Annotated in this window: 53 protein-coding genes and 2 pseudogenes; 22 read left to right on the forward strand and 33 right to left on the reverse strand. The window is 44.5% G+C overall.

Going from position 1 to position 57,671, the window contains the following annotated elements; all coding sequences use genetic code 11:
* Positions 1-544 precede the first annotated feature (544 nt).
* Positions 545-859, forward strand: a complete 315-nt coding sequence (locus H6G17_RS24610; RefSeq protein WP_192161219.1) for a DUF5132 domain-containing protein — start codon at positions 545-547, stop codon at positions 857-859.
* Between the two features lie 222 nt (positions 860-1,081).
* Here the strand turns inward: H6G17_RS24610 and H6G17_RS24615 are convergent, their stop codons facing one another.
* The 4 genes from H6G17_RS24615 to H6G17_RS24630 form a co-directional block, all read right to left on the reverse strand.
* Positions 1,082-3,466 carry a heavy metal translocating P-type ATPase gene (locus tag H6G17_RS24615; RefSeq protein ID WP_192161220.1) on the reverse strand — a complete coding sequence of 795 codons (2,385 nt, stop codon included), beginning with the start codon at positions 3,464-3,466 and terminating at the stop codon, positions 1,082-1,084.
* Between the two features lie 60 nt (positions 3,467-3,526).
* Positions 3,527-3,940: a hypothetical protein gene (locus H6G17_RS24620; RefSeq protein WP_192161221.1), complete on the reverse strand. Its 414-nt coding sequence runs from the start codon at positions 3,938-3,940 to the stop codon at positions 3,527-3,529.
* Complete coding sequence (locus tag H6G17_RS24625; protein ID WP_192161222.1) at positions 3,940-6,690, reverse strand: heavy metal translocating P-type ATPase; 2,751 nt, start codon at positions 6,688-6,690, stop codon at positions 3,940-3,942. The genes H6G17_RS24620 and H6G17_RS24625 overlap by 1 nt, the downstream gene beginning before the upstream one ends.
* A gap of 765 nt (positions 6,691-7,455) precedes the next feature.
* Positions 7,456-8,508, reverse strand: a complete 1,053-nt coding sequence (locus H6G17_RS24630; protein ID WP_192161223.1) for a DUF3102 domain-containing protein — start codon at positions 8,506-8,508, stop codon at positions 7,456-7,458.
* An 884-nt stretch (positions 8,509-9,392) separates the two neighbouring features.
* Between H6G17_RS24630 and H6G17_RS24635 the strand changes: the two genes are divergently transcribed.
* From H6G17_RS24635 to H6G17_RS24655, 5 genes are all read left to right on the forward strand, one after another.
* Entirely contained in the window at positions 9,393-9,569 is a 177-nt protein-coding gene (locus tag H6G17_RS24635) for a hypothetical protein (protein ID WP_192161224.1), read from the forward strand.
* A gap of 549 nt (positions 9,570-10,118) precedes the next feature.
* Positions 10,119-10,454, forward strand: a complete 336-nt coding sequence (locus H6G17_RS24640; protein ID WP_015155675.1) for a hypothetical protein — start codon at positions 10,119-10,121, stop codon at positions 10,452-10,454.
* A 246-nt stretch (positions 10,455-10,700) separates the two neighbouring features.
* Positions 10,701-10,904: a Nif11-like leader peptide family natural product precursor gene (locus tag H6G17_RS24645; protein ID WP_015155676.1), complete on the forward strand. Its 204-nt coding sequence runs from the start codon at positions 10,701-10,703 to the stop codon at positions 10,902-10,904.
* Between the two features lie 789 nt (positions 10,905-11,693).
* The gene (cax, locus tag H6G17_RS24650) at positions 11,694-12,854 is read left to right on the forward strand and encodes a calcium/proton exchanger (protein ID WP_199316974.1); all 1,161 of its coding nucleotides are present in this window, start codon (positions 11,694-11,696) and stop codon (positions 12,852-12,854) included.
* A gap of 105 nt (positions 12,855-12,959) precedes the next feature.
* Positions 12,960-13,187, forward strand: coding sequence for a hypothetical protein (locus H6G17_RS24655; protein WP_192161225.1), 228 nt, complete (start codon positions 12,960-12,962; stop codon positions 13,185-13,187).
* Positions 13,188-13,361: 174 nt separating this feature from the next.
* Here the strand turns inward: H6G17_RS24655 and H6G17_RS24660 are convergent, their stop codons facing one another.
* Both H6G17_RS24660 and H6G17_RS24665 read right to left on the reverse strand, forming a co-directional pair.
* The gene (locus H6G17_RS24660; RefSeq protein WP_192161226.1) at positions 13,362-13,529 is read right to left on the reverse strand and encodes a hypothetical protein; all 168 of its coding nucleotides are present in this window, start codon (positions 13,527-13,529) and stop codon (positions 13,362-13,364) included.
* 182 nt (positions 13,530-13,711) lie between these two features.
* Positions 13,712-16,573, reverse strand: coding sequence for a cation-translocating P-type ATPase (locus H6G17_RS24665; RefSeq protein WP_192161227.1), 2,862 nt, complete (start codon positions 16,571-16,573; stop codon positions 13,712-13,714).
* 553 nt (positions 16,574-17,126) lie between these two features.
* On the opposite strand from H6G17_RS24665, the gene H6G17_RS24670 reads away from it, so the two are divergent.
* The 3 genes from H6G17_RS24670 to H6G17_RS24680 all read left to right on the forward strand — a co-directional run bounded on the left by H6G17_RS24670 (position 17,127) and on the right by H6G17_RS24680 (position 19,155).
* Positions 17,127-17,348: a hypothetical protein gene (locus H6G17_RS24670; RefSeq protein WP_192161228.1), complete on the forward strand. Its 222-nt coding sequence runs from the start codon at positions 17,127-17,129 to the stop codon at positions 17,346-17,348.
* Positions 17,349-17,700: 352 nt separating this feature from the next.
* On the forward strand, positions 17,701-17,847 hold the full coding sequence (locus H6G17_RS24675; RefSeq protein WP_192161229.1) for a DUF454 family protein: 147 nt from the start codon (positions 17,701-17,703) through the stop codon (positions 17,845-17,847).
* Positions 17,848-18,057: 210 nt separating this feature from the next.
* Entirely contained in the window at positions 18,058-19,155 is a 1,098-nt protein-coding gene (locus tag H6G17_RS24680; RefSeq protein ID WP_192161230.1) for an ArsA family ATPase, read from the forward strand.
* Positions 19,156-19,170: 15 nt separating this feature from the next.
* Here the strand turns inward: H6G17_RS24680 and H6G17_RS24685 are convergent, their stop codons facing one another.
* The 16 genes from H6G17_RS24685 to H6G17_RS24755 form a co-directional block, all read right to left on the reverse strand.
* A complete protein-coding gene (locus tag H6G17_RS24685; protein ID WP_192161231.1) occupies positions 19,171-20,619 on the reverse strand; it encodes an FAD-binding protein in 1,449 nt (482 codons plus the stop codon).
* 146 nt (positions 20,620-20,765) lie between these two features.
* Positions 20,766-21,350 (reverse strand): cupredoxin domain-containing protein, encoded by a 585-nt coding sequence (locus H6G17_RS24690; RefSeq protein WP_192161232.1) that lies wholly within the window; start codon positions 21,348-21,350, stop codon positions 20,766-20,768.
* A gap of 74 nt (positions 21,351-21,424) precedes the next feature.
* Complete coding sequence (locus tag H6G17_RS24695) at positions 21,425-23,749, reverse strand: heavy metal translocating P-type ATPase (RefSeq protein ID WP_192161233.1); 2,325 nt, start codon at positions 23,747-23,749, stop codon at positions 21,425-21,427.
* A gap of 35 nt (positions 23,750-23,784) precedes the next feature.
* A complete protein-coding gene (locus H6G17_RS24700) occupies positions 23,785-23,979 on the reverse strand; it encodes a heavy-metal-associated domain-containing protein (RefSeq protein ID WP_192161234.1) in 195 nt (64 codons plus the stop codon).
* A 168-nt stretch (positions 23,980-24,147) separates the two neighbouring features.
* Positions 24,148-25,188 carry an iron ABC transporter permease gene (locus tag H6G17_RS24705; protein WP_192161235.1) on the reverse strand — a complete coding sequence of 347 codons (1,041 nt, stop codon included), beginning with the start codon at positions 25,186-25,188 and terminating at the stop codon, positions 24,148-24,150.
* Positions 25,185-26,216, reverse strand: a complete 1,032-nt coding sequence (locus H6G17_RS24710) for an iron chelate uptake ABC transporter family permease subunit (RefSeq protein ID WP_192161268.1) — start codon at positions 26,214-26,216, stop codon at positions 25,185-25,187. Before H6G17_RS24710 ends, H6G17_RS24705 begins: the two co-directional genes overlap by 4 nt.
* A 163-nt stretch (positions 26,217-26,379) precedes the next feature.
* Positions 26,380-26,523 carry a hypothetical protein gene (locus H6G17_RS24715; protein WP_192161236.1) on the reverse strand — a complete coding sequence of 48 codons (144 nt, stop codon included), beginning with the start codon at positions 26,521-26,523 and terminating at the stop codon, positions 26,380-26,382.
* A complete protein-coding gene (locus H6G17_RS32845) occupies positions 26,507-27,124 on the reverse strand; it encodes an iron-siderophore ABC transporter substrate-binding protein (protein WP_199316982.1) in 618 nt (205 codons plus the stop codon). The genes H6G17_RS24715 and H6G17_RS32845 overlap by 17 nt, the downstream gene beginning before the upstream one ends.
* A 38-nt stretch (positions 27,125-27,162) precedes the next feature.
* Complete coding sequence (locus H6G17_RS32850) at positions 27,163-27,477, reverse strand: ABC transporter substrate-binding protein (protein ID WP_199316976.1); 315 nt, start codon at positions 27,475-27,477, stop codon at positions 27,163-27,165.
* Between the two features lie 19 nt (positions 27,478-27,496).
* Positions 27,497-30,145 carry a TonB-dependent siderophore receptor gene (locus H6G17_RS24725; protein ID WP_192161237.1) on the reverse strand — a complete coding sequence of 883 codons (2,649 nt, stop codon included), beginning with the start codon at positions 30,143-30,145 and terminating at the stop codon, positions 27,497-27,499.
* Between the two features lie 125 nt (positions 30,146-30,270).
* Positions 30,271-31,272 (reverse strand): AraC family transcriptional regulator, encoded by a 1,002-nt coding sequence (locus H6G17_RS24730; RefSeq protein ID WP_192161238.1) that lies wholly within the window; start codon positions 31,270-31,272, stop codon positions 30,271-30,273.
* A 322-nt stretch (positions 31,273-31,594) separates the two neighbouring features.
* Positions 31,595-31,972 carry a nuclear transport factor 2 family protein gene (locus H6G17_RS24735; protein ID WP_192161269.1) on the reverse strand — a complete coding sequence of 126 codons (378 nt, stop codon included), beginning with the start codon at positions 31,970-31,972 and terminating at the stop codon, positions 31,595-31,597.
* Between the two features lie 21 nt (positions 31,973-31,993).
* Positions 31,994-32,605, reverse strand: a complete 612-nt coding sequence (clpP, locus tag H6G17_RS24740) for an ATP-dependent Clp endopeptidase proteolytic subunit ClpP (RefSeq protein ID WP_192161239.1) — start codon at positions 32,603-32,605, stop codon at positions 31,994-31,996.
* Positions 32,606-32,693: 88 nt separating this feature from the next.
* The gene (locus H6G17_RS24745) at positions 32,694-33,122 is read right to left on the reverse strand and encodes an SRPBCC domain-containing protein (protein ID WP_192161240.1); all 429 of its coding nucleotides are present in this window, start codon (positions 33,120-33,122) and stop codon (positions 32,694-32,696) included.
* Positions 33,115-33,444, reverse strand: a complete 330-nt coding sequence (locus tag H6G17_RS24750) for a helix-turn-helix domain-containing protein (protein ID WP_192161241.1) — start codon at positions 33,442-33,444, stop codon at positions 33,115-33,117. Before H6G17_RS24750 ends, H6G17_RS24745 begins: the two co-directional genes overlap by 8 nt.
* A gap of 32 nt (positions 33,445-33,476) precedes the next feature.
* Positions 33,477-34,061, reverse strand: coding sequence for a Crp/Fnr family transcriptional regulator (locus H6G17_RS24755; RefSeq protein WP_192161242.1), 585 nt, complete (start codon positions 34,059-34,061; stop codon positions 33,477-33,479).
* 595 nt (positions 34,062-34,656) lie between these two features.
* Between H6G17_RS24755 and H6G17_RS33580 the strand changes: the two genes are divergently transcribed.
* Positions 34,657-35,562, forward strand: a complete 906-nt coding sequence (locus tag H6G17_RS33580) for a hypothetical protein (RefSeq protein ID WP_242038582.1) — start codon at positions 34,657-34,659, stop codon at positions 35,560-35,562.
* Positions 35,563-35,668: 106 nt separating this feature from the next.
* On the opposite strand, the pseudogene H6G17_RS34800 reads toward H6G17_RS33580, so the two are convergent.
* Positions 35,669-35,815: pseudogene (locus H6G17_RS34800) on the reverse strand (transposase); the annotation flags it as partial.
* 285 nt (positions 35,816-36,100) lie between these two features.
* Here H6G17_RS34800 and H6G17_RS24765 point away from each other — a divergent pair.
* From H6G17_RS24765 to H6G17_RS24795, 7 genes are all read left to right on the forward strand, one after another.
* The gene (locus H6G17_RS24765; RefSeq protein WP_192161244.1) at positions 36,101-36,898 is read left to right on the forward strand and encodes a glucose 1-dehydrogenase; all 798 of its coding nucleotides are present in this window, start codon (positions 36,101-36,103) and stop codon (positions 36,896-36,898) included.
* Positions 36,899-36,911: 13 nt separating this feature from the next.
* The gene (locus H6G17_RS24770) at positions 36,912-37,628 is read left to right on the forward strand and encodes an NAD(P)H-dependent oxidoreductase (protein ID WP_106547451.1); all 717 of its coding nucleotides are present in this window, start codon (positions 36,912-36,914) and stop codon (positions 37,626-37,628) included.
* Positions 37,629-37,843: 215 nt separating this feature from the next.
* Complete coding sequence (locus tag H6G17_RS24775) at positions 37,844-38,626, forward strand: aquaporin (RefSeq protein WP_192161245.1); 783 nt, start codon at positions 37,844-37,846, stop codon at positions 38,624-38,626.
* Positions 38,627-38,671: 45 nt separating this feature from the next.
* Positions 38,672-39,988: a 2Fe-2S iron-sulfur cluster-binding protein gene (locus H6G17_RS24780; protein ID WP_192161246.1), complete on the forward strand. Its 1,317-nt coding sequence runs from the start codon at positions 38,672-38,674 to the stop codon at positions 39,986-39,988.
* Between the two features lie 17 nt (positions 39,989-40,005).
* Positions 40,006-41,082, forward strand: coding sequence for a VOC family protein (locus H6G17_RS24785; RefSeq protein ID WP_192161247.1), 1,077 nt, complete (start codon positions 40,006-40,008; stop codon positions 41,080-41,082).
* 171 nt (positions 41,083-41,253) lie between these two features.
* The gene (locus H6G17_RS24790; protein WP_192161248.1) at positions 41,254-43,980 is read left to right on the forward strand and encodes a glucosidase; all 2,727 of its coding nucleotides are present in this window, start codon (positions 41,254-41,256) and stop codon (positions 43,978-43,980) included.
* A 231-nt stretch (positions 43,981-44,211) separates the two neighbouring features.
* Positions 44,212-44,886 carry a response regulator transcription factor gene (locus H6G17_RS24795; RefSeq protein WP_015155603.1) on the forward strand — a complete coding sequence of 225 codons (675 nt, stop codon included), beginning with the start codon at positions 44,212-44,214 and terminating at the stop codon, positions 44,884-44,886.
* An 84-nt stretch (positions 44,887-44,970) separates the two neighbouring features.
* Here the strand turns inward: H6G17_RS24795 and H6G17_RS24800 are convergent, their stop codons facing one another.
* Positions 44,971-45,150: a hypothetical protein gene (locus tag H6G17_RS24800; RefSeq protein WP_192161273.1), complete on the reverse strand. Its 180-nt coding sequence runs from the start codon at positions 45,148-45,150 to the stop codon at positions 44,971-44,973.
* A gap of 186 nt (positions 45,151-45,336) precedes the next feature.
* Here H6G17_RS24800 and H6G17_RS24805 point away from each other — a divergent pair, with 186 nt between their 5' ends.
* Positions 45,337-45,516 (forward strand): glycoside hydrolase 100 family protein, encoded by a 180-nt coding sequence (locus H6G17_RS24805; RefSeq protein WP_192161249.1) that lies wholly within the window; start codon positions 45,337-45,339, stop codon positions 45,514-45,516.
* A gap of 41 nt (positions 45,517-45,557) precedes the next feature.
* Positions 45,558-47,120 (forward strand): GMC family oxidoreductase, encoded by a 1,563-nt coding sequence (locus tag H6G17_RS24810; protein ID WP_192161250.1) that lies wholly within the window; start codon positions 45,558-45,560, stop codon positions 47,118-47,120.
* Between the two features lie 87 nt (positions 47,121-47,207).
* On the opposite strand, the gene H6G17_RS24815 is transcribed toward H6G17_RS24810, so the two are convergent.
* From H6G17_RS24815 to H6G17_RS24845, 6 genes are all read right to left on the reverse strand, one after another.
* Positions 47,208-48,641: an ATP-binding protein gene (locus tag H6G17_RS24815; protein WP_192161270.1), complete on the reverse strand. Its 1,434-nt coding sequence runs from the start codon at positions 48,639-48,641 to the stop codon at positions 47,208-47,210.
* A gap of 414 nt (positions 48,642-49,055) precedes the next feature.
* Complete coding sequence (locus tag H6G17_RS24820) at positions 49,056-49,421, reverse strand: DUF305 domain-containing protein (RefSeq protein ID WP_192161251.1); 366 nt, start codon at positions 49,419-49,421, stop codon at positions 49,056-49,058.
* 181 nt (positions 49,422-49,602) lie between these two features.
* Entirely contained in the window at positions 49,603-49,953 is a 351-nt protein-coding gene (locus H6G17_RS24825) for a cupin domain-containing protein (protein WP_015155598.1), read from the reverse strand.
* 257 nt (positions 49,954-50,210) lie between these two features.
* Positions 50,211-51,581, reverse strand: coding sequence for a cytochrome P450 (locus H6G17_RS24830; RefSeq protein ID WP_192161252.1), 1,371 nt, complete (start codon positions 51,579-51,581; stop codon positions 50,211-50,213).
* An 80-nt stretch (positions 51,582-51,661) separates the two neighbouring features.
* Positions 51,662-52,567, reverse strand: a complete 906-nt coding sequence (locus tag H6G17_RS24835) for a bile acid:sodium symporter family protein (RefSeq protein WP_192161253.1) — start codon at positions 52,565-52,567, stop codon at positions 51,662-51,664.
* A gap of 1,187 nt (positions 52,568-53,754) precedes the next feature.
* Positions 53,755-54,003, reverse strand: coding sequence for a DUF2281 domain-containing protein (locus H6G17_RS24845; protein WP_192161255.1), 249 nt, complete (start codon positions 54,001-54,003; stop codon positions 53,755-53,757).
* Between the two features lie 164 nt (positions 54,004-54,167).
* On the opposite strand from H6G17_RS24845, the gene H6G17_RS24850 reads away from it, so the two are divergent.
* From H6G17_RS24850 to H6G17_RS24860, 3 genes and pseudogenes are all read left to right on the forward strand, one after another.
* Positions 54,168-54,413, forward strand: coding sequence for a type II toxin-antitoxin system PrlF family antitoxin (locus tag H6G17_RS24850; RefSeq protein ID WP_192161256.1), 246 nt, complete (start codon positions 54,168-54,170; stop codon positions 54,411-54,413).
* Complete coding sequence (locus tag H6G17_RS24855; protein ID WP_192161257.1) at positions 54,400-54,795, forward strand: type II toxin-antitoxin system VapC family toxin; 396 nt, start codon at positions 54,400-54,402, stop codon at positions 54,793-54,795. The genes H6G17_RS24850 and H6G17_RS24855 overlap by 14 nt, the downstream gene beginning before the upstream one ends.
* A 707-nt stretch (positions 54,796-55,502) precedes the next feature.
* Positions 55,503-56,180, forward strand: a pseudogene (locus H6G17_RS24860) (IS1 family transposase).
* A gap of 30 nt (positions 56,181-56,210) precedes the next feature.
* On the opposite strand, the gene H6G17_RS24865 reads toward H6G17_RS24860, so the two are convergent.
* Genes H6G17_RS24865 through H6G17_RS24875 form a run of 3 tightly spaced genes read right to left on the reverse strand, consistent with a single transcriptional unit; the run spans position 56,211 to position 57,644 of the window.
* Entirely contained in the window at positions 56,211-56,435 is a 225-nt protein-coding gene (locus H6G17_RS24865) for a hypothetical protein (protein ID WP_192161258.1), read from the reverse strand.
* Positions 56,416-57,018 carry a c-type cytochrome gene (locus H6G17_RS24870; protein ID WP_192161259.1) on the reverse strand — a complete coding sequence of 201 codons (603 nt, stop codon included), beginning with the start codon at positions 57,016-57,018 and terminating at the stop codon, positions 56,416-56,418. Before H6G17_RS24870 ends, H6G17_RS24865 begins: the two co-directional genes overlap by 20 nt.
* Positions 57,019-57,050: 32 nt before the next feature.
* Positions 57,051-57,644 carry a c-type cytochrome gene (locus H6G17_RS24875; RefSeq protein ID WP_192161260.1) on the reverse strand — a complete coding sequence of 198 codons (594 nt, stop codon included), beginning with the start codon at positions 57,642-57,644 and terminating at the stop codon, positions 57,051-57,053.
* Positions 57,645-57,671 lie beyond the last annotated feature (27 nt).

The following is a 57,671-nucleotide window of genomic DNA, read 5'->3' on the forward strand; positions in this document are numbered from 1 at the left end:
CAACTACAATCCCTGGTAAATTTAGTAGTTGAGTTAGTAGAGGCTCCATCCGCTAATTATTGTAAATCTTTATACATTAGCATACTACAGCCGATAGAACCATTTAATTTTAAAATATAAATAGAAAATAAATCAAAAATATTGTATCAGATATTATGAAATTCTGCTACTAATAAAACTAACACTTTAATCGCAAAACAGATTATATTTATTTATACTATTGTTCTTTTAAGATTTCTAAATTTGCGCTCTTATTGCTAGTAAATATTGTATTCTAAAATAAAGCAATACCACTAAAGGTATATGCCGAAGTAACGAGAAAATGTATCTGTGTTTGCTAATTGTCAACCTTGTTACTTCACCCTGTCGTGGCTGACATTTCGCGTAACCATTATTTCTGGTAGTTAATAGTTATTAGTCTGCTACATAGCGTGCGATGTGAAGCAAACAGAGGCTAATTCATACAGTCAAATTAGCTGTCGGCTACATCTATAGTAGTTACGCGATACCTAACCGTTCAGTAATTTTTGGAGGATAAATAAAGATGCTCGAACTAGAGACTTTGTTACTAGGTCTTGAGCCAATTACAGCATTAACTATTGGTGCTGGTGCATTAATTTTAGTTCCGGCGATCGGCGCGATCGATTCAATGACGGGTAACTCTCTTTCGGACTCGGCAAGAGGTGCTGCTAAAAATGGTTTAGTTTTTGCCCTCGACTCATTCGACAAGGGACAACGTTTGATTGCCGAAGCTGGCGAATCTTTCCAAGATTTAGTTGCTGAAGCTAAATCAGAAAGAATTAAACCGACTAATGGCGCTCCAGAAGCTCCCCGTGAGATATCAATCGTATCTCAATAAGCTCTGAGCTTTGGATGTTTTTATTTGGTGTATGAGGAGTGATTTCATAGTGGATGAGGAGTGATGTCGTAACACAATACAAACTGGGAAGGTAACAGCCTTCCCCTCTCGCTCTCAGAAAAACCCTCTCAACACTCGCTTTTAGGTTTCTACCTGGGCGAGTTTTTTGTCATTAGTCATTGGTTATTTGTTATTTGTCACGCACCACGCACCACTTACTATTTACCCAAAGCGACAGAAAGATTTAGAGTCGGGATTGTAAGTCCATGCAACTCCTTCAGGATCTCTGGCGCTGCTCCATTTACTAAATTCTGGTTTGGTGCGGTGACGGGCGATCGCTCCAGCAGATAATCCTAACCGCTTTGCTAGATCGCTTTGCTTGATGCAAGCTGCACCGTCATTAGTAGCGCGATCGCCATGATCAAACGTAGGTGCTGTTGAGGCACTCAGAGCTAATTTATTGGCTACTGGTAGTCGTTTTTTCGCTCTAGGGGATGTTTTTGGTGGTAAGAGGGGGCGCGTACTGTTGAAGAATTCAGCTAGGAAGGCAGTAAAGTTATTGGTGACGACATTGACGATCGGGTTGAGACCGAAAAAGATCCCGCCAGTGACTACGGCAAGATTAGGAACGATGACGATCGCAGCATTTTGATAAACAATTTCCATCGCTCTTTTGGCTAGAGCGATCGCTTCTACTATCCCAGCTAAATCGCGATCTAACAGCACGACATCTGCGGTTTCTGCTTCAATATCGCTACCAGATGCAAAAGAGATTGAGACATCGGCAAAAGATAGCGCCGCCGCTTCGTTAATTCCATCCCCGACAAAAGCCACAGTCTTACCGTGGTGGCACAGTGCTTGTACTAACTCGGCTTTGTTCTGGCTAGTCGCATGGGCGTGAACGCAATTAGGAGTCATACCCAGTTGCGTTGCAACAGTGTTGGCAACTTTGGGATTGTCTTCTGTCACCACATAAATCTCAATTTGCAATTGTTGCAAAGTTGCAATTATGTCTGCACTTTCTGGGCGTAAAAAATCAGTATAGAAGATTGCTCCTATAACTTGCCCGTTTTTAGCCACGTATATGTAGGAGTCAGTACTAGCATCAATTTCAGGCTGAAGGCAGCTGACATCGACACGGTGTTGCTGCAATAGGCGATCGCCTCCAACTAAGATTTCTTGCCCGTCGATCTGACAAGCAATTCCCATACCTGCAAAGTAATCCCATGTTTCGCATTCCAATAACTGAATCCCCTGAGTTTCAGCAGCATAGACGATCGCAGTTGCTACGGGGTGATTGAGAGAGGCTTCAGCTGTTGCGGCAAGTGTTAATACTTCCGCAGGGGAGATGCTTGGATCTGTGGTATGGACGGCTACAACTGCATTGCCTTGCGTCAAAGTTCCAGTGCGATCGAAAACTATAGTGTCAACTTGAGCCAGCAACTCTAAAACGCGACCGCTACGAATATACACGCCATGACGTGCCGCAGCTGTTAGAGCGCCCAGAAAAGCTGTGGGCATGGCAATTTGAATACCGCTACCAAAGTCGAGTTGGAACGGGGTAATTGCTGGACCATATGTCCCAGTCAAGGCAAAAATAGATGCACCTAAAAAGATAGTCGGTACGACAGCACTTTTGGCAAATTCTGCCTGCTGCGTACCGATCTGAGTGTCGTATACGGGTTCTGTTTGCAACAATTGAAAAGCTAATCCGACGCGGGTATTGTAACCAGTGCGTTTAGCTTGGATGCAGAGTTTACCTTCTAACAATCGGCTAGAAGCACAAACATCTTCGCCTACTGTGACAACTACTGGCTGCGGATCGCCAGTTAAGTGCCGTTCGTCAATTAATGCCGTTCCCTGTAAGATTTGGCCGTCTACAGGAATAACATCGCCAGGATAGACGATGACGCGATCGCCTACGACTATCTCTTGAAAAGCAATTTGCCTTTCTTGCCCATCTCGTTCGACCCAAACAAGCTGTTGGGAGCCATTCAACAACTGTTGGAATTGCCGTTCTTTTTCCTCTCCACTCATACCGCGCAGAGTCCGCCGCACGCCTACCAAAGCTGTCTTCAGTGACGGAGCGACAAACTGCCCGTTGAGGGTGTGAAATGTCATCCACAGGGAGTCTAGCAGATCGACATTGGGCTGGCGATTGACCACTAAACTCTCAGTTGCCCGACTGAACCAAGGTACGGCAGCACTTGCGATCGCCGCGCCAATAATTAGAGGCGGAATTTCCAGTGGAGCAGCTACCAAGGCAAGTCCGAGGGCGATCGCTGGTAGTCCTAGTTGTTCCCATTCATTGACCTGCGGTCGGTCTAGTGGTTTTGTCTCTGGCAGAACTAGATCGTTGCTACCATCTGCATTACCGAATCGTTGAATGCGATCGAGCAGTTCTGCTTCAGCGATCGTTTCGGAAACTAAATGAGTTTCGTAAGTCACGATCAGCGATCGCGCCGCCGGATTGATCCGAATGCTGGTGACAAAATTCAGCGACTCTAATAGCCAATTCAGCTTGTCGGCATACTCTAAATTGTCGGCAATCCAAGGGACGCGAATCCGCAAGCGCCCCTCCGTGCTGTGAATAACTTGGCAATCCATCTTTAACGAGGGGATGAGGTCTGTAGAGACGTTGCGTGCAATGTCTCTACGGACATTAAACTACGTTGGTTGTGGAACAACACGACTAGCAAGGCGAGCAATGACATGACTGTTCCACCACTCCATTGCTCTTGCTTGCGGGTTGTCGCTGTCGCGCCAACCACAATGTTCGACATGGATCGATTCGGGTTCGGCAGCGTGCGCTCTTTCGAGTTTTTCCGCCGTCACCGCGATCGCCGGTATGTAGCCAATGTGGGTGAATGAGTAAATATAATACTCGCCATTTTGATTTTTGTAGGCGGCGTGGTACTCATTCAGCGTATGGTGAGAGTCATGCTTGACATCGGCATCTGCTAGGTTGCGTCCGTCCCATGCCTCGACAATTAACTCATCGTAAGCAAGAGCGCGATCGTAGGCAGCATATACGTTAGAGTCAAATTTGGGCTTTTCTCCCAATTGAATTTGTTCAAACATTAGCGCACTCCTGCTGCAACTAGCTGTTCTTGCTGGACGTTGGAATTGTCGAATTCAACCGTGTAGAAGTATCTCGAACCTGATTCGTAGAGCCATGCAACTCCCTCTGGGTCTTTAGTCATGCTCCATTCAACGAAATCAGCTCTCGATCTGCGATAGGTGAGGGTTTGGGGAGACATTCCTAACCGTCTTGCTAAGTCGCTCTGCTTTAAATGACCTAAAGGTGATGGTTTTTTCGACTTTTCTAGCTCGATCGCCGTTTCTACTGCTGGATGCTTGCCGTTACCATTGCCATTTGTATAGTGTCCGTTGCCATTACCGTTGGTATGATGTCCGTTACCATTGGTTTCAGGCGCGATCGCTACACTAACTTCCTTAGCAAGCTGCGGTTTCGCTTCGACTGTTGAAGTTGCAATGTCTTCCTTAGCTGGCTGTGGTTTCGACTCGACAATTGGAGTTGCACTAACTACTGGAGTGGATGTTTCTGACGGAGCGGCGATTGCTTCTTGAGGTACTGCCTTAGCTCCGGTAAGTGCGGGAATTTCCATTCCAGGTCCCATCAACGGACGCAAGCCATTCAGTTCGGCAAGGATAGCCGTACCGTTGTTGATCGCAACAGCGAGTAGTGGATCGAGGGCGAAGAAGATACCTGAGACCAATGCGCCGAGGTTAGGAACGGCAACGATCGCTGTATTTTGCCAAATGATATCCATTGCTTGCCTTGCTGCTTTAATTGCCATCAGTAAGCCGCGCAAATCGTCTTCCATTAACACGACATCAGCGGTTTCTCTGGCAATATCCGTTGCACCAGCAAACGAGATCGAAACGTCGGCGTAAGCAAGGGCGGCTGAGTCGTTAATTCCGTCACCGCAGAAAGCAACTGTCTTGCCACTGTCATGCAGGGACTTCACAACTTCGACTTTGCGCTCTGGGAATGCTTCAGCATAGATGTTGTCGGGATTCATACCCAAGTTACCAGCAACGGCTTTCGCGACTCGCGATACGTCACCGCTGAGCATGTAAGCAGTAATACCCATGCGCTTCAGTTCGGCAATGACTTCCCGACTTTCTTCGCGAGCTGGATCGCTGTAACGGACTACGCCGATCAGTTTGCCGTCGCCTGCAATGTAAACCAAAGATTGTCCGCCAGATTTAGCATCGGGATATTTGCGATCGTATTCATCCAGAGAAATGTTCTCTTGGTTCATGAAGCGCGGGCTGCCGACAATGATTTGCATTCCGTCGATTTTGGCTGCTGCACCCAGACCGACTTTGTATTCCCACTCTTCGCATTCTTTTAGCGCTATGCCTTTATCTTTAGCGTTATGGACGATCGCCTCGGCGATTGGGTGCGTCAATCCTTGTTCGGCGGTTGCAGCCAAGCACAAAACATCATCTTTAGTAAAGCGATCGTCCATGATATCGATGTCGTTGACACCAGCATGACCGACAGTTAGGGTTCCCGTTTTATCGAAGACGACTGTATCGATGCGGGCAAGAATTTCAATGGCTCGACCACTGCGGATCAAGACACCGTTACGAGCCGTGTAAGTCAGAACCGATAAGATCGTGGTCGGTACTGATACGCGAATGCCCGTACCAAAGTCTAAAGTTAACAGAGCAACGGCACGATTCAGATCGCCACTCATTAGACCGACACCAGCACCAATTGCCAGAGTGGGAAGAACGGCTTGGTTGGCTACCATTGCCGCATAGTTTTCAACTCTGGTATCGTGTACTGGTGCGGCTTGCATTAAGTTGACAATCACGCCTGCACGGGTGTTGTTACCGACGCGCTCGGCATCAATTGTTAATGTCCCGTCAACTAATAGGGTGGAAGCAAATACTTCTTCACCTTCGCGTCTGGTAACGGGGACTGATTCACCTGTTAATTTGCATTGGTCGATAATGCCAGTGCCGCTGATGATACTCCCATCAACCGGAATTTGGTCGCCAGGATAGACGATAATGCGATCGCCTACTACCACTTCAGATGTGGGAATTTCTACTACTTGTCCGTCACGAATGACGAATGCCGTCTTACTCAAACAGTCGAGTAGGTCGAGGTTAGCTCTTTCGCTACCGCGTGCTGTCAAATCTCGGATTGCCTCACCGCCTTCGACTAAACCGAGCATGAACGATGGTGCGAAGTAGTGACCTTGCAAAGTATGCAAGCTCAGTGCCAAACCATCGAGGAAGTCGATGGTCAATTGTCTGTCTTGTTGGATTGCTTCCCAGGCTCGTTTAAAGACAGGGATAGCACCGACAAATACTACGCCAGCAATAACAAATCCTGGAATTGGTAAGCCTATCATTGCGCCTACAGAGAGTGCTAAACCAGCCGCAGGAAAGGCTAACCGTTCTACGAAGTCTACTTCGTTACTAGCTTTTTCCTCCTCTGTTTTTGGTGTCCATCCTATGGGAACTTCTACTTGCGGCGCTGCTTGAATTGCACTGAATAACCTTTCTTGAACGATCGCGATCGCTTTGGCACTAGCTTCGTAGTCATACTCTACAGTCAATGAGCGAGAGGCTGGGTTAAGCTGAACATCGCTAACAAAATCTAGCCCGTCAACTAAGTAATGAAGCTTGCCAACATATTCTGGATCGTCTGCCAGTCTGGGGATGCGAATCCGAAAACGTCCCTCAGTCCAGTGAACAACTTGGTAATGGATGTTTTCGATTTGAATCGTTGGTTCAACCGCAGCAACCGTAGGAGTCAAATCATTGGTAACGCTTGTAGCAATCATGACAAACAGTTATCTCCAAAGTGGCTGACAAAACACAAAAATTTAGTTAGTCCAAACCCTGGCTAATACCTTGCATTTATCCTGCAATACTGAGTTTGCTGAGGCTTGCTAATGAATGGGGCGGGAAAATCCGCAATTCACTACGACTGCCCGCATACCAAACCACACATTTGTGAGGCATTACTTGCTAGATATAAGCTGTATGGGTAATTTTTAGACCTTGTAGATGTCAAGCTGAAACCTCTACTAACTGAGGTATTCGCAGTTGATAACAACTGGATGCTGCCCCGATCCGTCAGCTCACCAGGACGAATAGAAAATATGGGCGATCGACAAAAATCAGACATTGACCTCGCGTTATAGTTCAGCTTTACAGTGCTACAGCGAGTGCATTTAGAGTTCTTCTAAAGCTTACTATGAAATTTCCAGAATAAACAGAAAACTTTTGTAAACCACAATTAAATCAATTAATTCGACTCTGAAGCCTGCATTAGTTATTGGTTCGATCCCGCGTTTGAAAAAGTTATAGCTTTAATTTGATTAGCTTTTAGGCGATCCCTTTGCTGAGAGTTCAGCGGAATTTTTTTGGCGATCGCCCTCACTCACGCCACAGAATTTCTGAGAATTTTCTCGTTTCCCAGATGCGTTATGTTAAGTAAAGCTAAAAATATCTTGAAATTTTGCCATTTTTAACTCTTTTTTGTAACTTTATGCTTCACGTAACGTTAGCTAAATTAACTTCCATCTTCTGAATTCTGACTTCTTTCACAAACTCACTTCCTTCACTTTCGTCTCACCTTTCTTCCAGCCTTTCTTCCAGTAAGAAACGATCTCATGTACTTGCTGGCGATCTGGCTCTACCAAGATTCCCCGCCGTTCAAATCGATTTAAAACATCTAAGATTTTAGGAAAAGGCAAATAACAAATTGCTACCGTCTCTCCCACTTCCGTATAGAGATCGAGCAATGCTTCTAAAGTGTTTTCCAGTAGTTCGGAATTCTTTCCTTTAGGTAAATATCGCGTGGCAATGATCCGCGTATCTGCGGGAATATCTGTCTGCCAATTGGGAACTGGCGGAAAAGCAAGCAGAAGTTTTAGCTTTTCTGGCAGCCGTTGACGGAGTGCAGGAGAATTTGGCTCGTCGCAATATAAGATGTGATCTTTGGCTAAGTGCCAGCAAACTTCCGGCTGGCTAGTTGGACTTTTCCTGTTCCTGCTTGCCCCGTTGGGAGATAAACGCGCTACAGTGTTAGGCTTTGTTGCAACGATCTCTACTTGGGGGGATAATAGCGATGTTTGTGCCGAAACTACCTGATTCTGACTGCTCGGATCGATTTCGCTGACTGTGGATTGAGCTTCTAACTTTGGCTTTGCCGAAGAAACCTTGTATTTTTTTTTGAGTGCTTTCGCTTTCGAGTAGGTAATGCTTTCCCCCGATGCAGCTAGGGCGATCGCTTCTTCTATGGCTTGTTTTGAAGTTGACGGCGCTGCTAACTCGTACATTGCCGATGGAGCAAATTTATCAATTTGATAGATTTGGCTACCAAAGCGATCGGCAACTTGCATGAATCTCGCCGCAGTTGGATAGCTCCAATGAAATTCTGCCTCAATCCAATTAATAAAGCGTCCGTGCTTCAATTTATCTTTTACGGCATTAAGCTTCTGCCCGATTTCGATAATATCTTGGGCAGTGCGTTTCACCAGGGCTTGGATTTCTCCCGTTTGCTGTTGCACGAATTGAGAGATTTCTGCTTCTAGCTCTGTATAATTAAACTCTTTTCGAGCCGCGTCGATTACTGAGACTGGCATTCTATTCATTTGTTAAAACCCGCTATCAATATAGTTTTGCCAGATATTTATCTTTTTTACTTCAAAGAAAATTTTGTTTCCTCTGCCTTTGGACAGGCATATGTTGCCTTCCTATGATGACTATTATATTCAGAATAGGCATAGTTGCGACTTTGCGATCGAGTAACTCTATCTCAATGGCTTGGAGCCGGCTGAGTTTAGATTATTGTTGCTAGGTTGCAGCAACTTCACCAAGTCAGGCGATCGCACGAGTAGAGATACAGGCAAAAAAGCCTACCTACAGTGTGAGAGAGAAACATCAAGTTTTAGAAATTTTATTGCTAATTGTTTTGTTCAGCTAACACTCCGGGAAGAAAACTTACTAAGTCTTAGTCTATCGTTACTATAAGAGTTGCTTTGTCTACTCAAGATTTTTTTTAAGACTTTGTTTAGATTTAGTATAAATCGCAAGTTTCAATTTTATACATTGGTTTCACTAATATATTCGATTGCAAGCAAGCAGTGATGACTCAGTTTGCTTAGAGGGTGTGTTATGGGTGAAAAAAAGCTTGTAACGCTTACTGCTAGCTGCTTGGATAATTTCAAGCTAGACAGTTGTATATATAAAATTCAATCCAAATAATCAGAAAAAATGACGGATTTTAGTTGATTAATATCTCTCAAATTGACAGAATTATTCGATAATTAAATAATTGTCGAACAGAGCGAATCCTACATGTTAATTATAAACAATATCACTCATAAGCAGGAGAAAAGAAAAACAATAATTTAGCTTTAACTCATTCATTAGCTTTGCCAAATCACTAGTTCATGGAGTTAGCATTTCTGACTTTGGTTAGATTACTTGTTAAATAAATCAATTTAAAAAATAATAATAAAGGAGGCAAAGTCATATGGAAGCAGTAATGTTTAAGATTTACACTAGACCAGATAAGTTTAGCGAATTAGTAGAAGTTTTAAAAGATCGCGGCTTAAAAGTTGTTGTTAGTTATAAAGCCGATCGCTCGGAAGACTACGACGAGATCCTCGTCTATCAAGGCTTAGACGAGATCGAGCTGCAAAATGAATAGAGTGAAAAAAACGATTAAGTTATGGATAATCCGAAGCTGAAGAACAGTTGGCAGCGATCGCATGTAAAGTTATTGAACAGTTCAAATTTTTCAATTGTTTTGAACTTTATCGCTCGCTCAAGTACGTGGAGTTACTTTTCAATAACAGATGTTCTAAGATTCAATAACTTAGATTAAGAAAATTAAACTATAGTATTAACTCAGGTTCAATTAACTTTTTTAAAAATCTTTGAAGTAGTTCAATTAGATTTGTGTTATTCCTGCTATCATCAAAATTGAGTTTTAGAAGCTACGTAGGGTGACAGAGTTTGATTGAGTGCAAATACATTTTGCTCTTGTGACCCAAATTCAGAGATAACGACTGTCTTTCGCACTCACAGCGATTAGCATCTGTTGGTTATTAGTTGTCTGCTGTCGGTCATCGCTCTAGGCAAATAGTAGATAACAAGTGACAAATAGCTTTAGCGCGATCGCTTCCCACGATAGGCATGAGGTAGTCGTTGCGTCCGGTACGAGTTGCAATTGTTCTTTTTTGGAAACTGAATCAACATGCTTGAACTAGAAGCTTTATTGCTAGGACTAGAACCGTTAACAGCAGCAGGGATTGGTTTAGGAGCATTAGCCCTAGCACCTGTAGTTGGTGTCGTAGGTTCTGCTATGGGAGGGTCTAATTCAGCTGTAGGTAATTCTTTGTCAGAGTCATCCAAATCCTTAGCGAAAACGGGTATGGTTTGGATGTTAGATGCTTATGACAAGGCTCAAAGTACCGTAGCTGAAGCATCAGAATCTTTTCAGGACTTGGTGGCGGAAGCCAAAACTGACTTGAAAAAGAGTAAAGCCAAGCCCGAACAAAGTTCAATTCCGCATCAAGTGGAAATCGGCTAAAAAAGGACTGGGAGACAATGGAATTCGGAATTCGGAATTCCGAATTCCGAATTGTAATTACTCTCTGCTTGGGTAAGGGCGGATTTTGACTCAAGATTGACGCTGGGAAGGGTGAATCTGCTTGCTAAACCTACTTGGATAAGGGCGGGTTTTGACTCAAGATTGACGCTGGGAAGGGTGAATCTGCTTGCTAAACCCGCCCCTACCACTCTTAATTCACAATCAATGACCAATGACCAATGACCAATGACAAAACAAATAGAACAGTTTCATCAACTGGTATTGCAAGACTCATCGCTCAAAGAAAAGCTGAAACAGTCAGGCGATCGCGAAAGTTTTTTAAATCTAGCAGTGGAACTAGGCAAACAGAACGGCTATAGCTTCACTTATAGCGAAGTCAAAGCATACATATCTCAAAATCTGCTGGCGATCGCCCAGCAGTTCTTATAAATGTCAGAGGTTGAGGGAGCGAATTTTTGGCAATCCCTCAGCTTATCCTCCAAATATATTTGAAAGTCACAACTTCGCAAATTGAATAAATTGCAAACAAGTAATAGTTATATTTTCTCACTTTATATAGTTAAAAACTTGACATCTGAAAATTTGGAAATCTGTCAATTTTTACCTCACGCTGTTTTACATAAGTTTAGATATTTCAGATAGTTTGCTCATAGATAAAGTCCAATTTGAAAAGTTTTAGGGGATTTAATACATTAGAGTTAAATCCTTGCAGGGCAGGAGATAGCAGCTTTTTTACACGTATCTATAGATAGATAATTATTTTTCTTTATTTGCACTTAACAAAAATTTTAGATTTTTCTAACGAGTTTATTGTACATTAAAAGTCAAGTGCATTTAGAGTTTCAAAGCTGCGTCATAACCTTCGGGTCGAGCGCAGATTCTTACTTCATTCAGATATCCCATATCCAAATCAAGTGTCGCTCTAGTTGACGGTACTGAACAGCAATGGCAGTGCCTAGTATCTCGATTGAATAACCTGTTCTATAAGCTGAGAAATGAACTATAGAGATAGCTGTTGCACAACATCAGCTTCTTGCTTAGGTGTGTGGTAATTGAAAACGGCTGTAGATAGGGTTACCAAGAATTAAAAACTCACCCTTACATGGAATGAGGTTGGGCTGGGTGTCGCTTGAAAAGCAGCCAAGCAATCTCCGCAGGATAGGTATGTGAGATTGCCCCATCCCCTCCAAAGCACAACAGACTTTTGGAGCCGGAATAATGTCAATATCAACAAAACCAGAAAGACCCACTGCGGGGAAAGTGGTGTCGCGCCGAACGATGTCACGCAAGGATGCGTTCTTGTTACGTATGCTTGTGTTTGTTCCTTTGGCACTGCTGTTTAGACAACTTGGTTTACCACCATTAGTTGTTTTTGCTACAGCAGGCTTAGCAATTATCCCTCTAGCAGCATGGATTGCTAACTTTACAGAGGCGATCGCTAACAAAATTGGTTCATTTCTAGGTGGTCTACTCAACGTCACCTTTGGTAACTTCACTGAAATAGTCGTCTCAATCGTTGCCCTGCAAGCGGGTATGGTTGAGGTGGTCAAAGCGAGTTTAATTGGCTCAATTATTGCTAACCTTTTATTAGGTCTAGGATTCGCATTTATCTTAGACGGCTTGAGCTTCAAAAGGCTAGATTTTCAGCACAACATCAAACGAACGACTGTAGCGCGGATCAATTCTGGTTCGCTCAATCTGGCAGTTGTATTTATCTTGATGCCTGTAGCGCTCAAGTTTACGACGAGTTCTAGTCATCAACTCACCAATGCTAATCATTTTTCTGTAGTAGCATCTGTACTGCTATTAGGCTTCTACGCCATGATGCTATTTTTCTCTATGAAGACTCATAGATTTATGTATGAGTTAGAGGAAGATGCCGAACCTGAGAGCTATGGTAGCGAAGCTACAGGACAAAAGTACGATCTGTGGATACATGTTGGTTTGCTCTTAGGTTTTACGGTTGCGCTGTTATTTGTCTCTGAAGTACTAGTTGATAGTTTGCAAGAAGCTGTCTCTAGTCTCGGTTTGACTAGTTTATTTACAGGTGTCATGCTACTGCCGATCTTCGGTTCAGCAGTAGAAATTATTACCTGTGGTATGTGTGCCGCGAAGCAAAAAATCGATCTGTCTATTTCCATCGCCCTCGGTTCTAGCTTGCAGATCGCGATGTTTGTAGCTCCAGCGTTAGTTCTAGCGGGACAAGCAATGGGGCAACCGATGAATTTAGCCTTTGATACATTTGCAGTTTTAGCAGTTGGTGTAGCTGTACTGATGACAAACTCAGTCAGTACGGATGGTAAGTCTAATTGGCTAGAGGGCGTGTTGTTGCTGATGACCTACACAATGCTATTAACGGCTTTTTACCTGCATGACTGAATCAGTTGTCAGTTATCAGTGACTGGTGATTAGTGACTATACCAATAACTAATGAATCTAGCCGCCAGCCACTAGCCACTCACTACTCACTCTCAAGAGGTAATCATGATCGAGCATCCAGACTTTTTTAACGTGCGTAAGACCGCGATCGCACTTGCAGTTGGTCCCTTGGCTTTTCTGCTATTACTGATTGGAATTGATTTTTCCTCGCATCAGTGGCAAGTATGGCAAGCAGATCGCTCATGTATCAAAGTTGCAAGTTCTACTGGAGTCGTACAACCCAGTGGAAATCATTGTTCGCCTAACCATATGCAGTATACGAGTCAAAAATAACGAAATACATGCTCTGTAGGGGCGCACAGATGTACGCCCCTACTTACCTAAATCGAAAACTATGAACCATCAGTAGAGACGCACAATTTTGCGTCTCTATTTCGTGTCTCTACTGTGCTGTCTTTCACAAAATCCCTCCCTGGGAAGCGGGAGGGAATAAGGACGATCGCGGTTTTAAGAATATGCTCTGTGGCTGCTCAGTAAAGCGATGAGCTGAGTTACAGCCTCTCGCATCCATTCAACTAGAGTAACGGCGATCGCCTCTCGCATCCATTCTGCGATCGCGGCGATCGCTAATTCCGCAATCCAGACCGCGATCGCTTCAACTAGAGTTTCAGTCACAAATGAGATTAACCAAGTCATCATCAGGGGTTAGGAGTTAGATAATAGGGGTTAGCAGGAAATGGTAGGGGCGAGTTTTTTGAACATATTTGTCAAAGAACAAACAATTCTGCGGTTAAACTCGCCCTTAAAGTGAGTTACAAACAACAAATGAGCAATGACAAATGACCAATGACCAATAACTAACTATGCTGCCGAGATCTTTGCCAACGGATGAATAGCTTCTCTAACTCAATCCAAACAAACACTAAGGAACTGAAGCCGAAACAAATCAGCAGTTCTATAGGTGGTATATAGTAAGTGCTGAAGAAGCTACGGAGTGGTGGAACGTAGATTAGCAGTAGTTGTAAAAGAGTGGTCAAGACGACTGAAATCAGAATATAGGGATTAGAGAACGGATCGACTTGAATCGCTAAGCGGGTGTTAGAACGAATCGCGATCGCGTGTCCCATTTGCGCTAGACAAAGGGTGGTAAATACCATCGTTTTCCAGCGGTCTGCGCTCAATCCACCGCCTTGAACTGCCTGGGAATGGTGATAAGCCCAAACCATCAGCAGAATCGTCACGATGGCGAGAATAATCCCAATCCGAATCATGTACGAACCCAGTCCTCGGGCAAAGATATTTTCTTTGGGATTTTTGGGAGGTTGTTGCATGACAATTGGTCTACCTGGTTCGACAGCCAGAGCTAGCGCCGGAATTCCATCTGTCACTAAATTCATCCAGAGAATTTGCAACGGTGAAAGCGGTACTCCTCCCAGACCTAGTAATGGTGCTGAAGCAATAGTTAAAACCTCTCCTAAGTTACTACCTAGAATGTATCTAATAAAGCGACGGATGTTGATGTAGACGACTCGTCCTTCTTCTGTCGCCGAGACGATTGTGGAAAAGTTGTCGTCTAGTAACACCATATCGCTAGCTTCTTTACTGACATCCGTACCTGTAATACCCATTGCTACGCCAATATCTGCCTGTTTGAGGGCGGGAGCATCGTTGACTCCATCCCCTGTCATGGCAACAATTTGGTTTTTGTGTTGTAGCGCTTGGACGATCTGTAATTTATGCTCTGGCGAGACGCGGGCGTAGACGCTGACGCGATCGACGTGTGCCTCAAGTTCTGGCATACTCAATTTTTCCAGCTCTCGCCCTGTCAGTACTAAATCTCCTGGGTAAGCAATCCCGAGATCCTCAGCTACCGCTTGGGCAGTCAGTTGGTGATCGCCTGTAATCATCACCGGACGGATACCAGCAGTACGGCACTTAGCCACGGCTTCGCGGACTTCGGGACGGGGTGCATCCAACATTCCCACTAAGCCCAACCAAGTTAAATCGTTTTCTGAGGTTTCTTCCGAACCCTCTGGGGGAATACTTGCAATTGCTTTGTAGGCAAAGCCTAGAACTCGTAACCCCTTACTGGCATACTGGTTGTTCCGGTCGAGGATGTTTAACCGTAACTCGTCAGTCAGCGGTTCGATGCGATCGCCCGTTTGAATATGAGTGCAACGCTCTAAAGTCAGTTCGGGCGAACCTTTGGTGAACATCAAATAAGGATGAGCGGTGAGCGGTGAGGGATGAGAGGCGAGGAAGTTCACTAAGTCCTCGTTTCTCACTTCACAGATCGTACTCATGCGCTTGCGTTCTGAGGAGAACGGAAACTCAGCGATTCGGGGAAACCAGCTCGATTGCTGGTCTTTTTCCAGCCCTGCTTTACCTGCTAAAGACAACAGCGCTCCTTCGGTCGGATCTCCAAGGATTGCCCACTCGCCTTTATCTCTTTGCAATATGGCATCGTTGCAAAGTACGCAAGCTAAGAGTAAGGCTTGCAGTTCTGGTTGGTCTGGCGCTGAGACGACTCTATCTTGGTGGCGAAACTCGCCAATGGGGTCGTATCCTTCGCCCGTGACTCGCAGAGAGTTGCTAGCTGTTGCAACTGCCTGGACGACCATTTTGTTTTGAGTCAGCGTCCCTGTTTTGTCAGAGCAAATTGTGGTGACGCTACCCAGGGTTTCTACAGCTGGGAGTTTGCGGATCAGGGCGTTGCGCCGCACCATGCGCTGAGTTCCCAACGCCAGGGTAACGGTGATAACGGCAGGCAGCCCTTCGGGAACGACCGCAACCGCCATACTGAGCGAGACTTTCACGAGGTTCTCGAAATTACTCATGGTTGGCGTGTGGAGCATTCCTAATCCCACCACCAACAGTACTAGAATCATCGCCCCCGTGACTAAGATGTTGCCCAGTTGTGCCATCCGTTTTTGCAACGGTGTAGGTTCGGCTTCTACCGATTGCAGTGCTGTAGCAATTTTCCCTAGTTCAGTCTTCATTCCCGTCCCCGTGACGAGGACTGTTCCTCGCCCTTGGACGACCTCCGTACCTTCGTAAACCATATTGACGCGATCGCCTAATACGGTATCATCAGGTAGCTGGAGTGTGGCTTGCTTGTTGACGGCGTGAGCCTCTCCTGTCAAGGCTGCTTCCCGAATTTGCAGATTTGCAACTTCTAAGAGGCGACCGTCAGCGGAAATCTTCACTCCCGCTTCCAGTAACATCACGTCCCCTGGAACCAATTCCTTAGAATCGACTTCCACGGTTTTGCCGTCGCGCAGAACTCGTACCTTAGGGGAAGATAAGCCTTTTAAGGCAGCTAAAGCCTTTTCTGCGCGACTTTCTTGGATATATCCCAGCAACCCGTTCAGAACGACCACTACGCCAATCGCGATCGCGTCTTTAAACGGTATTTCTCCTGGTTGTTTCGTACCGAACACATCTAAAATCGCTGAAATGACGGCAACTGCCATCAACATCAGCAACATGATGTTTTTGAATTGGTCTAGGAGGATTTCCCAACCACTACGTCCTCCTGTTTCTTGTAATTCGTTGAAACCGTAGCGTTGTAATCTTTCTTCAACTTCAGCGGAAGTTAAGCCGGAGGTGCGATCGCTCTGGAGAACATCTGTGGCTCTCTCAGCTTCCAGAGTATGCCAAGCGCAAGACTCTCCGGCAGGCTTAGCCACTGCTAAGTCTGTGCCAGTGCTTGAAGACATTATTTTACTTCTCAAAAACTCAGGAATGCTCTTATAACCTATATCATTTAACTATATGCCTTGCATACCCTTAGCATGGTTAAGTAGTGTGAACTTGGATGAACAAGAGTGAGTCGTGAGTCGTGAAGGATTCTAATCTAATGACTCACTACGTCCCTTGGGTGCTTGGCTGCATCGCCATAGAAACAAACTTATCAATTTGATAGATTTGCCATTCGAGAGATTTGCAACTTCGCATAAATGCAAAGTTGCAATGTAACAACACGAGTTTAGAAACTAGAAAAACACCATCTTTACGGCTCCCCACTACTCGCTGTAAAAAGTTACATTGATTACTATAAGTTAATGTAACGTTAGGTAAAACTGAACATTTAAACCTTTTATGTTTTATTCGTAATACTTTACGATGAAATATAACCTTTAATGCGTAGGAGATGGTATTTTTATATGCAAACCATTGATTTAATTTAATAGCTGATGCAGGTACGCGTACACATTAGATTTGGCTAAATTTCAGCGCTTGGCAAAAATTATAATCTGATTGAGAAGAGCTGTGGGAAAAAAAGACGATCGGAACTACGTGCAAATCAGAGGTCATGTGCGAAAAGATGTAGCACGCCGCTTTAAGCAGTTTTGTTTAGATCGGGAAGTAGACTATAGTGAAGGACTAGAAACAATTCTTAGTGCCTTTTTTACGACGGATACGCAAGTAACTAGCGGCGATCTCGATCGCCAAAACAATTCAACTCACCTTCACTGTTACGAACAGCATTGATAATTATCATTTATCATTTGTGAAAGACCAATCTTGATTATTGGTCATTTGCCATGTGAGATAAACTAATGACAGTCTTATGAGTATTTTATGACTCTATTGAGGGTTGGAATTACAAATTATTCTGTCTTTTGTTTCCTGTGCTTTTCAGAAAAAAGACTGCTAGCAGTTAGCACTTACTAAAAACAAAACTTTGTGGAGCAAACCCGAGTAGGAGAATGCTAAGAAGAGTAAAGATTGTTGCTATCATCTGCAATTTTGATGCACAGTAGTAACTATTACATGGTAGTGTAAAAACTACAAAACTGAAGATTACTAGACTGAAAACTATCAAGATATCACTCAAGTCAATATGCTCAAGCAAATCAAGAATGCAGCTTTAATTGCTGCGGGGACAATCTGTGCGGGTTTAGGTGTCATTGGTGTTTTATTACCTTTGATTCCTGGTACTCCCTTTTTATTAGTAGCAGCAGCTTGTTTCGGTGCGATCGAACAGTAAATTGAGTCAATTGTCAGTTATCAGTTATCTCTTACCTTAATTGTGTAGGAGAGAGTTGAACCAAGTTACTTATTTGCTGTGAAGCTTTCGCTCGATGCACTCTTGTAAATCCCTCATTTCGGAAGGGCGAATTTAACTAGAATACCTGCACCTAGCAATTTTTTGGTAGACTCGCCCCTACAATTCCCTATTAGCAACGGGATTGATTCAATGAGCAGAATAATTACATTTCTGGGCGATGGATCTAGAGAACGGACAACGCTAGCAATTGCTACTGCGAAATGGTTTGCCCGACAAGGTAAAAGAGTTTTATTGGCTACCTATGTTAATCCCAGTACGGAGCTACTTTTAGAAACTTCTTTAAGTACGCATCCTCAAAGCGTTGAGAGTCATCTGCAAGTCGTACAGTTACAAACAACTGTACTGTTAGAACAGGCTTGGGATGAAGTCAAAAAACTTGTTTCTACCTATTTACCAAATTCTTTTTCCGAACAAATCTATCCTACCGAATTGATTATACTACCTGGATTTGATAGTTTTTTAACTTTCAATGCCCTACGACAATACTATCAAAGTGGTAGCTATGATGTCATTATTTATAGCGATCGAGAAAATTTAGAGATACTGCGTATGCTAGGGATTCCTAGTGCTTTGGATTGGTATTTTCGGCGCTTTCACCAAATATTTGCAGATCTAGATATTAGTGAGATTGCTAATTCAATTGGTGGTCCATTGGCTGCAGCAATTCTTAACGCTAATATCGATCGCCAAAAAATGCAAGAAGGACTGGCTCAAATTCAGCATTGGATCGAGCAAGGAGTGGCAGTGGTTAACGATGCAAGTCAGTTAACAGCCTATCTCGTGACTAACGATACACCAGAAGCGATCGCCGATACTCGCTGGTGCTGGGGCAGCGCCCAACAAATTAACCTCACTGTCAGTGGTGTTTTAGCGTATCAAGATCGAGATTTGAGTAGAGAAGCTATACAGTCGGCTTTTACTCCATTAGCTGTCCATCATATCTCTACTTTGCAGGAAAGGAATTGGGAGGCAATTATTCAAAAATTGCCAGATTTTAACGCTACTATTTCCGTGACACCACCGCTCAAAATCGACCTCGTTCAGCGCCAAGTTCTCGTTTTTTTACCAGGATTTCATAAAAAACAAGTTAAGTTAACGCAGTCAGGTGCAGAAATTGTCGTTGAAGCTGGCGACCAAAGGCGACAGATTGTTTTACCACCAGAGTTGAAAGGAAAATCCGTCCAATCTGGTAAATTTGAGGAACCGTATTTAGTAATTTCTTTTTAAGCGCGATTCGTTGTGCTAGAAAATCCCCTGACCAGGTGTAAGTAAATTGTCAGGATCGTAGCGGCGCTTGGCGCTGACTAGCCTACCCCATACTGGATAAAAGTGCTGTTTCCAATCGGCTTGAGAAAATGGAACCGCATCAATCGGGTAGCGATATCCACCACTGTCGCGGTTGCGCTCAAAAAACGTGCGGTTATCAGCTAGCATTTTGGCGATCGCGCTAGCATTGGGTGGTGCAGTGCGTAGAATCGCAAATAGAAACACAACCTCCTCATTAGGAACCCGAAACAGCGGTAGCGTCAAGCGGTCTGTTGCCACGGGATACAGCAGCACTGGACCCTGACCCGTATCCGCTAAAGTTAAGTTAGAAACGATCTCGCCGACAAAGCCGTTAACTGCGGTTCCTGGTACGAATAAATCTAACCAAGGATGCGGATAAAACCATACTCCACTCTCCTTTAAAAAAGCTACAGTTGGAGCTAACCGATTCGCAAAATCAAAGTAAGACTTATCTTCAATCTGTTGAGTACCCTGACTGTAACTTAAACCAGCAAGTAAACTGCTATTGTCTGGTTCATCTGGGGGAGTATAAAAGCTAGCTGCCTCCAACATATAACGCCATCCACCACTAGCATCGGGTACGACTTGACCTTCTACATAGTCAAATCGTTTTTGGGCAATTAGCCAGCGCTGGTCGTGCGTCAAAGCAGCCAAATCGTTGTAAAACAAGAGAAATACGCGGGTATTTTGAGCAGACGGAATCAGGCGAACTGTTGCCCTGACGATAATGCCACATTGACCCAACCCTGCCAGCACTGCTTCAAACAAATCGCGATTTTGGGAGCGAGAACAAGTTTCTAGGTTGCCCGCACCCGTGACGACTTGAAGGGATAAGACGTTATCTACCTGCACGCCATAACGATGACTCCTGCCACCAATCCCGCCAACTGCTAAAGTGCCACCCACGGATAGCTCGATGTAATCTGTCAAGACGGGGGGTGTCAGTTGTCGCTCCAGCGATGCCAGCAGCAGTTGGCTCCATAATACACCAGCATCTACTTCTGCCCCCTCTGCATTAATATTATGAATCGTATCGAGCGAACTCATATCAATAACTATCCCCGCCTCTATGAGCGGTTGACCGTAAGTGGAGTGCGCTTGACCGCGTGCGGCAACTTTCAGCTTGTGGCTGCGAGCAAACCGGACGATCCTCACGACATCTTCAACCGAACCTGGTTTGAGTACGGCACTTGGATAACGACGCACCAGATGACCGAAATCATCAGTGGCAGCATTGCGGGTGGTAGAATCGGTGTAAAGTATACCGTCCAGGGGTGGCAGAGCTTCAAATCCAGATGCAGCACTGGCGGATGTGACCCACGATCGCATGGCAGGATTGAATCCAATAATAATCGCACTGGCGATCGCACCTTGCAAAACTTGACGGCGTGAAGCATTCTTCATCCAGCATCCCCTGAACTAGCGTTTGACAGACCGAAATTCTTTTGCCCAACAAGAACATCTTCAAACTTTAATGATGATATTTCTCATTGAAAGCAATAAAATTTGTGTCGGGCTAATGCATGATGAGTTCGAGCCGTTCAAAGCAGTTATTTGACAGTAGTAGATGGGGCAACAGGCGTTAAGCTGGCAACAAAAGTAGAATCGGCAGGTTGAACTTCGACGACTCCTCGAAACATATTCATGCCACAGGTGAAAGTATAAGTCCCTGGTTTGTCCGGCGTGAACTCGATGGGTGTGACTTGGTTGAGGGGGAGATTCTGGGCGATATGAAAGTCAGGAAATCGGATTTCTTCGAGGCAACTGCTGGGATCTGTACGGTGGAAGTTGAGTCGGACTCTTTGACCTGCTTTTACCACAACTCTACTGGGTTCGTACCCACCATCAACAGCAATCTCGACTGCCTGAATCCCTTGACTCGTCTTGGCTTTGTGTGACTTGGGCTGGCTGAGCAGAAACCACCACAACTCTAGTCCAATTAATCCCAAACCACCAACTGTCACTGCACCTTTTAACCATAGCGGTTGTTCGATCCGGCGAAACTGACTTCTTTGTTCTGTTTCGGAGCGTTGCATCCCTTCATAAGACATTTGTGCCACTGCTTGTCCCGAAGCAATGCCTAATGCCAATCCTATACTCGCAATACCACCTACGATCGCAGTTTTGCTTACCATTGAAAACCTCCTATACAACTGCTCCTGGCTTCTAAAAGAAAACTAAATTCTGCACGTTCTTCAGCATCATTAATTTAGCGCGCAGTTTTCGGATGGAAGTTACGCAGACGCAGTGCATTTGTCACTACTGAAACAGAACTAAATGCCATTGCCGCACCTGCAATAATCGGACTGAGCAACCAACCAAAGAAAGGAAAGAGAATACCTGCGGCGATTGGAATGCCAGCCACGTTGTAGATGAAAGCAAAAAACAGATTTTGTCTGATATTGCGAATCGTGGCGCGCGAGAGTTGAATTGCGGTGACGATGCCTTGTAAATCACCAGAAATCAATGTAATATCGCTAGCGGCGATCGCCACATCCGTTCCCGTACCGATAGCAATTCCCACATCCGCCTGCGCCAAGGCTGGTGCATCGTTAATTCCATCGCCAACCATTGCGACAATTTTGGGAGTCAGGAGTCGGGAAATTTTGAATTTTGAATTTTGAATTTTGAATTTTGAATTGTCCCCCTGCTGCTCTAATTGCAGAGACTTAACAACCTCAGCCTTGCGATCGGGACGAACTTCTGCCATGACTCGGTTAATCCCGACTTCCCGCGCAATAACTTCCGCCGTGCGGCGGTTGTCACCAGTCAGCATTATTATCTCTAATCCCATCTGTTGCATAGTGCGTACAGCAGCAGCAGAAGATGGTTTGACGGCATCCGCAATTCCCATAATGGCTTGGACTGTGCCGTCTACAGCAATCCAAATGACTGTTTTACCGAGATACTCCAGTCGATCCCACTGTGGCTGTAATTGGCTAGTGTTAATTCCCAATTCTTGCATCCAGCGCTGCGTGCCAATTTGTACGCGGCGATCGCCTACGTATCCTTGCACGCCACTACCTGCAACCGCTGCAAATTCTCGTGCGTCGGTCAATTCTACTCCTTGAGAAGAGGCGTATTGCACCACCGCTTCAGCCAAAGGATGTTCTGAATTGCGTTCGACAGCAGCAGCTAGGCGCAAGAGTTTTAGCTCGTTGCCATGTGCCGTTCCGTTAACCGTGACAAAATCGGTGACAGTTGGCTTGCCTCGCGTAATCGTACCCGTTTTGTCAAGCACGATCGCTTGCAGTTTGTGCGCCAATTCTAGACTTTCTGCACCTTTAATCAGAATGCCATTTTCCGCACCTTTACCCGTTCCTACCATAATTGAGGTTGGTGTGGCTAAACCCAAAGCGCAGGGACAGGCGATAATCAACACTCCAACGGTGGTAATCAATGCCATCGTCAGGTTACCCATGATGTTAAACCAGATGACAAAGGTAGCGATCGCGATCGCAATCACCGCAGGTACAAACCATCCCGTCACTTGGTCTGCTAAACGTTGAATCGGTGCTTTAGAACCCTGAGCTTGCTGTACGAGCTTGACAATTTGCGCCAAAAATGTATCTTTACCAACTCGTGTTGCCCGAAATTTAAAGCTGCCAGTTTTATTGATCGTAGCGCCGATTGCTTCATCTCCAGGCTGCTTTTTCACAGGCAAGCTTTCACCCGTCACCATTGACTCATCAATCGTGGAGGAGCCATCAATAATTTCTCCATCCACAGGAATCTTTTCCCCGGGACGAACCAGGATGACATCCCCCAAAACAACTTGAGCAATCGGAATATCCACCTCGCGATCGTTGCGAATGACGCGCGCTGTTTTTGCCTGTAAGCCGATTAGTTTGCGAATTGCTTCTGAGGTTTGTCCCTTAGCGCGATTCTCTAGCAGTTTTCCCAACAAGATTAAGGTAATGATGACAGCGGCGGCTTCGTAGTAAACGTCTGGGTTCAAATCCTGAGCGATAAACCACCCAGGAAAGAAGGTGGGAAACAGGGAATATAAGTAAGCCGCACCCGTACCGATCGCCACTAGAGTATCCATCGTGGCTGTATGGCGCTTGAAAGCTTTCCAGGCATTGACATAAAAGGATGCACCGCACCAGAACTGCACCGGAGCCGTGAGGATCAGTTGCAGCCAGGGATTGTGCAGCCACATGGGGATGAAGGGGATAGATAACCCCGTCATAGCAGGCAACGACCCAATGACCAGCACTGCACTAATAATCCCGCTAGTCCAAACCTTACGAGTTAAGTCTCGATTTTCTACCTGCCGCGTCCGACGTTCGGCATCGTCATCTGCTGCCAACACATCTTCTTGCATCGGCTGAGCGGCATATCCGGCTGCGTCAACCGCATTTTGCAGCGTCGCCACATCTGTTTTGTCAGGATCGTAAGTGACTGTAGCTTGTTCTGCACCAAAATTAACGCTGGCATGACTCACCCCAGGAACAGAGCGAATCGCGGCTTCAATGTTGTTAGCACAAGAGGCACAACTCATGCCTTTTAGTTTCAGCGTGATGTTATCCATATGGCGATTACTTTTTATTGGTAACCAATTGCTGCTTAAGCCGTAGGATAGCCTACAGCAGCGATCGCATTTTCAATTTCTGCTGCCGATCGTTGCGTCTCAATACTGACCATTTTTGTTTTCGGATCGGCTTCTACTTTTGCCGTTGCATCAACCTTCTTCACTGCTTGAGTTACAGCATCGACACAAGCAGCGCAAGCGAGTTTGGGAACTTTGAGCTGGATTGACATTTGCTCAACTCCATAACGTGACTAAATCTATTGTGAATTCTCTAGTTAACTAGAGAGTCAAGGGGGAGAAAAAATTTCGGCGTTGCATACTATGAGGTATGAATTGAGGTAAGTATCAACTCATATCAGTGTCTTTGTTTGCTGCGGCACTCCTGCCTTTCATCAGCTTTATTTTTGCCGATGGCGAATCAATAAATAGAGAAAATAAGGAGCGCCAACAACCGCAGTCACTACTCCACAAGGCAGTTCGAGCGGTGCAAATAGAGTTCGCCCTAGTAAATCTGCCAAAATAACGATCGCTCCTCCTAACAATGCCGCAGTTGGAATTAACCCTTGATGATTTGCCCCTATCAACTGTCTGCCTAAATGAGTTGCGATCGGACCAACAAAACCAATCGTGCCAGCTGTAGCGACTCCTGCACCTGCCAAGGCTACACCGACTAGCACTAGCATTCCACGCTGCCATTCTACGCGACTGCCTAGATCTTTGGCGATATCATCTCCCAAGTTCAATGCATTCAAATGTCTAGAATTTGTCAACGCTAGCGGTACGAAAATAATTAACCAAGGCAAGAAGGAAAATACTTGTTCCCAAGTTCGTCCGTAGACGCTGCCAGCTAACCAAACCAAAGCATTACTCACATCAGAAATTTGCCCAAACGTAATCAGTAAGCTGGTGAAAGCACCAGCGATCGCCGATAAACCAACGCCGATTAAAATTAACAGAATCGGCGAACTACCGTTGTTCCAAGCCAGCGAGTAAATTAAAACAGCCATTAGTAAAGCACCAGCAAAAGCTGATAAGGGCAAGGTGTAAATGGGTGCTGCCGGAAATAGGACAATAACCGTCACGGCTGCAAAACTCGCCCCTGCATTGATGCCAATAATGCTAGGGTCAGCCAAAGGATTGCGGGTCAAACTTTGAAAGAGCGTGCCGGAAATGGCAAATGCTACACCTACCATGAAAGCAACCAGCGTGCGGGGTAGACGTAGGACGTTAATTACGAAATTATGGTCTGGGTTTCCCGTATCCAAACCCAACAGAGTTTTAACGATATCTAACGGCGCGATCGGATATTCACCCCGTCCTACATTTATCACCATCCTCACCAATGCGATCGCCCCTAGACACAATAACATTGGTGGAACGCGGCGATCGAGTCGAAAGGAGAGCGACTGCGAGCGGATGACTAGCCAATCTAACTTCATTTCTTCACCTTTGACTTAGCCAAGTAGACAAAAAAAGGAGCGCCAACAAGTGCTGTCATCACCCCTACGGGTAATTCTTGCGGCTTGAGCAAGACACGCGCTGCTAGATCTGCCACTAAGAGTAAAGTTGCCCCCACAACGGCACAATAAGGTGAAATCCAACGATAATCGGTGGGAATGTAAAATCTGACGATGTGGGGAACGACTAAGCCAATAAAGCCAATTGGTCCGGCTAGCGAGACTGAGCTTCCTGCCAGTAAAACCACGCCGATCGCCGTAACAATTTTGACCCAAGCTGTCTGTTGACCTAAGCCTTTTGCCACATCTTCACCCAGGCTCATCGTCGTAATTTGTCTACCCAAAGCAAAAGCAACAATTAATCCCACCCCGATAAAAGGTAGTACTTGCAACAGAATGTCAGTATCGCGTCCTGCCAGTGAACCAGCTAACCAAAATCTAATTTCTTCTAGGGTTTGTTGGCTGACAATCAGGATTGCCGTAGTCAGAGAAGAAATCAAAGCCGTCAGCGCCGCACCTGCTACAGTGAGATTCAGAGGGATTGCCCCTCCTCGTCCCAGAGAACCAAGAAAGTAAACCAAAATTGCCGTGGCTGCTGCACCTAGCATGGCAGCAAGAGTTAAAACGCTCAGGCTAGAACTGCCAAACAGAAAAATTGTCGCCACGACAGCTAGTGCTGCGCCTGACTCAATCCCCAAAATCCCTGGGTCAGCCAAAGGGTTGCGCGTCAAGCCTTGCATTAACGCTCCCGATACTGCAAGCGACGAACCAACGAGCAACGCCATTAGCGATCGTGGTAATCTGACGGTTTGGACGATCGGATGATTGTAGGAGCCATCAAAGGCAGTAAAAGATGCCAAAATCTCAGCTAGAGATATTTCTGCTGCGCCTAAACTGATGCTATATAAAAAGCAAATGAGCAGGATTGCTAACTCGACAATTAGACCAGCCAAGGGCGATAGTTTTGGCTTGTTCGATCCTTTAGGTGAGCTGGCGATCGCTTTTGTTATTGTCAATTTTAGTCATCGTGAATGCGTAGTTCTAGCTTTATCGATCCAGAATTTGAACGCTAATTGCAAACTATTGACAATAATTCTACAGATAAATGACCCAAAGAGCGTCAAATACTTCCAGACTGCACGCGCCAAAGACTAGCATAAATGCCATTAGGTGCTAGTAAGTCTTCGCGATCGCCCTGCTCGACGACTTGACAATTCCTGAGCGGTTTGATTTGCTGGTGATTCCTCGGAGGAGCGATCGCTCCTCTTTGTAGATAAATAGTGTGCGATCGGGTGTAGATTTAGGGTGTGTTGACAAGATATTTATAGAGATCGTCAATCACAGCATCAGCAGCAAGCAGGTTTGATCCAAGCCAGGTTAACACGTCTACAGTGTATACTTGCCCTTTTCGGACAGCTTTGAGCGTTTTCCAAAGTGGCTTGTTTTGCAGTTGTTCCAACTTTTTACTGTCACGCTCTCTCAGAGTTAAGATGAAGAGAATGTCGCCATCTACTTCTTGTAGCCTTTCCTCTGAAATACCATAAATGCGATCGCCACGAGGTAAGATAACATCTTGTGCTTTTGGTTGGTGCAATCCAATGTCATTCAGAATTGAACCAGGAAATGAACTTTTAACCCAACTTATAATTCCGTAGCTGCTACCAAAAGAAACAATAGATATTTCCTTGTTTTTATATCGATCGCTTAAAGCTATTTTCAGTTCCTTGATTTTTTGAAAATAGTTTCTCCAAGCTTTTTGATATTCTTCTTCTTTCCCTAATGCTCGAGATAGAAATTGAAAGTGTTCTTTCCAAGATGATGTACCTTTCCAAGTGACAAGAGCTGTCGGACTAATTTGAGAAAGCAGAGGATAAATTTTGCGGATAGGTTCCCAACCTAAGATTAGATCGGGTTGCAATAAAGCTATTTTCTCTAGACTAGGCTGATATTGGTTGCCTAAATTGCTATGTTTTTTGTGTAAGGTTCTAAGTAGCTAGGAAAACCATTTAAATCAGTCAAGGCTAAAGCACCAGCAATGGGATAAAGACCCAAGACAAGAAGATTACCCAAGGTAAATTGAGAGACTGTAATAATGCGATTAGGATTTTTAGGAATACAGGTTTTTCCCACTACATGCTGTATCAATCGACAGTCTTTCAGGGGTTGCAACAAACTTGTAGCATGGTTATTTATGCCCACACTACAAGCTGTAGCAAATATAAACGTTGAGAATCCTAAAAGTAATAAATAAGTAAACTTATGCCAGGACAATTTTATTAATCTCAACTTGTTAAAACTCCCATGAAATAGTTCCTTGTACTGTGAAAGGCGCGCCATAGGAAATACGTAATCTACCGAAAGAATTTTCAAAGTAATCCACGTTAAATAGATTTCTAAAATTCAGTGCCGCACGAAGTCTGTCTTGTTTGTAATAAATAGCAGCGTCAGTCGTTAAGTAGCCTGGTAATTCATAGGTATTGTCAAGAAATCCTGAACGATCTCCAACATAAAATAGTCCCAAACCAAATCCTAAACCTTGTAATTTGCCGTTTTGAATATCATAAGTTGTCCATAGACTAGCAGCATTCTTCGCTACACCATTCAAACTGCTACCAATGGGAAGAATATTATCTTTTGTAACGCGAAGATCCGTGTAAGCATAGCTAGCAAAAACATTCCATCCAGGCAGGATTTCGCCTGCAATGTTAAATTCAATTCCTTGGCTACGCTGTTCACCTGTTTGGATAGAAAAGCCCAGTGGTATTCCAGGTCTATTATCAGTCGTCAAGAGATTGCTACGAGTCAAGTCATAGAAAGCTAAAGTAGCAGAAAGCCGATCGGTTAAATCTGCCTTGACTCCAATTTCATACTGTTTTCCCTGTTCTGGCTCAAATGTGCTGGCATCAAAAGCTGTACCAATCACTGGATTAAATGATTCATTGTAACTAGCATAGAGCGAAATGGGTGGAATTGGCTGGTATACAATCCCTACACGAGGACTAAATGAATCACCTGATTGACTTGTTTCAAGATTAGTAATACGGTTTTGATTGTCTTGTTTAAAAGTATCAAATCGAACTCCCAAAAGCAATTTTAAGTTTTCTGCTATGGTCACTTGATCTTGTATGTAGATACCAAGTTGATCTGTGAGGGTATTGGTATCAGTTATAGACGTAATTGCTCCTGGTGGTTGACCATAAACAGGATTAAATACATCAATTGGCGCACCAACTCTACTAATTGACTGAAAGTTTCTGTCTAGTCTTCTTAGATCGACTCCAAATAGTAGTTGATGTTCGATCGATCCCGTTGAAAACTTTCCAATAATGTCAGTTAGGAGGTTGTACTCAGAATATAGATCGTCTGAAGGTTCAAAAAATCCTCTGGTTACAGTCCGATTGTCAGATAAAAGTCCAGTAGGAACTCCATCACCCTTATATTGAATACTAACATCTCCATATCGAAAAGTATTTCGTAGCGACCAGTTATGACTAAACTTATGCTCTAATGCGTATCCAATCCTAAAAGCCGAATCTCTACTTTCATATGTTTTGTTGAGATTGCGGTTACGGGGTATTTTGCCGTTTGGATTGGGGAGTACAGTGCCGATCAAGGGTAAACCGAGGAAAAAGCCATCAGTTTCTGAATTTACATAGTCTGCTTCGAGTGTTAACTTCGTGTTCTCTCCAATTTCAAAACTGACAACTGGAGCAATCACAAAAACCTTGCGTTCAGAGAAGTCATGAAAAAAGTTCTGAGTTTTATAAGCTGTATTCAGTCGATACGCAACTTTCTTGTCAGTATCTAGCAATCCAGATATATCTACTGCACCGCGATAAAAATCATAACTCCCAATATTTGCTTCAACCGAATAGTAGGGATCGCTGAGTGGTTGTTTAGTTATCAAATTAATTGACCCACCTGGAGGTGCGTTACCAAACAGCACGGATGCGGGGCCTTGAAAGACTTCGATTCTCTCAATTCCGGCGAGTTCAGCCCCAATAGTAGCACCAACGTCTTTGATTCCGTTTCTCAGGGTATTGCCAAAGAAATCATTGATAAAAAAGCCTCGATTGGTTAGCCGAATTGAGGTAAAGCTAGAAGGGTTGTTTTGTCGAATGCTGGCAACGTTTCTCAACGCAGAATATACGTCGGCTCCTTGGTCGCGGATCACTTCTTGCGGGATAACCTGAATCGATTGGGGAATATCGCGCAAAGGCGTATCGGTTCTTGTCCCCACGTTGGTATCGGGGACGAGATAGCCATCTTGCTCCCCTGTTACTACAATTTCCTGCTCGTCAGTTTGCGCCGTTGGTTTTTCTGGTTGGGTTTCACCCAGTGGTGGCGGAGTCTGAGCAGCAGATGTACCTGGCGTGAAGCTAAAAATCAACCCCTGATTTGGAGCGTCAGATAATTGCACTTGTGGCAAAGCTGTTTCCCCCGTCACCGCGACTCGTATACTATTAGCGGTAGCTTGAGTCACAGCCACGCGAGTAATGCCGCTGGCAGGGTTATCTTGACGAAATTCTCCTTGGGGAAGTGCTAATACAGCATTGGGAATATTCGCAATATACGTTCTGCCCAAAACCAGAGTTACAGGCTGAAGTGCATTGCCTTGAGTGGTTTGCAGAATTATCTCTACACCTTTATCGGTGGGATTCGTTACAACTCCCGTAATTGATACAACGCCCCCCTTCTCCTCTTGGTTAGGCGAGATGGCAGGTGGATTAGTTGGTGTTGGCGATTCCAACATTTGAGCGCTTGTCGTTGGAAGTCTAATTTCGTTTGGTTGTAAAATATTTTTGTCAACTTCTTGAATCTGCGCTCCTACTTCATCACCTTTTGCCGGAGTGCCGAGCAAAAGAGCGTAAGCGAAGCATCCCGTTAGGGTTATCGCACTTGTTAGCAGCAGACTTTGACACAATTTATCTACCTTCATCGCTCCACCTACATTCCCTCACACCGTTGGATAGTATTAGGAAAACTTCCTAACTAAACTAGAAGTGTATGTATAATAGGCGATCGGTATTTCCAATTTGAACGCTAGAAGGATTTTTTTGAACGCTAGAGGGATTTTTGGCAATGCTGAAAGTATTGTTTGGGATTCAAGCCAAATTTTTTGCGGAAAGCTGAGGCAAAGTAACTGCGGCTATCAAAACCTATTTTCAATGCTACTTCTTCAACATTCATGTCTCCTAATGCTACAAGTTGCCTTGCTTGTTCGAGTCGATAGTCGTGCAAATATTTAAATGCTGATGTCCCAAAAACTTGCCGAAACCCACGCTTCAATTTAAACTCGTTCAGCCCTACTTGCCGTGCTAAATCTATTAAGCTGGGTGGACTTTCTAAGTTTTTTAGTAAAATTTCTTTGGCTTGATAAATTCTATCACTATCGCTCAAATTCTTGGTAGGAAAGTGGCGATCGCCTATTTCCCGCTCCCGAAATTGTTGGAAATGAAATGTAATCAATTCCATCGCCTGACTTTCCAGATACATTCGCTTCATTAAGCCTTGATAGGGACATTGTAAGATGTTACACAACACCATCCACATTTGTTGTGTAATTTCCCATTGTTGGTAGTAAGGTTGTACGCGATCGCTAATCTTAGCTTGGCGCAGGTAAATCGGTATCTGTTCTAAATCTTCTACGCCAAAACTTTGAAAAAATTGCTGCGGTTCGATTTCCAAGTAAATTCGGGAAAATTTCTCTCCCGCTTTCCACCACTCAGTTTCTTTAAAATCGCAGTTACACTCTGAATAGTATTTCCCTACTGATTCATCAGTTTCATCAGTTAAGCTGTGACGCTCAATCCTCACTTTTCCTGAGAGAAAAAAGCTCAAACCGAATCGAGAATCATCCCATCTATCTCTAGTCCATACAATATCTTCAGTCAGCTCTACTTCATGTATTGAAAGAGTTAACCCACTGCGTAACTCTACCTGCCAATCGTAGGTATTACAGACATTTGGAATTTTTCCCCGGTCGCTCGTTTCAAAATCCTTCGATCGATCGAAAGTCTTTTGCCATAATTCATTCCAGCTGGTATCTGTAAGAATTTTTGTCATGATTTAATGAGAATAATTTCATCATCAAACAGTCGAGGTTGCGGAGATCGGCTTGACGTTGGACACTCCAGCTAGCTGTGTTCCTTTGGTTAAATGAGAAATAATCTTAATTGTAACACAATATTCACTGTAAGACAAGTGACCAACAAGGGAGTAGGGAGCAGAGAGCAATACGGTTCAGATAAGACGATCCCCCCAACCCCCCGCTGTCAATTGGGGGGCTATGATTCCCTCCTTTTGAAGGAGGGCAAGTCCAGATCTTCGAGGATCGATCGCATTTAACTGAACCGTATTGGAGCAGAGAGCAGGGAGTAGTAAAGCGTTAAGACACTATGCCTGAATGCCCAGCTATAATCTGCCAAGTCCCATCCTGAGACTGCGACCAAACTCTAGTAAAACGAAAAATGCCATTTGTAGGTGTGCCATTATAACTACCTGATAATTGCACTCTAACTGAGACGATCGCCACATCACCTGCTAACAAAATATGCTGCTCGGAAGCTGACAGCGAGTTGAGTTTGAGAGCGCCAGATTTGTGACCCGCCAGATCTTCCTCTTTTCCTACCAAATGCCCCAGGTGATTTGTAAAAAGTAATCTAGGCGACAGCAGTGCATCTAATGCTTTCACATCGGAATGAAGCATCGCTAGCCTGAGCCTTTCCTCTGCCTCAACGATTTGCTGCTCAATTTGATGACTCATCATTTTGTCAAGACGAATTAGCTATCTAGTTGCTACCAGTTCGGGATGAATTGGCAGAGTCGAGCGCTCGATAACCCGATCGATCAAGCCATACTCCACCGCTTCCCGTGCCGACATAAAGAAATCTCGATCGGTGTCTTGCTCGATTTGCTCCGGGGATTTCCCTGTATAGTTAGCCATGCTCTGGTTAATCTGGCGTTTCAAGTAGAGGATTTCCTTGGCTTGAATCTCGATATCTACTGCTTGCCCCTGCGCCCCTCCCAATGGCTGATGAATCATAATCCGCGAACTGGGCAAACTGCTGCGCTTGCCTTTAGCACCCGCACCGAGCAGAAATGCGCCCATGCTGGCTGCCATACCATAACAAATCGTACAAACATCTGAACGAATATGGTTCATCGTGTCATAAATTCCCAGACCTGCCACTACAGAGCCACCAGGGGAATTGATATATAGGTAAATATCTTTTTGGGGATCTTCTGCTTCCAAAAATAGCATTTGCGCCACAATTCGGTTAGCTGTATCTGAATCGATCGCTTCTGCTAGGAAAATAATCCGTTCTCGCAGCAAGCGAGAGTAAATGTCGAAGGCTCTTTCCCCCCGACTCGATTGTTCAATTACGGTAGGAATCATAGTGTGGAGTTCTCTAATGAAGTAAACGACTAGGTCATGGGAGATTTCATTGACTTCCAATTACCCATGACCGATTACCGACACAATTTCAAGCAACTAACGCTAATACATCTTCAATTTCCAGCAGACGCTTGAGGTAGGACAGGCTAGCAGTCCATCTGCGGCTCACGCTCATGTAGCTTTGAATGTCAAGGCGATCGTGAATCAGCGTTAACTTCACAGTGCTTCCATACTGCTCCAGCTCGAAGCGAACGCGATTTGGTACAGATCCGACAATGTTGGACGATCCGAAAGTATAGGAGAGCAAGCATGGCGGCTGAGATTCCAAGACTTCGCCAATGTCCTCAGACTCACCATCTTTGTCAATCTGCTGCACGGATGAACCCATCTGCCAGTCAGACTGAAGTTGCCCGCCTTCCCAATACTGCTGGGTGAATGCTTCACTAGTTATGGCTTCCCACAGTTGTTCGAGCGTGGTAGCAATATAGGTCACATAAACGAAGGTAGGTTTATCCATGTTTACTCTCCTTGGTGTTTCCTTCGAGATTTCGCTTTAATTGACTCAAAGCCTCTAGTTGATGGCGTTCGTATTTACTCAGCCAGCGATCGTAAATCTCCTGAATCGGTACTGAATTGAGGTAATGCAATTTTTCTCGCCCGTGCCAGACGATGACAATGAGATTTGCTGCCTCTAACAGCGTGAGATGTTTGGTCACGGCTTGCCGTGTCATGTCAAGGTGTTCGCACAGTTCGCCTAATGTTTGCCCATTATGAGCGTACAACTGGTCGAGCAACTTTCTCCGACTCGGATCGGCAAGAGCTTTAAACACTGCATCCATATTCACATTTTATGCAACTATTTGGTTGCATGTCAAGTTGTTGTCACAACGAGTCGCCGCCGCTGCCGTCGTATTTTTCCCTCTACTTCTAACTGCTGGAGAACTCTAGTCACTGTCACTCGGCTCGTACCTAGCGTCTGAGCCAACTGCTGATGGGTGAGTGGTAGCTCAAGCGTCTGCCCGTTATCAACATTACGACCGAATTTTTGACTCAACCACACGAGTAACTGCCACAATTTTTGCGATATGGGATTGATATGAATGATGCTCAGTAGTTCTTCTGTTTGCTGCTGGTGGTGAACGATCGCATCTGTTAATTGCGCCCACTGATTGCGGTTCCAGCGACTAACTTCTACATTTGTCAGACAGTGGATTTCATAGGGCTGCACTCGTGATAGTGCATGTCCAACAACATCTCCCGCTCCCCAGTAGCCCAAGCAAACCAACTCACCCTCTTGACTCCAAGTAATGCTGCGGGCAATCCCAGATTCAATTTGCCATAAAACTTCTTGATTTTCTGGTAAGCGATCGCGGCGCTGAAACTGTATTCTAGTTGAGATTGCTGGAGATATCGTTACATCATCTCGGTTGCGATAAATAGGCTGGACATAGCTCATCACTTTACACCAATAAACTACTAATGCAAGTTACTAGGAATAGCATTCATTTATTCTCAAACAAGGCAAGCAACTTAATTTGCTGATTACAGGCTAAATTCACCACAAAAGCTACTGCAAATTCAGTATGGCAAACCACGTTTGTTATTAAAAAAAACCTTTCTTAATAGAAAAGAATTTCAACTCCAGAACTTTTCTGAACTTTACTAGATTGACAAATGATGGCACTAACACTGAATTGACAAGATTTTAATTTGACCGGAGTATAGATGTGGTAGCACCAAAAATCATACTTAACTCTCTCTGCTAACCTCAGTTAGCTGGAAAAGGAGATAAGGCAGCATGATGCAACAGTCTCAGTTATTTAAGTTGTGGCTCAATAATAAGTTTTTTCTACAACCTGTGTTCTTTCGAGCAAAATTGCGATAAAAAGCTGTCAGCGGACATTTTTTTTAGTATTAGCGAATTAAGGAGAGGTAGGGCGATCGCGATCGAGTTGAGTATTACTAAAAAAACATACTATCAGAATTTACCATGTCCGCGATCGGAAAATTATTCGTATTGTCAGCAATCTCAAATATGACTTGGAGGATAAATGCAACAAAACTTTTCTAGTAATTCAGAAGAAAAAATTACTTTACCACCGATCCATACACTTGATAAAACCGAACTGACTTTCAGTCATGCTTTTTTTCAAACCGCTCAAACTTTATATAGTTATCTACAAGATATTCAACTTTTAAGTGCCTCAATTTTTAACATATCTACCGAGCCTTACACTATAGCTATAGTCAGTTTATTTTCTAAAATGATTCAAAGCTATTACTCTTACGTTCTACTGGAAATACACCGCGAACGTGTCGGCAGTCAAGTTTTAATCGAACATTTGTATTCAGCCGCGATCGCGCTCGTATATTTATTAGAAAACTCGGAACGTGAGATTTTTGAAAAATATGTTTCTGAGTCTATTGACCAAGCTAATATTTTAGTAGAAAGAATAGAAACACAATTACAATCGGTTTCTCATAATTTAGAGTTAGCACTGCTGTGTGAATGGTTGAAGACTTTTATGTCTAAATCCGAACTACTAGCAACCAACTGCCAGCTTCCCAACTTAACAGCAGATTTGTGGCACTTAGAAACATTTGATATGACTAATCAACGTGCAGCATCAATGGGATTAGATTTTCTCAGCAATCCAGCGCGGCAAATGGTACACAAGATTACACCAGGTAGCTGGCTAGACGTTCGGATCAATTACTTCAATGCTATTCGTAATCGGCAATCAGAGCTAAAGAACATTGATTTTCAACAGTTACGTGATGCTAGCCATTTATGCTTACACGCAACTAAAGTATTTTTAGAGGAAGTTGATTGTTGCGCTGACAACAAAGCTGAAGTTCAACGAAAACAGCAAAGTTTAAGTAGATTCTTTGAATGGTTTTATCAGGCTCACCAAGTATACAGTTGCCATAAGGATATTTCTCTAGAGCTAAATTAATATCGATCGCAGGCGTTAAATGTTTTAGAAATGCTGTTTTGTTGCGATCGCTGACTCTTCTATTCTCCTCATAATTGCATCTACAAGGGTGTTGGCTCTTATCTACCCAAATTGTTTGGTCACAATTTACTGCTAATACGTAATGTAGTCCTCGCGCTTCAATAAATTGCCGTAGCCGATGGTCAGTGCCATACAGTGCATCAGCGCCCACCCACCTTGCTCCAACGCCTGCATCTATCGCTTGCCCCAGCATAATTCAGGAAAAATTAGATTTTACTGAGAAAAACATAATAAATTTCTAGCCAAAATCTCAGCTCTACTAACTGATGCTTTTAAAGATTTATCATTCATCAGTTCGTCAATCGAGCAACAATGAACTTAAGCTGCTTAGAGCAATTTCGTATGATGAAATCGCTCAAGCATGACTTAACAATCCGTATTTAGTCATGAGTTCGCTCGGTCTTTCCACGAACGATATCGATTATTACTTATGCCACTCACTTGAGAACTAATTGCTATCTATTCAAGGAGGAACTGTATGAGACTTGAAGGTAAAGTTGCCCTGGTAACAGGTAGTAGTCAAGGAATCGGACAGAGAATTGTCGTGCGTCTTGCTCAAGAAGGGGCAGATGTTGTCATTAACTACCGCTCGCATCCAGAAGGAGCGGCAGAAACCTTAGCAAAAGTACAAGCTGCTGGTGGTAGATGCTACATGGCTCAATGCCCCAGTTCCCAGGGATATACGATTCAAGCAGACTTAGGTAGCGTACATGAGATACGTCAATTGATTGGCGAAAGTATCGAGCATTTTGGCAAGGTAGATATTTTAGTCAATAATGCTGGAATTGAAAAACACGCTCCATTTTGGGAAATTACGGAAGCTGACTATGATAGTGTGATGAATGTGAATTTGAAAGGAGTCTTTTTTGCCACTCAAACTTTTGTACAACACCTAATTGAAACTAAAAGATCTGGAAAAGTTATCAATATCAGCTCGGTGCATGAGGAACTGCCATTTCCTAACTTCACGGCGTATTGTGCTAGTAAAGGTGGCATGAAAATGCTGACTCGCAACTTAGCAGTCGAACTAGGTTCTTTGGGCATCACAATTAATAACGTAGCACCTGGCGCAATAGAAACTCCAATCAATACCCAGCTCTTGCACAACCCCCAAAAGTTGGGTGCATTGTTGAAAAATATTCCCCTCGGTCGTTTGGGACAACCGCAAGATGTTGCTTCTTTGGTTGCCTTTTTAGCATCCCCCGATGCTGACTACGTTACGGGTAGCACTTTCTTTGTCGATGGTGGCTTGCTTTGGAATTATCAAGAGCAGTAAGGAGAATCGATTCATGTCAGACTCACCTCTATTTATTCCCGTCATTCTTGGTACTCCCCGCCAAGGTCGTCAAAGCGAATACGTTGCTAAATTTATCGTCGAGCAACTTTCGGTAAGGGATGGTGTAGAGACTGAGTTAATTGATGTTCGAGCGATCGCAATCGCCACGAACGATGCTGGTGAATCGCTCAAAGACCCGCAGTTTTCAGCCTCGATGGAGCGAGCAGATGGATTAATTATTGTCGCACCAGAATACAACCACGGCTATCCAGGCTTGCTCAAACACGTACTCGATACTTGTCTGAAAGAATACATTCACAAAGCCGTCGGGCTATGCGGCGTTTCTGCTGGACCATTTGGCGGTACGCGAGTCATCCAGAATCTGCTGCCCGTGATGCGCGAGTTGGGACTGGTGACAATTTTCTACGACCTCAACTTTAGCAACGTCCAAACGCTATTTGATGAGTCTGGAAATTTAATGGACAAACCGACTTATATCCGCCGCCTAGAGCGGTTTATGCAAGAGCTAATTTGGATGTCAACCGTGCTGAGGTACGGACGCACGCAGGTGAGCTTGGATAAGCAGCAGGAAGAGGTTGCCACGATTCATCATGCAAATAAGCCCTGCCCTGAAATGGCTGCACGTATGGGTACTGATGCTATGGATAGCGTTCTCCAAATTAGCCAATCTTGTGAGACGAACGCAGTAGAAGCCAGTTTACTTGCTTAATTATTTTTTGACAAAAGAGAGAGTAGCGAGCAGATTCGCTCTCGGTTGTACAAAAAAACTCTAGTTGTGGGTCGCAAGCCCACTAATAAAAAAAATAATTATGTTGAGATGCCTCGCACGAAACAGTTGGGAGTCCATGTTTCAATCCCATGTTTTTAAACATGGGTTTCCCTGCTCCCTGCTCCCTTTGAATTTTGACTTTTGACTAGCTAGATATGAATGCTCTCTACCGTCACTATCCCGAATATTTAATGGAAGCTGCGGGACTTGGCATTTTTATGATTTCTGCCAGCGTGGTGACAGCCTTGCTAGAGTATCCAGCGTCGCCGCTGCGACAAGCAATTGTCGACCCGTTATTACGCCGTTGCATTATTGGGATAGCAATGGGTTTAACCGCGATCGCGATCGTCTATTCCCCTTGGGGTAAGCAGTCTGGAGCGCACATCAATCCAGTCGTTACATTTACATTCTGGCGCTTGGGCAAGATTAAACGATGGGATGCATTCTTCTACATCGTGGCGCAATTTGTCGGCGGATTGTTGGGGCTGTGGTTAGTTGCAGTGGTATGGAGAGATGCGATCGCCGATCCAGCAGTCAATTATGTTGTAACTGTTCCTGGGGAAGCTGGTGTAGGTGTTGCCTTCTGCGCCGAGCTAATAATTTCCTTTGGCATAATGCTGACGATTCTATTTGTATCGAATATCCCAAAACTAGCTCGATTTACTGGGCTATTTGCAGGCTTATTAGTTGCAACTTACATCACGGTAGAAGCACCATTATCAGGTATGAGCATGAATCCCGCCCGTACCCTTGCTTCGGCAATTGGGGCGCAGACTTGGACGGCAATTTGGATTTATTTCACTGCCCCACTGTTAGGGATGCTGCTAGCAGCCGAACTTTACGTGCGCCTCAAAGGGCGTAAAGCAGTCCGCTGCGCCAAACTCCACCACCACAATCACAAACGCTGCATCTTTCGCTGTGGCTATCGGGAACAGTAACCAGTGACCAGTGACCAGTGACCAGTGACTACTAGGAGAGAATTGATGCTTGCAAGTCTTAGACAAATTCAAAATCCCGTCCTCAGAACTGTTACGGGAGCAAGCGCGGCATTTGCGATCGCAACTATTGTTTCTGGTGCAGTCGTTGGTTTAGTAAATATTAGAGACAAAGCTAGATTGAGCGTGTATGCTTCATTACTGGGAACTAGTGGCGGCGTTTTGGTTGGTTTAGTTGCTGGTAGAAGAGTAAGCACACAAGTACCGATCGCTCAACCCACAACTGCTAGCACAACTTGGCAAGACTGGCGCAATTTTGTTGTCTTTCGCAAGGTAAAAGAGAGCGAGGAAATCACCTCGTTCTATCTCAAACCAGAGGATAACGGTGAAATTCCTAGCTTTCAACCAGGGCAGTTTTTAACCATCAAACTAGACATTCCTGGGCAAGCCAAACCAATTATTCGTACCTATTCGCTCTCAGATTATCCCGAACCTTGCGAATACTATCGCCTTTCAATTAAGCGGGAACCAGCTCCCCAAGGGTTAGATGTCCCACCAGGAATCGCGTCTAATTTTCTGCACGATCGCATCCATGAGGGATCGATCGTTCCAGCCAAACCACCCAAAGGTAAATTTGTTCTCGATCTCAACAAGTCTTTACCAGCCGTACTCATTAGCAATGGTGTGGGAATTACTCCCATGCTCAGTATGGTAAAAGCTTGTAGTCGTCTCAATCCCAACCGACCAATTTGGTTTTTGCACGGAGCGCGAGATGGTCGATTTCATGCATTTCGAGATGAAGTATTGGCGATCGCGCCGCAGAATCTTAACCTACACGTACACTTTTGCTACAGCCGTCCGCGAGTAGAAGATGAAGGACATTATCACGGTATCGGTTATGTAGATGCAGCTCTGGTTAAAAGCTTAGTAAGGCAAGAGGCTGAGTATTTTCTCTGTGGTTCTCCAGCTTTTCTGGAGTCTCTGATGGCAGGACTTCAGGAATCGGGAGTAGCTAGTAGTTCCATCTTGTTTGAATCTTTTGGTAAACCGATGAAAGCCACGTCCGAGAAACAACTTCCTACCGCAAGTGGGGATGAGGAAGTTGCAGCAGCAGAAATTGTTTTTGCTAAATCGGGCAAAACCTTAACTTGGCACGAGGGCGAAGGAACGATTCTAGAGTTTGCCGAAGCTAACGATCTCGATCCTGCCTATAGTTGTCGTGCGGGTATCTGCGGTACTTGTCAGTGCAAAATCCAAGCAGGCGAAGTGACTTATCAGGAAGCACCAACCGCAGAAATTGATGAGGGTACGGTACTGATCTGCATTTCCAAACCTAAAACGGCAAGAGTTGTCCTCGATCTTTGATAAGTAGCACTACAGTTATGACTAAGCAACTAACTCAAATCGCCAGAATATTGTTCGCAGTTGGTGTATTTGTCGCGATTGCTACTACTCACACTCAAGTATATCCACAGCCAAGCGATCGGCTAGCTTCGACTGTAACCCAGCCAGCTCGGTCAGATGTGACTACTGTAGAATCGGTAGGCATGACAGTTGCAGACATGGATCGGGCGATCGCCTTTTATTCTCAAGTGCTTTCCTTCCAGAAAGTCTCTGATGTAGAAGTTTTGGGAACCCAATACGAACAATTACAAGGATTGTTTGGCGTGCGAATGCGCGTAGTACGGTTGCAGCTAGGTAGCGAATTTATCGAGCTAACTGAGTATCTCACCCCCAAGGGCAAACCATTTCCAGTTGATTCGCGCAGTCACGATCGCTGGTTTCAACATATTGCGATCGCTGTTAGCGATATGGATAAAGCTTACCAACATTTACGCAAGTTTAAAGTACAATACGCCTCCACTGCCCCGCAACGCATCCCCGACTGGAACAAAGCAGCAGCAGGAATTCGTGCCTTCTATTTTCGCGATCCAGATGGTCATTACCTAGAAGCTATTTATTTTCCCTTAGGTAAAGGCGATCCAAAATGGCAACAGCCGACAAACCAACTATTTTTAGGCATTGACCACACCGCGATCGTTGTTTCTAACACCGCAGCTAGCCTGAAATTCTATCGCGATCTCCTAGGTATGAGGCTAGCGGGAGAAAGTGAAAATTACGGTACGGAACAAGAGTATCTCAACAACGTATTTGGGGCAAGGTTGCATATTAGTAATTTGCGATCGCGCCTTGCTTCCCCTGGAATTGAGTTTCTCGAATACCTCACCCCCAGAGATGGGCGACCTTTCCCAACTGATGCTCGTCCTAACGATTTATTGCATTGGCAAACTACACTAGTCGTGAAAGATGCAGCAGCAACAGCTCAAAAGTTACAACGACATCGAGCTACGTTTATTTCTCCTAGTGTCGTAGTCATTCCTGGGCAGATGTTAGGCTTTAAAAAAGGGTTTTTAGTGCGAGATCCCGATGGTCACGTCATACGTTTGGTGGAAAAATAACAGCGTGAATTCAGAATTTTTGCTTAGCCTGTATTCAGGGCAATCGCATTTCTAAAATTCTTCAACCAAAATATTAAATATTATTTTGGTAACTACTAGTAGTTAATTAAGCGCAGCTTTTATTTTTCACTTTTCACTTTTCACTTTTCACTTTTCTAAGGAAGACTAATTATGCTCAACCCAACCCAAGAAGAAATTAGGTTAAAAGCAGCCCTGACGCACGAAGCGCACTGGCGCAAATGGGGTCCATACTTGAGCGATCGCCAATGGGGTACAGTCCGCGAAGACTATAGCTCTTATGGTACTGCCTGGGACTACTTTACCCACGACCAAGCGCGATCGCGTACCTACCGCTGGGGAGAAGATGGCATCGCTGGAATTTCCGACAATCATCAAAGATTATGTTTTGCGATCGCGCTTTGGAATGGTGAAGATCCGATTCTCAAAGAAAGGCTTTTTGGTCTGACAGGTAATGAAGGAAATCATGGAGAAGATGTCAAAGAATATTACTTTTACCTTGACAATACCCCGACTCATTCTTACATGAAATCACTGTACAAATACCCGCATCAAGCATTTCCTTACACTCAATTAGTGGAAGAAAATAAACGAAGAAATCGTAGAGAGCCAGAACTTGAACTAATAGATACAGGTATCTTCGATGAAAATCGTTACTTTGATGTCTTTATCGAATATGCCAAGCATTCTGCTGAAGATATTCTGATTCAAATTCAGGTAATTAACAGAGGAGCAGAAGCGAAAACGCTACATATCTTACCAACACTATGGTTTCGTAACACTTGGTCTTGGACTAAAGACGAGAACAAGCCGATTCTACAAAAAATTGAATCTGGTAACGGTTTAAGCGCGATCGCGGCTTTTCATCCCACTTTGGGAAAAAGATATTTGTATTGTCAGGGGGAAACGGAGCTTTTATTTACAGAAAATGAAACGAATACCGAACGATTATTTAATTTTCCTAATGCTTCTGCTTACGTAAAAGATGGCATTAATGACTACATCGTGCAGGGTCGAAAGGAGGCAGTAAACCCAAATCAATTTGGCACTAAAGCTGCGGCTCATTATCTATTAACTATCAGTGCAGGCGAAACTCAAATTATTAAATTGCGACTAAGCGATATATCTCTTTGCTCCCCTTCTCAAGGGGGGTTGGGGGGATCTCCATTTGCGGCATTCGATGCAATCTTTTCCACCCGCAAGCGGGAAGCCGATGAATTTTATCAGCGCATAACTCCCTTTCCACTGGGCGAGGATATGCGTAACGTGCAACGCCAAGCATTTGCCGGAATGCTTTGGAGCAAGCAATACTACCACTATATTCTTGAGGATTGGCTCAAGGGCGATCCGGCTGCACCTCCACCACCGCCCGATCGCAAAAAAGCCAGAAATCATGAATGGTTTCACCTTTACAGCGACGATATTCTTTCTATGCCTGATAAGTGGGAATACCCTTGGTTTGCCGCTTGGGATCTCGCCTTTCACGCTATTCCTTTAGCAACGATCGACCCAGATTTTGCCAAGTATCAATTAGACGTGATGACGCGGGAATGGTATATGCATCCGAACGGGCAAATTCCTGCTTATGAATGGGCATTTGGAGATGTTAACCCACCCGTCCATGCTTGGGCAATTTGGCGCGTCTACAAAATCGAACAAAAGATTTACGGACGCAGCGATCGCGCTTTTTTAGAGCGAGTGTTTCAGAAATTGATGCTCAATTTTACTTGGTGGGTAAATCGTAAAGATGTCGAGGGTAAAAATGTCTTTCAAGGAGGATTTCTGGGATTAGATAATATTGGCGTGTTCGATCGCAGTGCCGTTCTCCCAACGGGCGGACATATCGATCAAGCCGATGGCACGAGTTGGATGGGGATGTATTGTTTGAATATGCTGGCGATCGCCTTAGAACTAGCACAAACCAATTCTGTATACGAAGACATCGCCACCAAATTTTTCGAGCATTTTCTCTATATCGCTGATGCCATGAACCACATTGGCGAAATGAAAACATCGCTTTGGGATGAGGAGGATGGATTTTATTACGATGTCTTGCATTTACCTAACGAGCAACAGATTGCTTTGAAAGTGCGATCGCTGGTGGGGCTGATTCCGCTGTTTGCGGTAGAAACCATCGAGCCAGAAACGCTACAAAAACTTCCAGGCTTTAAAAAGCGAGTGGAGTGGTTTATTCAAAATCGCCCCGATCTGACTCAAAATATTGCTTGCATGAAATCTGAGGGAGTAGGAGAGCGAAGATTGCTAGCAATTGTCTACCGCGATCGGCTACGGCGAATTCTGCAAAAGATGCTGGATGAAACTGAGTTTTTGGGAGATTATGGCATTCGGGCAATCTCTCGCTACCATGCCGAACATCCCTATATTTTTCATGTCAATGGCACTCAATTTCGAGTTGATTACGAACCGGCAGAGTCTAGTAGCGGCTTGTTTGGTGGTAATTCTAATTGGCGCGGTCCCGTTTGGTTTCCCGTGAATTTTCTCCTGATTGAATCCCTACAAAAGTTTCATTATTATCTGGGAGACGATTTCCAGGTTGAATGCCCCACGGGTTCCGGTCAAATGATGACTTTGTGGGAAGTTGCTGCTGAATTATCCCAAAGGTTAATTCAGATTTTTCTGAAAAACACATCTGGTTATCGACCCGTTTATGGTGGAACCCAAAAGTTCCAAACCGATCCCTATTGGCAAGATTTGATTCTATTTTACGAATACTTCCACGGCGATAACGGCGCGGGAATTGGTGCTAGTCATCAAACTGGATGGACGGGTTTAGTCGCAAAGCTAATCGGGCAGTTTGGCGAGTATGAAGGACGGGATAAAGCGCCCCAGTTATCCGCTTACGAGCAAATTGAAGTTTAAACTAGTAGCAGATATTCTACATACTGCGATCGCCCCTACTCGAACGGAAATCGGATAACTTCTGTGTAGATATGAGTTGCGATAATAAGTCTCATGGAAAAATTACTCAAGTAGACATCGCTATTATTTTTCGGCTCGAATTGGGTAGCGTGGCAATATGGATGAGATGGAAGAAACAGATGCTCGTGACTCCTCATCAGCAACAAAACATCATTGATTAGGAATAAGACCGTGACAGCACATATTCTCCTAGTTGAAGATGAAGTCAAACTGGCTCGATTCCTGGAACTGGAATTGAACAGCGAAGGTTATTGCGTCAGCGTAGCGCACGATGGTGTGGCAGGACTGACTTTGGCACGAGAGTCAGCTTTCGATCTGGCAATTCTGGATTGGATGCTACCAGGGTTAACCGGAGTGGAACTATGTCGTCGTCTGCGTGCTACTGGCAACAAGATCCCCGTGATTTTATTAACGGCAAGAGATGAGGTAGGCGATCGCGTTGCTGGATTGGATGCTGGTGCTGATGACTACGTAGTTAAACCATTCAGCATTGAGGAATTACTTGCCCGAATTCGCGCCCATCTGCGCCGTACCAGCGAACCAGACTTAGATTTGATGCAATTTGAGGATTTAAGCTTGAATCGCCGAACTCGCGAAGTGTTGCGCGGTCAACGAGCAATTGAGCTAACTGTCAAAGAATTCGATCTACTAGAATACCTCCTCAGCCATCCGCGTCAGGTATTTACCAGAGACCAAATTTTAGAAAAGGTTTGGGGTTATGACTTTGTAGGCGATTCCAACGTGATTGAAGTTTATATTCGCTACCTGCGCCTGAAACTGGAAGAAAACAACGAAAAGCGTCTGCTCCACACCGTGCGTGGTGTCGGCTATGTATTGCGAGAGTAATATCAAATGATACAATTTGCTACGGGTAATTGTACGCTGACAATTGTGTCCATCCGCGTAGTATCTCGACATAATTGTTGGTTTTTAACGGGCATTAAACCTATAACTAAAGTTCTTTAGTTCGCTCACGCCTTGGACAATTTCTAGTAGGTAGCTACTTAGTTCGCCAGTCCGATAGCTAAGGGAGGATAAAACCTCTAAAACGCGCTGTTTTGGATGCCCAAAGGCTATATTGACTCCATCCTGCTGTGCTTCAGGCTGCATGATAATCGATCCTTAACGACTCGAATCTTGATGAATAAAAGTATACTCTCTTGCCGTGAAAGCCAATTTAGCGGACGAAATATCTCGATATGAGAGATCGATCGGAAACTCCTCAGCTATTTTTCATATATATATCAGCTTTTTACGTGAATTTTCTGAGTGTTTCATCATCTTTCGACCTATTTTATGAGCCACAATCAAGACACCATCTCTGCCAGAAGCATCGATCGCCGTAAAGCAGCGAGAAAATATCAGACTTGGACGATCGCGGCTTTTCTGGTTTCCAAAACACTTTTGGAAAACCCTAACCACTTCGTCCTGATTAGTTTTGATGAAGTCCCGAATGTGACTTCTTGCGTGTTCTAACCGCTGACCCCTCCTATTTTCTAGCTCAGAGGAACTCACTCATGACCGCACAACATTACGATGTCATTATCATTGGAACGGGAGCAGGCGGTGGTACGCTGGCGTATCGTCTCGCTTTTAGTGGTAAAAAGATTTTGATTTTGGAGCGAGGCACATTTTTACCCATCGAGAAAGAGAACTGGAGTGCTTTAGAAGTTTATCAACGAGAGCGGTATCACACCCAGGAACGCTGGTATGACACGAACGGCAAAACTTTTCGTCCCGCAACTGGTTACTGGGTAGGTGGCAATACTAAAGTTTACGGTGCGGCTTTACTGCGATTGCGAGAACGGGATTTTGAGCAGGTCGAACATAAAGAGGGTATTTCGCCAGAGTGGGCGCTGAAATACCGTGACTTTGAACCCTATTACGATCGCGCAGAAGAATTGTACGACGTGCATGGGCAGTCTGGTATCGACCCGACTGAGCCACCTCGAAGCTTGCCTTATCCCTACCCTGCGGTACGCCACGAACCTCGGATGCAAGAACTTGCCAATTTGCTAACCCAGGTAGGTTTACATCCATTTAACCTCCCTTTGGGACTGAAACTCAATGAAGTCGATCGCAGCTTGGAGAACTGTATTCGCTGCAATACGTGTGATGGGTTTCCCTGCTTAACTCGCGGCAAAGCAGATGCTGAAGTCAACTGCATTCAACCAATTCGCGATCGCACAAACGTTACCTTGCTCGTAGCAGCCAAAGTCACGCGCCTGCACACCAGTCCCTCTGGTCGAGAGATCGCTCGTGTTGAAGCAGAAATTAACGGAGAGCATCAATTTTTCACAAGCGATATTGTCGTAGTTGCCTGTGGTGCAATTAATTCAGCCGCGTTGCTGTTGCGATCGCGAAACGATCGGCATCCTAGCGGGCTGGCAAACAGTTCCGGTCAGGTAGGGCGGAACCTGATGAAGCACAACTGCACGGCGATGGTGCAACTGAGTACCAAGCTCAATTCAGATGTTTATCAAAAGACCATTTGCATCAGCGATTTCTATTGGGGGGAGCTGAGCTTTCCTTATCCAATGGGCTTGGTGCAGAACACGGGCAACGTGCTAGCAGATATGTTACCTGCCCAAGCCCCTGCTTTACTAGCTCCTTTGTTAAAACTTCGACCGGGAGCAGAACTGAAAGCGATCGCCGACCGTAGTGTAGGCTGGTGGTTACAGACCGAAGATTTACCCGACCCTGACAACAGAGTGCGAGTAGAAGGCGATCGCCTCTACCTGGAGTACAAACCCAATAATACCGATGCGGCTAGCCGACTGATTCAACGTTGGGCGACTGTTCTCAAGCAGGTCGATCGAGCAGAACATTTCATTCCCTTCAGTCTTTACCCCCGCAACACAATCCCGCTACAAGCAGTAGGGCATCAATGCGGAACTTGTCGCTTTGGCGAAGATCCCACAACGTCTGTATTGGATCTCAATTGTCGCACTCACGAGATCGATAATCTCTATGTCGTTGATGGTAGCTTTTTCCCTTCCAGTGCCGCAGTAAATCCAACATTAACGATCGTTGCTAATGCTCTACGAGTGGGCGATTATTTGTTGAAACAGTTGATGTAGTAGTCTGCCACCATAATTTTTTCATTTCTTGGCTGCGATTATAACGACGGATACTTAACCGGAGATCGTATTACTGGTATTTAGCAGCTATACAGGTAAACTAATTGTAAATACGCTACCTTCGCCTAATTTTGAGCGCAATGTCACGCTACCGCCCATTCCCTCGACTAAAGTTTTGACAATCGGCAATCCTAAACCAGAACCTCCAGTAGTGCGAGTACGGGCTTCATCAACGCGATAAAAACGCTCGAAGATCCGAGATTGGTGTTGCAAGGGAATCCCATAGCCGCGATCGCAAACTTGAATAATTGCTGTTGCTGGTTGAGTGTCTAGTGTCACTTGAATAGACGTATCTGGCTCAGAATATTTGATTGCATTATCAATTAAATTGAGCAAAACTTGCTTGAGACGATCGTAGTCTGCTTTCACAACGATGGGATAAGTTTCTGTCTCAATTGCGATCGCGCGATCGCTGTATTGACGTGCCATCCCCACCACTTCCGCTACTAGATCGTTGAGTATAAAAGAATCGATCCGAAACTGCAAATAACCGCTATCTGCCCTGGCTAAATCGAGTAAATCTTGTAAGAGGCGGATGGTACGTTCTGCTTCAGATGCAGCAGTTTCTATAGCTTCTTGTTGAGTTTCTGTTAAGTTATGCTGTCGTCGCAATACGCTTTGCAAGTATCCATGCACGATTGTCAGCGGCGTGCGCAACTCATGGGAAACATTGCTGACAAATTCCCGTTCTCGTTCCCAAGCTTGAGAGAGGCGAGATAATAACATATTAAATGTTTGCGCCAGTTCCTTCACTTCGCTAGGTGCGCGTTCGAGATTCAATCGCGATCGCCCTAAATCTTCAGCCGAAATTAACTGAGTCATTTGGCTTAATTGGCGCAGAGGTTGAAGCGATCGCTTCAAGTAGAAAGCGATCGCTACTGTCACTGCCAGCAGTACTCCTATACTGATAATGCCCAAATTCCCCACCACTGCCAAAAACATCTGTCGATCGCGCGAAATGTCTCTTGCCACGAACAGTTGACCGATTGCTCTCCCTCGGACTTGCAATGAGCTGCCACGTAGCACAAAGTAGCGTCCGTTAACTTCGGAGACTTGGGCTTGAGACGGCATTTGTGTTAGGGACATTAAAGCAGCAGCCGTACTTCGATCGTTCTGCATCTTGAGACTGACAGACTTAGCTGTAATTTTCCCATCAGGATGCTTTACCCATAGAAGGGTATCAGCAGTCGTCAGGTTATTAATTGCTTTGCTTAAGCCTGTTTCTACTGGCAACATTTCACTGTAGAGTTCTACATCGTGCGGTAGGCGTTCAGCTATGTATTCAATTCCCTGTTTGTGGCTGTTAATTAGGATGCGCTGCATTTGCCATCCCGTCCAGATAGCAATGCTACCCAAGCCTACTGAGGAAACAGTTGCAATCCCAATTGTTAAACGCGATCGCAATGAAAACGGATCGAGCCGCCATACTTCAGAAAATGTTCTCTGTCCCCCTCTCCCCATCCCTTTCAAAGACGGGGACTCCGAGTCCCCCCTGCTTCCCTGCATAATTCTATTCTGCTCCTCACAGGCGAGATGCCTGCGCTACCTTTAGTGCCTTCTCTACTTGGCTCTGTGAAGTTTTGGCTGGACAGGTTTGATTCACGAAGTCGCATTGCTCAATGTAATGTTTCTACCAGCCCAAAGGAATTCTAGCAAGTCGCGCGTCCCAGTTAGTCCTTGTCCCACAAATAGTAAGAGGACGGTAGAAAAGCCAATATTCCCGTTCAGATAGAAGAGAATAAGATTTTGCAGGTAATCGAGTCGGAAATGGGGCTGAGGATAAAGAGCGATCGCGTAAAACTCTGGGTCGAATTAGAGAACAAGAAATTGCGCTTTGCTAAGTACTAAATTATTTAAAGTGGTTCTTCGGCTAACTTAACCATCTTCATATATACCAAATTTTCCCCGCATTTCGATCATTTTTTTAATTTCAGTGTTACTAGTTTTGATAGTTTCCTGTGCCATACGTTTGACTTCAGGATTTGGAGATTGAAGTGCTGACTCTGCTGCTTCAACCATTTTCATCCGAAGCATAATCATCTCATCAATGAAACGCCTAGATCTTGTCTCATTCAGGGGACTAGATGGAGATTGTTGAGCTATTTGGCTATTCAGTTCGATGGTATTAGCATGGTTAGTCATGCGAGTATCTACATTATTTGACTGTGTAGCACTTGCGGAGGTAGTTGCTATAGCTAAGCTAATAGTTGTAAAGGCAATACTTTTTACAAGAGTATTCATGCGAGTGAGTTTCCTTCTGTTGAATTTGTGTCATACTGATGTTTCAGAGTTAGATTAGCTCGATCGCCCCGATCCAACTATGACCTTTAAAGAATTACTCTAAAAGGATTGCCTGAGAAATCGCTGAGTTCCTACTAAAAAATCTCTGAGTCAATCGAGATTTCGGCTGAATAATGTCGAACTAGGGCAATGCTTTGACATACCCAATCTGTGGAGCTGAATAGATAGAAACAAATACAGCATCTTCTGTACCCTCATTCACGGCTCCGTGAATCTGCGATCGATCTGCAACAGCACATTGACCCACACTCAGTGTTTGGCGCTGACCGTCCCCTAAATAATAAGTCAGCGTTCCTTTTAGCATTACCCATGTATCCTGTCCGCTGGGGTGAAGATGAGCTTCAACCTTTTGTCCAGGTTGTACCGCCCAAACTGCAACACTAGAGTTATCCGTCACCACAACTTCAGTGACTTGAGCGCATTGGTCAGAAAAGCATGCGAAGGTTTGGAGGTCAAAGATTCTTTCGTACATCAGCTCAACCGTAACTCCCAACTTTATATAGTCAACACTAGTAGGTGGTTGAAGTTTGGCTCGACAAACATGTCAACCTAGCAGTAAAGCATTCAGCGATCGCTGTATTTCCTACGGTTGACTATGCTACATTCTGTTGAATATTTTTAGTGTTTGCTCAACTACTAAATTTAAATGAGCGTGTCAGTCAACCGGTTCAGCTCTCTTGTCACCCCATCAGCCATGGTGTCATATGTAACAAAGATAAACTCGCATACTCAAAGTTTTTCTTGTAAGATCATCTGCACCCCTCTCGCAGGAGCAAAAGTCACACCTCGGCGCACAGGATATTCGGGCGAGCGATCTGCGATCGCCAATCGATAGCAAGAAAGCATTTTAGCTACGACTAATTTCATCTCAAATAGCGCTAATGCTTCCCCAAGACAACGACGCACACCACCGCCGAAGGGAAAGAATTCATAAGGCGAGAACTTTCGTTCTAAAAAGCGCTCTGGCTTAAACAATTTAGGTTCTGGATAGAGATCTGGGCGCTGATGAGTTAGATAAATACAGCCATAAAGTCTCGTTCCAGGTTCTAGTTGATAACCCATCAGTTCTACAGGTTCTTTGACTTCTCTAGGAACGGTGAGAGTAACAGTGGGGAAAAGGCGTAAACTCTCATGACAAACAGCTGTCAGGTAAGGTAATTGCGCGACGGTTGTTGGATCTGATGACTTGCCCAAGCGCTCCAGTTGGACAAGCAACTTCTCGCCCACTTGGGGATGACGATGAATCGCATACAATGCCCAAGCGATCGCACTTGCAGTTGTTTCTTGACCCGCTAATAGTAGCGTGATTAACTCATCATGCAATTCGGCATCGGTCATCGGTTGACCTGTTTCATCGCGGGCTGAAATCATTAAACTCAAGATGTCTGAACCCGCGGGATCGTGGCGGCGGCGATTCTCTTCGAGATAGCTTCGCTTCACGCGAATTTCAGCGTACAACAGTTCGCTCACCTGTCGTTGCAGAGAGCGAAGATATCCCCAAGGACTTCGCGCTCCCCAATCTTTTTGCAACGATGGGAAGAAAAGTAAACCTGCAATTAAAGGAGATTGAAGTGAATCTGTGAGTCTAATAAATAGTGACTTGAGATGAGCGAAACGGTCTACTTGGTGAATCCCAAAAACGACTTTTAGAATCACTTCTAAAGAGATTTCTTGTGCCAACTGACGTGCAGAAAACCGAGTGCCAATCGACAGCGAACTCATCGCTTTATCAACCCTTTCACAGATCGAATGTCCGTAAGCTTGTATTCGTTCTCCATGAAAAGGTGGCATTAACAATCGACGCTCTCGGCGATGGCGAGAACCTTCTAATGTAAAAATAGAGTTATCTCCAACTAGCGGTTGCAATAGTTGGTTAGGCGGCGTAATAAATTGCTTTGTGTCATTGGCAAAAAGGCGCTGTAGTGCAGTAGGATTACTGACAAATAAAACAACATCGCGATCGCCAATTACAGGAGCGTTAAAAATATCTCCGTAACGTTTTGCAGCGTCCATGTAGGCGAGCGAGTTGCGGGCGTACTGAATTTTTTGCAGCCAACGAGGAGCTGACGAACCATTGGGAAGTCGAGATTGTGAAATCATCGGTTAACTTCGGGCGAAAAAAAGGTAAGAAGATTTTGCTGAAGATCCGGTCAAACTTATTCTGTCGTGTAGTGCGATCGCTAAAGTCGAGTTGATAGACTGTTGGCGCTCTCCTCTTGATAAATCTTTTGAACAGATTTTCTCCCATAAAAAATGGTAAGAATGGCGGTGGCGTAGGCAACTAAGCTATAAATCGCAGCAGGAACAGCCATATCGGGATTGTTTAACAGTCCGGCAGTAATCGCGATCGCTAGCGTCGCATTTTGAATTCCCACCTCAATTGCAATACAGATCCGTTGGGCAAAATTCAAATTAAACAACTTGCCAAACCAAAACCCGATCGCCATTGAGATTATATTCAGTAGTGCTACTCCAATTCCAACTTGGGTGATAAAACTGGGGATGCGATTCCACTCGTGAATTATAATTGCCACGATAATTAAAGCGAGGAAGGCAACGGCAAGCCGATTCGCGGTCTTCTCTAGTCGGCGGGCTAAGTCGGGAAACTTTTGCCGAATCGACATTCCCAAAACAATTGGTAATATGGCGATCGCGAAAATTTGCAGCATCGTTTGCCCAATTGGTAAGGCGATCGCCGCATTTTGTCCGATAAAATATTGCAGTGATAGATTTGCGAAGATGGGAATTGTGAATACGGTAATGGCGCTACTCAAAGCCGTTAAAGTCACGGAAAGGGCGACATCTCCTTTCGTCAAATAAGTAATCATGTTGGAAGAAGGTCCGCCTGGACACAAAGCCAGTACCATTAATCCCACTGCCATTTCTGGCTGCATCGGTACGATCGAAGCGACCAGAAAGCCGACGATGGGGAGAAAGAGCAATTGACTGACTAGACCAATAGCGACGGCTTTGGGATAGCGGGTGACTCGTTGAAAGTCTTCTGGCACGAGGGTTAACCCCATGCCTAGCATTACGGTTGCTAGACCTATCGGTAAGAGGACGGCGGTAAAAAAGCTGGTTTGCATAGATTCGGCAAGGTTAGTTTCTTGAATCAGCGTTGTGCAGCAGCATCCATGTTGGACAAGCGATCTCTACGTGTATTGGATTTTCTGTAGCCATCGAGAAGCTTGCTGAGTGTCTAGAAAAAGAGGCTTTGAAATTATAAATTTTAACTGAGAGCAAAATTGCTAATCTGGTGACTTGCTCTTTAACTTTTCCCGATTATTGTTTCATTGAATTATGCAGGTTTTAAATCTTGAAATTAACTGAAGCTCGAGCGCGTTTAAACCAAAGCCAAGCAACGTATCGACAATTACTTACGTGATGATATGTTTGTGTAGAATGGCTCACGAGATATCACTTTTAGTAAATAACAAGCAATTCTACTACAAATTGGAGATTTTACTAATTGAAGTTTGGCGATATTTCTATGTCAATCCAAGCATGAAGCATCGCTGCCCACAGACCAATTCTTTCTAATACCATTTTTTCAAAACTACGCTTGGAGGCGATCTCCCCTAGCCCTCTTGATAAGGGGGCTAGGGGAGATCTCATTTAGTGCAAAAATAAACAGAATTGGTATAAGGCTTTGGCAATTAATGCACGTCCTCTTGGTGATTCAGGATCTTATACGTCAATGTGTTTCATTCCCATGATGCTATCCCGATGAATCTATTGCTCAGTGGCACGAAAGACAAGGACTAACAGACTAGCGATGGAAACTGAAAACTGAATAGACAATTACAGTAGAGTTAAATAGCTCTCTGTATCCATTAATAGTAATCCTGAGTGAGAACGATCGAGCTACCCGAACCACCCCTAGAAACGCGAAAACCCTCTACTAGAGAGGGTTTCATCTAAAGCCCGTAATGAGGATTGAACTCATGACCTCACCCTTACCAAGGATGCTTTTAAATAGCTCTAATCCTTATAGCGTAAGACTTATAACTATTCTCAATTATACCTATCTCGATTTTGTCTCAACGGTCAGAATTTGATGACAATTCAGTGTATCTGAAAACATATCGCGATCGCTGTTACCTGTCAAATTATCAAAACAAGGCGATCGGCAATCCACAGTTATCCACAACGATCTACAGATCCACACCTGCGGGAAACAAGCAGCATTTTCGATCCAGTTTTAAAATCTACAGTGCCGGATATGCTATGGTTTTTCGGGATCGCGGAGCGGTTTGACTCTTTGGCTTCGATCTCATCCTCTTTGCTTGGCTTTTTCACGTTCTATTCCTTCCCAATCCAGTAATGGCTCACCAGAAGCAACAATTTCCTCGCGAATCTGCCGCAATCGATCGCCTAGCGGTGCTTTAGTCTCGGGTGCGGCTTGTTGCCCAGTAGCGGTTGTTTTCTTCAACTCCAGAAACTCAACAAAATCAATCACTTCTTGTTGCTTGTCTTTTGATAGCGATCGCCATTTTTGCAGCAGCAATTGTTCCACATTCATCTACCTTACCCCCGCGATGTTAATCTACCTGCTCTCACAATTTACACTGGTGGGGTTGAAGTTGTAGGCGATCTCGCTTTCAATCGTGAAAGCCGAGCTACCAATACATGAGCTACAGCTTGAGTATTACAATTAAGTAAGGAGATAATGTAAGGAACTAAAGCATGACTAGCGCCACAGTGACGAGTAAGGGACAAGTCACAATCCCGAAAGAGATTCGGGATTATTTGAAATTAGATGTAGGCAGTAAGGTTGATTTTGTCATTGATGCTGACGGACAGGTAAAAGTTATCCCTTTGAATATTCCTGCCAAAGCGTTATCTGGAATTCTGCATCGTGAGGGAATGAAAGCAGCAACGATCGAGGAAATGGAACGAGCGATCGCCGAGGGTGCAAGTGGTTGGACTTGATACTAATGTTTTGGTTCGCTACTTAACCCGCGATGACGAAAGCCAGTGGCAACAAGCTTGTGAGGTAATAGAAAGCGGACAACTATGCTTTATCGCCAATATTGTGCTGTGCGAATTAGTGTGGGTTTTGCGAGGCAACCCCTATAAATTTGCCAGAGAGGAAATTCTTAATACCTTCGAGATGATGCTGCAAAGCCCTACTTTCGAGTTCGAGAATCGTTCTGTGGTTTATCAGACATTGCAGAGAGCAAAGCAGGGTAAAGCCGATTTTTCCGATTATTTAATTGGGGCGATCGCAATTCATGCAGGTTGCCAAGAAACAGTCTCCTTCGATCGCAAACTCAAAGGAGAAAGGGGTTTTAGGTGCTTGACGCAAGACTAGTTAACTGTAGATCCAAGAGTAGATCCTTGGTCTACAGTTTCAATACTGTATTTTTCAGGGCTTTCAAACGAACTGTAGACCTGTAGACCTTGTAGACCGATATCCTACTAGATCTTTCTCAACTTAGACGTGACTGGATGCAGGCAGTAGAAAGGGCAGAACACGCGATCGTATTAGAAGAAACTAATTTCTTCCGGTAATCTGGCGGTTGTGCCGTAAAGCTAGCCAAGCCCTTTGTTAAGTACGTTAGACGAGTAGAAGACTAGTCAAATCGGCTGGTTTACCCACTTTTGGTTCACCCATTTTAAAATATCTCGACATACATGGGTTTGAACACTGCGTCTATACATCAGCGATCGCTTTTTCTTTTCTGGCATATTAGCAAAGCTGTTGAGATTTAGACTTTATCTGAAAAAAGCGATCGCGAAAAAAAATTAAACCACTTCCCTAATTTGGGTAGTGATATGGAAGTAGTGGTGAGTTGTAATTCTTGTCCCTTTAGCATTCTGTATAATATTAGCTAGTACAAATAACCCTCATATACTTGCCTAGAATTAGTATTTTTGATGACAACAATTTTAGCGTTCTTATTTTACTCATTTGGATTACTATTGCCAAAATTAACACGAGAGTCAATAGAACTATCCCAAAAAATATGTGAAGAACCTTCAGAATGGGTCTGCCCTACCTGTAGCTCTGAGCATTTGATGAAAAATGGTTCAGTTCATAATGGTAAACCAAAATATCAGTGTAAAAGCTATGGTCGTCAATTTGTTATCAGTCCTACTAAAACTACTGTTTCAAAGGAGACGAAACAGCCGATCGATCGACTCTTACTTGAAAGGATATCATTGCGAGTAATTGCCAGAGTGACTCAAGTAAGTTGGTCTTGATTGCAAGAGTATGTCAATCAAAAGCTAGCTCGTACTCCGCGCCAGGTCAAGGTTTTAGTCAAATCACTAGGTAATTTGGTCATTGAATGCGATGAGATGTGGTCATTTGTTGATAGCAAGAAAAATGGGGTTTATATTTGGCTAGCGATTGACCGCAATTCTCGAAAAATTGTCGGTTGTTTTGTGGGAGATAGAACGAGAAAATCAGCCCGTAAATTGTGGGCTTCTTTACCAGAGGTTTATCAACAATGTGCCTTCTCCTATACAGATTTTTGGCAGGCTTATAAAATAGTTATTCCCCCTAAACGTCATCGAGCTGTTGGTAAGGAAACAGGTCTAACTAATCAGATTGAACGATTAAATAATACCTTCAGACAACGGGTTTCTCGACTAGTAAGAGAAAGTCTATCATTCTCCAAAAAGTTGAACAATCATATTGGAGCGATTTGGGACTTCATTCATGGCTACAATGTCGAGCTGAGCAGGGTTTGAGCCTCACCACTACTTCCGTATCACTACCCATCATTCGATCGCCTTGACCGCTGCGGCAGCAATATGAGATATTACTCTTTCGCGTGCCTCTAAAGTTGCCTTTGAACCAACGATAAATACTGCGATCGCAATTTGTCTTCCCTTGGGAGAAGTGACGATACCAACGTCATTGGTAGCAGTGCCGATGCCCAGTACGTCTGAACCCGTACCAGTTTTACGAGTATATGAAAAATTCTTATTTACGCCACACGCCAATCTCGTTTTTTCCAGGATAAGCAGGTAGAGGTTGTAAGTTTTGGAACAGTGGCGTGCAATCTGGGCGCGTCCCTTGGGGTGTTGTATTTTCAGGAACTTGATTTTTCACTGGTTTGATGCCTGCTTTGAGATAAGCGACAATTGACCAAGTATCGCGATCGCTCAAGTTCTGATATACACTCCAAAACATCGGTGGGCAAATTGTCTTACCGTGTTTGTCTTGTCCTTGGCGGAAGACAGTGAAAACTTGCTCTGGTGTCCAACTACCAATTCCCGTCTCTTTGTCAGGGGTGATGTTGGATGGATAAATTTGGAATTCACCGATTTGAAAGGGTTGATCTGGGGTTCCTGGCAAATATCCAGCCAACCACTGAGGATCGTCAGGAGTTTGATTGGGGCTGTGGCAACCCGCACAATGACCCGCCCCCGTGACCAAATATCGCCCCCGTTGGATTAAACGCGGGTCAGTTAAATCGCTAGATAAGTTGTTGCTACTGTAAACGGGTGTCACCTTCAGTAGCACGACACTGAAAAGAACCAGTAGAAAGAGAAATCCTGACAAAACGCGCCATCTTCTATTCATTTCACACCTTCTAGGCAATTTAAGAGTACGTACTAGCCGTTAGTCTCGTTCGCAGCCGGATAATCCGGTAAAGGTTGTAAGTTTTGGAACAGTGGGGCGCAGTCGGGGCGCATTCCCCCAGGTGCAGTGTTTTCGGGGATTTGATTTCTAATTGGTTTGATCCCTTCTTTTAAGTAAGCGACAATTGCCCAATTATCGCGATCGCTCTGGTCGCGATAATAAGCCCAAGGCATGGGCGGACAAATTGTCTTACCGTCTTTATCGCGTCCGTGACGCAAAGAATTAAAGACCTCTTGTGGTGTCCAACTGCCAATTCCCGTTTTGCGATCGGGGGTAATATTGGACGGATAAATTTGGAATTCACCGACTTGAAACGGTTGCCCTGGAGTTCCTGGCAAGTAACCAGCTAACCATTCTGGATCGTCGGGTGACTTATTCGGACTGTGACATCCAGCGCAGTTACCTAATGCCGTAACGATATACCTCCCGCGTTGAATCAGACGCGGGTTAGTTAAATCGCGAGCAAAATCGTTACGACTATTTGCTTGCGTTACTCCCAATGAGACTACGCTGATGAAAACTACTAAAAATAGAAAACTTGACAAAATCCGCCATTTACTCTTCATTTCTCACCTCTAGGATGGATAGAGTCG

The organism is Chroococcidiopsis sp. [FACHB-1243] (assembly GCF_014696895.1).
GTDB lineage: Bacteria > Cyanobacteriota > Cyanobacteriia > Cyanobacteriales > Chroococcidiopsidaceae > Chroococcidiopsis.

What these genes read in the sequence shown, in the direction of transcription:
- H6G17_RS24825 (WP_015155598.1), bottom strand. Translation starts at nt 49,953, where the DNA reads ATGTACGAAAGAATCTTTGACCTCCAAACCTTCGCATGCTTTTCTGAC.
- H6G17_RS24780 (WP_192161246.1), top strand. Translation starts at nt 38,672, where the DNA reads ATGCTTGCAAGTCTTAGACAAATTCAAAATCCCGTCCTCAGAACTGTT.
- H6G17_RS24735 (WP_192161269.1), bottom strand. Translation starts at nt 31,972, where the DNA reads ATGAGTCATCAAATTGAGCAGCAAATCGTTGAGGCAGAGGAAAGGCTC.
- H6G17_RS24785 (WP_192161247.1), top strand. Translation starts at nt 40,006, where the DNA reads ATGACTAAGCAACTAACTCAAATCGCCAGAATATTGTTCGCAGTTGGT.
- H6G17_RS24700 (WP_192161234.1), bottom strand. Translation starts at nt 23,979, where the DNA reads ATGTCAATCCAGCTCAAAGTTCCCAAACTCGCTTGCGCTGCTTGTGTC.
- H6G17_RS24690 (WP_192161232.1), bottom strand. Translation starts at nt 21,350, where the DNA reads ATGGTAAGCAAAACTGCGATCGTAGGTGGTATTGCGAGTATAGGATTG.
- H6G17_RS33580 (WP_242038582.1), top strand. Translation starts at nt 34,657, where the DNA reads ATGCAACAAAACTTTTCTAGTAATTCAGAAGAAAAAATTACTTTACCA.
- H6G17_RS24680 (WP_192161230.1), top strand. Translation starts at nt 18,058, where the DNA reads ATGAGCAGAATAATTACATTTCTGGGCGATGGATCTAGAGAACGGACA.
- H6G17_RS24655 (WP_192161225.1), top strand. Translation starts at nt 12,960, where the DNA reads ATGATCGAGCATCCAGACTTTTTTAACGTGCGTAAGACCGCGATCGCA.
- H6G17_RS24640 (WP_015155675.1), top strand. Translation starts at nt 10,119, where the DNA reads ATGCTTGAACTAGAAGCTTTATTGCTAGGACTAGAACCGTTAACAGCA.
- H6G17_RS24755 (WP_192161242.1), bottom strand. Translation starts at nt 34,061, where the DNA reads ATGAGCTATGTCCAGCCTATTTATCGCAACCGAGATGATGTAACGATA.
- H6G17_RS24805 (WP_192161249.1), top strand. Translation starts at nt 45,337, where the DNA reads ATGAGCCACAATCAAGACACCATCTCTGCCAGAAGCATCGATCGCCGT.
- H6G17_RS24810 (WP_192161250.1), top strand. Translation starts at nt 45,558, where the DNA reads ATGACCGCACAACATTACGATGTCATTATCATTGGAACGGGAGCAGGC.
- H6G17_RS24630 (WP_192161223.1), bottom strand. Translation starts at nt 8,508, where the DNA reads ATGAATAGAATGCCAGTCTCAGTAATCGACGCGGCTCGAAAAGAGTTT.
- H6G17_RS24730 (WP_192161238.1), bottom strand. Translation starts at nt 31,272, where the DNA reads ATGACAAAAATTCTTACAGATACCAGCTGGAATGAATTATGGCAAAAG.
- H6G17_RS24770 (WP_106547451.1), top strand. Translation starts at nt 36,912, where the DNA reads ATGTCAGACTCACCTCTATTTATTCCCGTCATTCTTGGTACTCCCCGC.
- H6G17_RS24820 (WP_192161251.1), bottom strand. Translation starts at nt 49,421, where the DNA reads ATGAATACTCTTGTAAAAAGTATTGCCTTTACAACTATTAGCTTAGCT.
- H6G17_RS24685 (WP_192161231.1), bottom strand. Translation starts at nt 20,619, where the DNA reads ATGAAGAATGCTTCACGCCGTCAAGTTTTGCAAGGTGCGATCGCCAGT.
- clpP (WP_192161239.1), bottom strand. Translation starts at nt 32,605, where the DNA reads ATGATTCCTACCGTAATTGAACAATCGAGTCGGGGGGAAAGAGCCTTC.
- H6G17_RS24850 (WP_192161256.1), top strand. Translation starts at nt 54,168, where the DNA reads ATGACTAGCGCCACAGTGACGAGTAAGGGACAAGTCACAATCCCGAAA.
- H6G17_RS24725 (WP_192161237.1), bottom strand. Translation starts at nt 30,145, where the DNA reads ATGAAGGTAGATAAATTGTGTCAAAGTCTGCTGCTAACAAGTGCGATA.
- H6G17_RS24750 (WP_192161241.1), bottom strand. Translation starts at nt 33,444, where the DNA reads ATGGATGCAGTGTTTAAAGCTCTTGCCGATCCGAGTCGGAGAAAGTTG.
- H6G17_RS24610 (WP_192161219.1), top strand. Translation starts at nt 545, where the DNA reads ATGCTCGAACTAGAGACTTTGTTACTAGGTCTTGAGCCAATTACAGCA.
- H6G17_RS24830 (WP_192161252.1), bottom strand. Translation starts at nt 51,581, where the DNA reads ATGATTTCACAATCTCGACTTCCCAATGGTTCGTCAGCTCCTCGTTGG.
- H6G17_RS24625 (WP_192161222.1), bottom strand. Translation starts at nt 6,690, where the DNA reads ATGATTGCTACAAGCGTTACCAATGATTTGACTCCTACGGTTGCTGCG.
- H6G17_RS24705 (WP_192161235.1), bottom strand. Translation starts at nt 25,188, where the DNA reads ATGAAGTTAGATTGGCTAGTCATCCGCTCGCAGTCGCTCTCCTTTCGA.
- H6G17_RS24635 (WP_192161224.1), top strand. Translation starts at nt 9,393, where the DNA reads ATGGAAGCAGTAATGTTTAAGATTTACACTAGACCAGATAAGTTTAGC.
- H6G17_RS24845 (WP_192161255.1), bottom strand. Translation starts at nt 54,003, where the DNA reads ATGAATGTGGAACAATTGCTGCTGCAAAAATGGCGATCGCTATCAAAA.
- H6G17_RS24875 (WP_192161260.1), bottom strand. Translation starts at nt 57,644, where the DNA reads ATGAAGAGTAAATGGCGGATTTTGTCAAGTTTTCTATTTTTAGTAGTT.
- H6G17_RS24615 (WP_192161220.1), bottom strand. Translation starts at nt 3,466, where the DNA reads ATGGATTGCCAAGTTATTCACAGCACGGAGGGGCGCTTGCGGATTCGC.
- H6G17_RS24815 (WP_192161270.1), bottom strand. Translation starts at nt 48,641, where the DNA reads ATGGGGAGAGGGGGACAGAGAACATTTTCTGAAGTATGGCGGCTCGAT.
- H6G17_RS24790 (WP_192161248.1), top strand. Translation starts at nt 41,254, where the DNA reads ATGCTCAACCCAACCCAAGAAGAAATTAGGTTAAAAGCAGCCCTGACG.
- H6G17_RS24675 (WP_192161229.1), top strand. Translation starts at nt 17,701, where the DNA reads ATGCTCAAGCAAATCAAGAATGCAGCTTTAATTGCTGCGGGGACAATC.
- H6G17_RS24745 (WP_192161240.1), bottom strand. Translation starts at nt 33,122, where the DNA reads ATGGATAAACCTACCTTCGTTTATGTGACCTATATTGCTACCACGCTC.
- H6G17_RS24695 (WP_192161233.1), bottom strand. Translation starts at nt 23,749, where the DNA reads ATGGATAACATCACGCTGAAACTAAAAGGCATGAGTTGTGCCTCTTGT.
- H6G17_RS24645 (WP_015155676.1), top strand. Translation starts at nt 10,701, where the DNA reads ATGACAAAACAAATAGAACAGTTTCATCAACTGGTATTGCAAGACTCA.
- H6G17_RS24620 (WP_192161221.1), bottom strand. Translation starts at nt 3,940, where the DNA reads ATGTTTGAACAAATTCAATTGGGAGAAAAGCCCAAATTTGACTCTAAC.
- H6G17_RS24800 (WP_192161273.1), bottom strand. Translation starts at nt 45,150, where the DNA reads ATGCAGCCTGAAGCACAGCAGGATGGAGTCAATATAGCCTTTGGGCAT.
- H6G17_RS24775 (WP_192161245.1), top strand. Translation starts at nt 37,844, where the DNA reads ATGAATGCTCTCTACCGTCACTATCCCGAATATTTAATGGAAGCTGCG.
- H6G17_RS24765 (WP_192161244.1), top strand. Translation starts at nt 36,101, where the DNA reads ATGAGACTTGAAGGTAAAGTTGCCCTGGTAACAGGTAGTAGTCAAGGA.
- cax (WP_199316974.1), top strand. Translation starts at nt 11,694, where the DNA reads ATGTCAATATCAACAAAACCAGAAAGACCCACTGCGGGGAAAGTGGTG.
- H6G17_RS24835 (WP_192161253.1), bottom strand. Translation starts at nt 52,567, where the DNA reads ATGCAAACCAGCTTTTTTACCGCCGTCCTCTTACCGATAGGTCTAGCA.
- H6G17_RS24665 (WP_192161227.1), bottom strand. Translation starts at nt 16,573, where the DNA reads ATGTCTTCAAGCACTGGCACAGACTTAGCAGTGGCTAAGCCTGCCGGA.
- H6G17_RS24870 (WP_192161259.1), bottom strand. Translation starts at nt 57,018, where the DNA reads ATGAATAGAAGATGGCGCGTTTTGTCAGGATTTCTCTTTCTACTGGTT.